The 57,671-nt window shown below is 69.1% G+C and carries 24 protein-coding genes (1 of these 24 running past the window's edge); 18 read left to right on the top strand and 6 right to left on the bottom strand.

Going from position 1 to position 57,671, the window contains the following annotated elements; translation table 11 throughout:
• The 8 genes from ACWGE0_RS19475 to ACWGE0_RS19440 all read left to right on the top strand — a co-directional run.
• On the top strand, nt 1–29,556 hold the 3' portion of the coding sequence (locus ACWGE0_RS19475) for an SDR family NAD(P)-dependent oxidoreductase (protein WP_452262287.1). 246 nt of this gene lie to the left of the window's left edge; only the last 29,556 of its 29,802 coding nucleotides appear in the window; the start codon falls outside the window, past its left edge; it ends in the stop codon at nt 29,554–29,556.
• Between the two features lie 13 nt (nt 29,557–29,569).
• Nucleotides 29,570–31,270, top strand: coding sequence for a 3-hydroxyacyl-CoA dehydrogenase family protein (locus ACWGE0_RS19470; protein WP_452262286.1), 1,701 nt, complete (start codon nt 29,570–29,572; stop codon nt 31,268–31,270).
• A gap of 10 nt (nt 31,271–31,280) precedes the next feature.
• Nucleotides 31,281–31,730 (top strand): hypothetical protein, encoded by a 450-nt coding sequence (locus ACWGE0_RS19465; protein WP_452262285.1) that lies wholly within the window; start codon nt 31,281–31,283, stop codon nt 31,728–31,730.
• Nucleotides 31,731–31,882: 152 nt separating this feature from the next.
• The gene (locus ACWGE0_RS19460; protein ID WP_452262284.1) at nt 31,883–34,492 is read left to right on the top strand and encodes a LuxR C-terminal-related transcriptional regulator; all 2,610 of its coding nucleotides are present in this window, start codon (nt 31,883–31,885) and stop codon (nt 34,490–34,492) included.
• Nucleotides 34,492–37,107: an ATP-binding protein gene (locus ACWGE0_RS19455; protein WP_452262329.1), complete on the top strand. Its 2,616-nt coding sequence runs from the start codon at nt 34,492–34,494 to the stop codon at nt 37,105–37,107. The genes ACWGE0_RS19460 and ACWGE0_RS19455 overlap by 1 nt, the downstream gene beginning before the upstream one ends.
• A 395-nt stretch (nt 37,108–37,502) precedes the next feature.
• Nucleotides 37,503–38,177 carry a PAS domain-containing protein gene (locus ACWGE0_RS19450; RefSeq protein ID WP_452262283.1) on the top strand — a complete coding sequence of 225 codons (675 nt, stop codon included), beginning with the start codon at nt 37,503–37,505 and terminating at the stop codon, nt 38,175–38,177.
• Between the two features lie 6 nt (nt 38,178–38,183).
• Nucleotides 38,184–39,539 carry an aldehyde dehydrogenase family protein gene (locus ACWGE0_RS19445; RefSeq protein WP_452262282.1) on the top strand — a complete coding sequence of 452 codons (1,356 nt, stop codon included), beginning with the start codon at nt 38,184–38,186 and terminating at the stop codon, nt 39,537–39,539.
• 13 nt (nt 39,540–39,552) lie between these two features.
• Complete coding sequence (locus ACWGE0_RS19440; RefSeq protein ID WP_452262281.1) at nt 39,553–40,554, top strand: beta-ketoacyl-ACP synthase III; 1,002 nt, start codon at nt 39,553–39,555, stop codon at nt 40,552–40,554.
• Between the two features lie 63 nt (nt 40,555–40,617).
• Here ACWGE0_RS19440 and ACWGE0_RS19435 read toward each other — a convergent pair whose 3' ends face one another.
• Nucleotides 40,618–41,022: a DUF6069 family protein gene (locus ACWGE0_RS19435; RefSeq protein WP_452262280.1), complete on the bottom strand. Its 405-nt coding sequence runs from the start codon at nt 41,020–41,022 to the stop codon at nt 40,618–40,620.
• A 28-nt stretch (nt 41,023–41,050) separates the two neighbouring features.
• Nucleotides 41,051–41,761, bottom strand: a complete 711-nt coding sequence (locus ACWGE0_RS19430; RefSeq protein WP_452262279.1) for a Crp/Fnr family transcriptional regulator — start codon at nt 41,759–41,761, stop codon at nt 41,051–41,053.
• A 110-nt stretch (nt 41,762–41,871) separates the two neighbouring features.
• On the opposite strand from ACWGE0_RS19430, the gene ACWGE0_RS19425 reads away from it, so the two are divergent.
• Complete coding sequence (locus ACWGE0_RS19425) at nt 41,872–42,792, top strand: PucR family transcriptional regulator (RefSeq protein WP_452262278.1); 921 nt, start codon at nt 41,872–41,874, stop codon at nt 42,790–42,792.
• A 115-nt stretch (nt 42,793–42,907) separates the two neighbouring features.
• Nucleotides 42,908–43,672, top strand: coding sequence for a PucR family transcriptional regulator (locus ACWGE0_RS19420; protein WP_452262277.1), 765 nt, complete (start codon nt 42,908–42,910; stop codon nt 43,670–43,672).
• Between the two features lie 25 nt (nt 43,673–43,697).
• Here ACWGE0_RS19420 and ACWGE0_RS19415 read toward each other — a convergent pair whose 3' ends face one another.
• Nucleotides 43,698–44,120, bottom strand: a complete 423-nt coding sequence (locus tag ACWGE0_RS19415; protein ID WP_452262276.1) for a YciI family protein — start codon at nt 44,118–44,120, stop codon at nt 43,698–43,700.
• Nucleotides 44,121–44,250: 130 nt separating this feature from the next.
• Between ACWGE0_RS19415 and ACWGE0_RS19410 the strand changes: the two genes are divergently transcribed.
• Nucleotides 44,251–44,643 (top strand): CoA-binding protein, encoded by a 393-nt coding sequence (locus ACWGE0_RS19410; RefSeq protein ID WP_319965678.1) that lies wholly within the window; start codon nt 44,251–44,253, stop codon nt 44,641–44,643.
• An 81-nt stretch (nt 44,644–44,724) separates the two neighbouring features.
• The gene (locus ACWGE0_RS19405) at nt 44,725–45,618 is read left to right on the top strand and encodes a ParB/RepB/Spo0J family partition protein (RefSeq protein ID WP_452262275.1); all 894 of its coding nucleotides are present in this window, start codon (nt 44,725–44,727) and stop codon (nt 45,616–45,618) included.
• Between the two features lie 3 nt (nt 45,619–45,621).
• On the opposite strand, the gene ACWGE0_RS19400 is transcribed toward ACWGE0_RS19405, so the two are convergent.
• Nucleotides 45,622–46,719: a helix-turn-helix domain-containing protein gene (locus tag ACWGE0_RS19400; protein WP_452262274.1), complete on the bottom strand. Its 1,098-nt coding sequence runs from the start codon at nt 46,717–46,719 to the stop codon at nt 45,622–45,624.
• A 128-nt stretch (nt 46,720–46,847) separates the two neighbouring features.
• Here ACWGE0_RS19400 and ACWGE0_RS19395 point away from each other — a divergent pair, with 128 nt between their 5' ends.
• The gene (locus ACWGE0_RS19395; RefSeq protein ID WP_319965681.1) at nt 46,848–47,429 is read left to right on the top strand and encodes an NUDIX hydrolase; all 582 of its coding nucleotides are present in this window, start codon (nt 46,848–46,850) and stop codon (nt 47,427–47,429) included.
• Nucleotides 47,430–47,755: 326 nt separating this feature from the next.
• Here ACWGE0_RS19395 and ACWGE0_RS19390 read toward each other — a convergent pair whose 3' ends face one another.
• On the bottom strand, nt 47,756–48,715 hold the full coding sequence (locus tag ACWGE0_RS19390; protein WP_452262273.1) for a hypothetical protein: 960 nt from the start codon (nt 48,713–48,715) through the stop codon (nt 47,756–47,758).
• A gap of 209 nt (nt 48,716–48,924) precedes the next feature.
• Between ACWGE0_RS19390 and ACWGE0_RS19385 the strand changes: the two genes are divergently transcribed.
• Together ACWGE0_RS19385 and ACWGE0_RS19380 are read left to right on the top strand one after the other, a co-directional pair.
• The gene (locus ACWGE0_RS19385) at nt 48,925–50,748 is read left to right on the top strand and encodes a S8 family serine peptidase (protein WP_452262272.1); all 1,824 of its coding nucleotides are present in this window, start codon (nt 48,925–48,927) and stop codon (nt 50,746–50,748) included.
• Between the two features lie 146 nt (nt 50,749–50,894).
• Nucleotides 50,895–51,347 carry an RICIN domain-containing protein gene (locus ACWGE0_RS19380; RefSeq protein WP_452262271.1) on the top strand — a complete coding sequence of 151 codons (453 nt, stop codon included), beginning with the start codon at nt 50,895–50,897 and terminating at the stop codon, nt 51,345–51,347.
• Nucleotides 51,348–51,350: 3 nt separating this feature from the next.
• Here ACWGE0_RS19380 and ACWGE0_RS19375 read toward each other — a convergent pair whose 3' ends face one another.
• Nucleotides 51,351–51,971: an L-threonylcarbamoyladenylate synthase gene (locus ACWGE0_RS19375; RefSeq protein ID WP_452262270.1), complete on the bottom strand. Its 621-nt coding sequence runs from the start codon at nt 51,969–51,971 to the stop codon at nt 51,351–51,353.
• A gap of 100 nt (nt 51,972–52,071) precedes the next feature.
• Here ACWGE0_RS19375 and ACWGE0_RS19370 point away from each other — a divergent pair, with 100 nt between their 5' ends.
• The 3 genes from ACWGE0_RS19370 to ACWGE0_RS19360 all read left to right on the top strand — a co-directional run bounded on the left by ACWGE0_RS19370 (nt 52,072) and on the right by ACWGE0_RS19360 (nt 57,552).
• The gene (locus ACWGE0_RS19370; RefSeq protein WP_452262269.1) at nt 52,072–53,718 is read left to right on the top strand and encodes a glutamate--tRNA ligase; all 1,647 of its coding nucleotides are present in this window, start codon (nt 52,072–52,074) and stop codon (nt 53,716–53,718) included.
• 157 nt (nt 53,719–53,875) lie between these two features.
• Nucleotides 53,876–54,466 carry a YdcF family protein gene (locus tag ACWGE0_RS19365; protein WP_452262328.1) on the top strand — a complete coding sequence of 197 codons (591 nt, stop codon included), beginning with the start codon at nt 53,876–53,878 and terminating at the stop codon, nt 54,464–54,466.
• 485 nt (nt 54,467–54,951) lie between these two features.
• Entirely contained in the window at nt 54,952–57,552 is a 2,601-nt protein-coding gene (locus ACWGE0_RS19360) for a glycoside hydrolase family 3 protein (RefSeq protein WP_452262268.1), read from the top strand.
• Nucleotides 57,553–57,671 lie beyond the last annotated feature (119 nt).

Below are 57,671 nucleotides of genomic sequence, written 5' to 3'. Positions count from 1 at the left end.
AGCGCCACGATCGAAGGTGGCTTCCTCGAAGACCCGGCGTCGTTCGACGCCGGGTTCTTCGGCATCTCGCCCCGCGAAGCCGTGGTCATGGACCCGCAGCAGCGCCTGCTCCTGGAGACCTCCTGGGAGGCCCTGGAGCGCGCGGGCGTGAACGCGCAATCGTTGCGCGGTACCAAGACCGGCGTGTTCATGGGCACCACCTCGCAGGACTACGCCGACCTGCTCTCGCGCTCGGGCGAGGACGTCGGCCTCTACGCCACGACCGCGTTCGCCGCTTCCGTGCTTTCCGGCCGCATCTCCTACCTGCTCGGGCTGGAAGGCCCCGCCGTCACCGTCGACACCGCCTGCTCGTCGTCGTTGGTGGCGCTGCACCTCGCTTCTTCCGCTTTGCGCGCCGGTGAATGCGACCTGGCGCTGGCCGGTGGTGTCGCGGTCATGACGACGCCCGCCGGGTTCGCCGCCTTCACCTCGCAGGGCGGGCTCGCCGGCAACGGGCGCTGCAAGGCGTTCTCCGACGACGCCGATGGCACAGGCTGGTCCGAGGGCGTCGGTGTGCTTGTTCTGAAGCGGCTTTCCGACGCTCAGCGCGCCGGCGACAAGATCCTCGCCGTGGTCCGCGGGTCCGCCGTGAACCAGGACGGCGCTTCCAACGGCCTGACCGCGCCGAACGGGCCGTCGCAGCAACGCGTCATCCGCCAGGCGTTGCAGAACGGTGGTCTCGCACCGTCCGATGTGGACGCTGTCGAGGCACATGGGACGGGCACCACGCTGGGCGACCCGATCGAGGCGCAGGCGATTCTCTCGGTGTACGGACAGGATCGGGCCGAGCCGCTCTACCTGGGGTCGATCAAGTCCAACATCGGTCACCCGCAGGGCGCCGCGGGTGTCGCCGGTGTGATCAAGGTGGTCATGGCGCTGCAGAACGGCCTGCTGCCCCAGACCCTGCACCTCGGCACGCCTTCCACGCAGGTCGACTGGACCAAGGGCAACGTGTCCCTGCTCGAGGACGCGCGGCCCTGGCCTTCTGTTGACCGTCCGCTGCGTGCTGGTGTGTCCGCGTTCGGTGTCTCGGGCACGAACGCGCACGTGATCCTCGAGCAGGCTCCGGCGCTGGTCGTTGAAGCTTCCGAGGTCTCTTCATCACCTGCTGTGGTGCCTTGGATTCTGTCCGGGCGTACTCCGGGTGCGTTGGAGGAGCAGCGGGTTCGGCTCCAGTCGGTCGTGGACGCGTTGGCGCCGCTCGACATCGCGTTCACCCTCGCGACCGCCCGTGCGTCGTTCGAACAGCGTGCCGTGGTGCTGCCGGACGGCACCGAGCTCGCCCGCGGTGTGGCCGCCGACGAGAACACTCTCGCGTTCCTGTTCTCCGGACAGGGGTCCCAGCGCATCGGCATGGGACGTGAGCTGCACGCCAGGTTCCCGGTGTTCGCCGCCGCGTTCGACTCGGCCCTCGCGCACCTCGACCCCGACCTGCGCTCAGTGATGTGGGGAGACGACCCCGCCGTCCTGGATCAGACCCGCTACACGCAACCCGCGTTGTTCGCCTTCGAAGTCGCCATGTTCCGGCTGCTGGAGTCGTTCGGACTCGTGCCGGAGCAGGTGGCGGGCCACTCGATCGGTGAGATCGCGGCCGCGCACGTCGCCGGGGTGTTCTCCCTGGAAGACGCCTGCGCGTTGGTGACCGCGCGGGCTTCGTTGATGCAGGCGCTTCCGGCTGGTGGCGTGATGATCGCCGTGCAGGCCACCGAACAAGAAGTGCTTCCGCTCCTGACCGACGGCGTCTCGATTGCCGCGATCAACGGCCCGGCTTCGCTGGTCATCGCCGGTGTTGAACACGAGGCGCGCAGCATTGTCGAACAGCTCAACGGTTCTACGCCCCGCAAGTCGAAGCAGCTGCCAGTCAGCCATGCGTTCCACTCGCCGCTGATGGAGCCGATGCTGGACGACTTCCGCGCGGCGATCTCCGGTATCTCGTTCAACAATCCCTCGATCCCCGTGGTGGTTCGTGGGAACGCCGAACAACCCGAGTACTGGGTGCAGCACGTCCGCGACGCCGTGCGCTTCCACGACACCGTGACGGCGATGGGGGACAAGACCTTCGTCGAGGTCGGCCCGGACGGCGTGCTGGCCGCGCTGGTCGACGACGCGGTGCCCACCTCGCGCAAGGACCGCGGCGAGGAACTGGCGTTCGTGACGGCTTTGGCGCGCCTGCACGTCGCGGGCGTTCCGGTCGACTGGGCGCGGTTGTTCGAGGGCTCCGGGGCCGAGCGGGTCGACCTGCCGACGTACGCGTTCCAGCGCCAGCGGTTCTGGCCGCGGCCGAAGACCCAGTCCGGTGACGTGCGCGGCGCAGGACTCGGCGCGGTCGGGCACCCGTTGCTCGGCGCGGCCGTGGAGCTCGCCGGCTCTGCGGGGCACCTGTTCACGTCGCGGCTGTCGCTGGCGACGCACCCGTGGCTCGCGGATCACGTGGTGATGGGGCGGGTTCTGTTCGCCGGCACCGCGTTCCTGGAACTCGCCGTTCGGGCCGCGGACGAGGTCGGCTGCGACCGCGTCGAGGAGCTCACGCTGGCCGCTCCGCTGGTGCTCACCCCGGACACCGCGGCTCAGGTGCAGGTTTCCGTTGGTGCTGTTGACTCTGCCGGCCAACGCTCGGTGGCGATCTTCTCCCGGCCTGAGGGTTCTGTTGACACGCCTTGGCTTCAGCACGCCTCCGGTGTGCTCGGCTCGGGCGTGTCCGCTGTCTGGTTCGACGCTTCGGTGTGGCCGCCCGCCGGCGCCGAGGTCGTCGACATCGCGGGGTCGTACGAGCGCTTCACCGACATGGGCTTCGACTACGGCCCGGTTTTCCAGGGCCTGCAGGCGGTCTGGCGCGGTGGCGACGGCGTGGTGTACGCCGAGGTCGCGCTGCCGGAGGGCGTCGACGGCGGGGCGTTCGGGCTGCACCCGGCGCTGCTGGACGCGGGTATGCACGCTGCCGGGTTCGGTGATCTGGGTTCGATCAGCAGGGGCGGGTTGCCGTTCTCGTGGCAGGGCGTGTCTCTGCACGCTTCGGGCGCGTCCGCGGTGCGGGTGCGGCTGTCGCGGGGCGAGGACGGCTCGATGGAGATCGCCGTCGCCGACGCGACCGGTGCTCCTGTCGCGTCCGTCGAAGCTCTGCAGACGCGGCCGGTTCCAGTCGACGAGCTGGGTTCTCAGGTCGAGCGCGACTCGTTGTTCCGCATCGAGTGGGCGCCCGTGGAGCTGCCGGTCGGGTTCGCCGAGCAGACCGTCGCGGTGCTCGGGCCGGACGTGCTGTCGCTGGCGGCGGGTCCGGTCGTCACCGAGTTGACGGACGCCGATCTGACGCTGGTTCCTGTTGTCGGCACTGATGTTCGCGAAACGTGTGCGCGGGTGCTGTCGCTGATCCAGGAAGCGCTGCCCAGGTCTGGACGAGTGGCGTTCGTGACGCGGGGTGCGGTCGATGGCGATGATCTCGCTGCCGCCGCCGCGAGGGGTCTGGTCCGGTCAGCGCAGTCCGAGCATCCCGGCCGGTTCGTGCTGGTGGATCTGGACTTCTCGGACGCCTCTGTCGGCGCGGTGTTACACGCACTGACGACCGACGAGCCGGTGCTGGCGATTCGCGACGGTGTCGTTCTCGCGGCACGGCTTGCGCGGGCGGCGTTGCCCACCTCGTCGCTCACGTGGTCCGGTCGCGTGCTGATCACCGGTGGTACGGGTGGACTTGGCCAGCTGGTGGCCATGCATCTCGTCGCCGAACACGGTGTTCGTGAGCTGCTACTGGTCTCGCGTGGCGGTTCTGCCGACGTTTCGGCGTTGCAGGAACTGGGTGCCGACGTGATCGTCGAGGCGTGCGACGTCTCCGATCGTTCCGCGCTTGAATCGTTGCTGTCGCGGCACTCTGTCGGCGGCGTGGTGCACACGGCCGCCGTGCTCGACGACGGTGTCGTGGAGTCCTTGACGCCAGAGCGCATCTCGACGGTTCTGCGTCCGAAGGCGGACGCGGCGCTGCACCTGCACGAGCTGTTGCCTGACGTGCCTTTCGTGCTGTTCTCCTCGGCGGCAGGCACGTTCGGCGGTGCCGGCCAGGCGAACTACGCTGCTGCCAACGCTTTCCTCGACGCTCTGGCACGGGTGCGCCGGGCTTCCGGGCAGCACGCGGTCGCGTTGGCGTGGGGTGCGTGGGAGCAGACCTCGGGCATGACCGCCGCGATGTCGGACGCCGACATGCAGCGCATCGCCCGTTCCGGCATGCCGCCGTTGAAGGTGTCCGAGGGCCTCGCGCTGTTCGACGCCGGTGCCGCCGGTTCCGACGCTTTCCTGCTGCCCCTTCGTCTGGACCTTCCGGCACTGCGGCAGCACGGCGCACCTCCACCGTTGCTGCGTGGCCTGATCAAGACGCCGAAACGTCGTGCGGCCGCGCAGTCCTTTGCGGCGGAAGGCCTTGTCGCGGAGCTGTCGCGTCTCGGTTCCGGCGCACGCCTGGAAGCGCTGCTGAACCTGGTCGCCACCGAGGTCGCCGCGGTGCTCGGCCACGGCAGTGCGTCCGAAGTGGACCGCACGCGTACGTTCCAGGGCCTCGGGTTCGACTCGCTGACCGCCGTCGAGCTGCGCAACCGCCTGACCGCCTCGACCGGCATCCGGCTGCCCGCGACCCTGATCTTCGACTACCCGACCGCCGGCTCCCTGGCCGCCTACCTCCTCGACGAGCTGTTCGGCGCCGACGTCTTCGTGCCGGAGGTCTTGCCGGGCGCGGTTTCCGACGACCCGATCGTGATCGTCGGCATGGCCTGTCACTACCCCGGCGGTGTGTCGTCGCCGGAAGACCTGTGGCGCCTGGTGTTCGAGGAGCGCGACGGCGTCACCGGCTTCCCGGCGAACCGCGGCTGGGACCTGGACTCGCTCTACGACCCGGACCCTGACGCGTCCGGCAAGACCCACGTCATGCAGGGTGGCTTCCTGCACGACGCACCGTCGTTCGACCCGGACTTCTTCGGCATGTCCCCGCGCGAGGCTCTCGCCACGGACGTCCAGCACAGGTTGTTGTTGCAGACCGCGTGGGAGGCGTTCGAGCGCGCGGGCATCGATCCGGCTTCGGTGCGCGGCTCCAAGACCGGCGTCTTCGCGGGCGTGATGTCCAACGACTACTCGACTTTGGTGTCCGACGACATCTTCGAGGGCTACCAGGGCACCGGCACCGCGCAGAGCGTCCTGTCCGGCCGCGTCGCCTACACCTTCGGCCTCGAAGGCCCCGCGGTCACCGTCGACACCGCGTGCTCTTCGTCCCTGGTCGCCCTGCACCTCGCGTCTTCCGCACTGCGCAACGGAGAATGCTCGCTGGCGCTGGCCGGCGGCGTCACCGTGATGTCGACGCCGGGCTCGTTCGTCGCCTTCTCGAAGCAGCGCGGTCTGGCGATGGACGGCCGCTGCAAGTCCTTCGCCGACGCCGCCGACGGCACCGGCTGGGGCGAGGGCGTCGGCCTGCTCGTTTTGGAACGCCAGTCCGACGCGCTGCGCAACGGCCACACGGTTCTGGCTGTCGTGCGCGGTTCCGCGGTCAATCAGGACGGCGCTTCGAACGGCCTCACCGCCCCGAACGGCCCGTCGCAGCAACGCGTGATCCGCTCGGCTCTCGCTTCCGCCGGCTTGTCCGTCGCCGACGTCGATGTCGTCGAGGCCCACGGCACCGGCACCACCCTCGGCGACCCGATCGAGGCCCAGGCACTGCTCGCCGTCTACGGCCAGGACCGGCCCTCGCCGCTGCTGCTCGGCTCGATCAAGTCCAACATCGGTCACACGCAGGCCGCCGCCGGTGTCGCCGGCATCATCAAGATGGTCCACGCGATGCGGCACGGCGTCGTGCCCGCGACCCTGCACGTCGACCAGCCCTCCACCCACATCGACTGGACAGCGGGCGAAGTCTCGCTCGTCACCGCCGCGACCTCGTGGCCCGAAGTCTCCCGCCCATGCCGCGCGGGCGTCTCGTCGTTCGGCGTCTCCGGCACCAACGCGCATGTGATCCTCGAGTCCGCAACCCCGTCCTCGGTTTCTGTGGACAACTCGGGACCTGTGGACAACCCGGTTCCGTGGCTGGTGTCGGCGAGGTCGGCGGTGTCGCTCGAAGGTCAGGTAGAGGCGATCAAGGCGTGGCCTGGGGATGCGGCGGACATCGCGTTCTCGTTGCTGACCACGCGGGCGATGTTCGATCACCGGGCGGTGGTGCTGGACGGCGAGGTGCTGGCGTCCGGGGTGGCGCGGACCGGTGAGCTGGCGTTCCTGTTCAGCGGGCAGGGGTCGCAGCGGGTGGGCATGGGGCGCGAGCTGTACGCGGCGTTCCCGGTGTTCGCTGAAGCGCTCGATGCCGTGCTGGTGCACCTCGACCCGGCCGTTCGTGAGGTCATGTGGGGCGACGACCAGGAGAAGCTGAACCAGACCGGGTACACGCAGCCCGCGCTGTTCGCGTTCCAGGTGGCGCTGTACCGGCTGTTCGAGTCCTACGGCGTGAAGCCCAGTCGCGTTGCGGGTCACTCGATCGGTGAGATCGCGGCCGCCCACGTCGCCGGGGTGCTGTCGCTCGAGGACGCCTGTCAGCTCGTGACCGCGCGCGCTTCGCTGATGCAGGCGTTGCCGGCGGGTGGCGCGATGGTGTCGGTGGTCGCGTCCGAGAAGAAGGTGCGTGAGCACCTGACTGACGGTGTGTCGATCGCGGTGGTCAACGGACCTCGGTCCGTGGTGATCGCCGGTGTCGAAGAAGAAGTGCTCGCCATCGCGTCGAAGTGGAAGAACAAGCGGCTGAAGGTGTCGCACGCGTTCCACTCGCCGTTGATGGAGCCGATGCTCGACGACTTCCGCGAGGCGATCAGCGGACTCACCTTCCACGAGCCGCTTGTCCAGATGTCAACATCCGGACAAGTGGACACCGTCGACTACTGGGTCGACCACGTTCGCGACACCGTGCGGTTCCACGACAACGTCACCGCGTTGGGCAACGTGAAGTTCCTGGAGATCGGGCCCGACGGTGTGCTGTCCGCGATGGTCGACGGGTGCGTGCCCGCGGTGCGGCGCAACGTTGACGAGGTCAAGTCAATGTTGACTGCATTGAGTCGAATCAATGTTGACGGCGTCAATGTTGATTGGAACAAGTTCTGTCAACATGGCCGGAAGATTGACCTGCCGACGTACGCATTCGAGCAGCGAACGTTCTGGCCTGAGGTCTCCACACGCCTGGATGTCCGGTCGGCCGGTCTCGGCGCGATCGAGCACCCGCTGCTCGGCGCAGCCGTCGAGCTTGCCGGGCCAGGAGGAAACACAGAGGGCCTGCTGTTCACGAGCAGGCTGTCGCTGCGCACCCACCCGTGGTTGCGAGACCACTCGCTGCACGGCAAGGTGCTGGTGCCTGGTGCGGCGCTCGTCGAGCTCGCGTTGCGGGCCGCGGACGAGGTGGGCCTCGACAGCGTTGACGAGCTGACGATCGCGGCGCCGCTGGTGCTGCCGGAGTCGGGTGCTGTGCAGGTGCAGATCCGGGTCGGCGCGGACGGTGATCGTCGGGCGATCGCGATTCACGGCCGTCCCGAGGACAGCGACCTGCCGTGGACCGAGCATGCGGCAGGCTTCCTGGCTTCGGGAACTATTGCTGCGGAGTTCGACGCCTCCGTGTGGCCGCCTGCTGGCGCTGAGGCCGTGCAGGTCGAGGGTGCGTACGAGCGGTTCGCGGAGCTCGGGTTCGACTACGGGCACGCGTTCCAGGGGCTGCGGGCCGCGTGGAAGCTGGGCGACCAGGTGTTCGCCGAGATCGCGTTGCCCGAGGACGTGACAGCCAACGGCTTCGGCATCCACCCGGCACTGCTGGACGCGGCGCTGCACGCGGTGGCGTTCGCCGACCAGCGGACCGAGGGCGCGGTGCCGTTCTCGTGGGAAAGTGTTGCGCTGCACGCGGTTGGGGCCACGGTGCTGCGGGTGCGTCTGCGGACCACCGGCGACAGCTCGATGGAGATAGCCATCGCTGACACGGCCGGTGCGCCGGTGGCGACGGTCGGGTCGCTCGTGACACGGGCTGTGTCGGCGCAGCAGCTCAGTGCGGCGCAGGACGCGTTGTTCGGGCTGGATTGGGTGCCGATCATGCTCACCGAGGCGGTTCCGGCAGCTCACGTCGTGGAGCATGTTGCTGGTGAAGGCTCTCCGGTCGAGTCCGCGCATGTGTTGACAGCAGGCGTCTTGGCGAAGATCCAGGAGTGGATCGCGGCCGAACGTGCCGAGAAGCTCGTTTTCGTGACGCAGCAGGGTGATCTGGGTGCGTCGGCGGTGTGGGGACTGGTGCGGGCCGCGCAGTCGGAGCACCCCGGCCGGTTCGCGTTGGTCGAGACCGACGGCGACCTGCCTGACGCGGTGCTCGCCAGTGCCGAGCCGCAGCTGAGGGTGCGCGGCGGCGAGGTGTTCGTGCCGCGCGTCGCCCGGATCGCCGCCGGTGACGGCGTTGTGCTGGAAGGACCTGTGCTGATCACCGGCGGTACCGGTGGGCTCGGCCAGGTCATCGCGCGGCATCTCGTTGCCGCACATGGTGTTCGTGATCTGGTGCTGGTGAGCCGGCGCGGTGAGACGCCGGACTGGGTGGCGGATCTGGACGCGTCGGTCACCGTCGCGGCGTGCGACGTCGTGGATCGGCACGCGGTTGCGAGCCTCCTTGCGGGTCACCAGATCCGTTCGATCGTGCACACCGCCGGCGTGCTGGACGACGGCGTCATCGAGTCGCTCACGCCCGAACGTTTGTCCGCAGTGTTGCGGCCCAAGGTCGACGCCGCGTGGAACCTGCACGAGCTGGCGGGCGATGTCTCGGCGTTCGTCGTCTATTCGTCCGGTGCGGGCGTCTTCGGTTCGTCCGGCCAGGGCAACTACGCGGCGGGCAACACGTTCCTCGACGCTCTGATCGAGCACCGGCGCGCTGCCGGACTGCCGGGGGTTTCGCTGGCGTGGGGTGCGTGGGCCGGGACGGGCATGCTGTCCGGTGCCGACGCCGAACGCCTGGCGAAGTCCGGCATGCCGCCGATCACGCCGGAGGAAGGGGTCGAACTCTTCGACGCCGCACTGTCTTCCGGTGCCTCGCTGGTGCTGCCGCTGCGGCTCGACCTGCCGGTGTTCCGGACGCGCGGCGAGGTTCCCGCGGTGCTGCAGGGCCTGGTGAAGGTCCGCGCCCGTCGCGCGGCCGCCTCCAGCACGTCGTCCTCGTTGGCGCAGAAGCTCTCTGGTCTTGATGAGTCCGGTCGTCTCGGCGCACTGCTCGACCTGGTGCGCACCGAGGTCGGCGTGGTGCTCGGGCACAGTGGCGGCGAGACGATCGACCCGGCGCGCGCGTTCCAGTCGCTGGGTTTCGACTCGCTGACGGCCGTCGAACTGCGCAACCGCCTCGGTGAGGTCACCGGACTGCGGCTGCCGGTGACGCTGACGTTCGACTACCCGACCTCCGCGGTGCTGGCTGGTTTCTTGAAGGACGAGCTGTTCGGGGCCTCGGACGTGGTCTCGGATCGGCCTGTCGCTCTGTCCACTTCGGACGATCCGATCGTGATCGTCGGCATGGCCTGCCGCTACCCCGGAGGCGTGTCGTCGCCAGAGGACCTGTGGCGGCTGGTGTCCGACGGCGTCGACGCCATCACGGAGTTCCCCGTCAACCGCGGCTGGGACACCGACGGCCTCTACCACCCGGACCCCGACCACGCGGGCACGACCTACTCGATCTCGGGCGGTTTCCTGCACGAGGCGGGCGCGTTCGACCCGGCGTTCTTCGGCATGTCGCCGCGCGAGGCCATCGCCACGGACTCCCAGCAGCGCCTGCTGCTGGAGACCACCTGGGAGGCACTGGAACGTTCCGGGATCGACCCGGCCTCGTTGCGCGGCAGTGCGACCGGCGTCTTCACCGGCGTCATGTACAACGACTACGCGTCCATTCTGGACGGTGGAGAGTTCGAGGGACACCAGGGTCAGGGCAGCGCGGGCTCGATCGCCTCGGGCCGCGTCTCCTACACGTTCGGCTTCGAGGGTCCGGCCGTCACGGTCGACACGGCTTGCTCTTCTTCTTTGGTGGCCTTGCATCTGGCTTCGCAGGCGCTGAGGTCGGGGGAGTGCTCGCTCGCTGTCGCCGGTGGCGTGACGGTGATGTCGACGCCCACCACCTACGTCGAGTTCTCCCGCCAGCGCGGTCTTTCCGTTGACGGGCGCTGCAAGGCGTTCTCCGACGAGGCGGACGGCACCGGCTGGGGCGAGGGTGTCGGTCTGCTGGTGCTGGAGCGCCAGTCCGATGCGCTGCGCAACGGCCACACGGTTCTGGCAGTCGTGCGCGGCTCCGCGGTCAACCAGGACGGCGCTTCCAACGGCCTGACCGCACCGAACGGCCCGTCGCAGCAACGCGTGATCCGCGCGGCGCTGGCTTCGGCCGGTCTGTCGCCCGCGGACGTCGACGCCGTCGAGGCGCACGGCACCGCCACGAAGCTCGGCGACCCGATCGAGGCCCAGGCGCTGCTCGCCGTCTACGGGCAGGACCGCTCCGAGCCGCTCTACCTGGGCTCGATCAAGTCGAACATCGGCCACACGCAGGCCGCCGCCGGTGTCGCGGGCATCATCAAGATGGTGCAGGCGCTGCACCACGGCGTGCTGCCTCAGACCTTGCATGTCGACACGCCGACCACGCAGGTCGACTGGGAGTCCGGTGCCGTCAAGGTGCTGAGCTCGCCCCGCACGTGGCCCGAGGTCTCCCGCGCGCGCCGCGCGGGGGTCTCGTCGTTCGGTGTCTCCGGCACCAACGCGCACGTGATCTTGGAGGCGCCGAGCGGTCAGGAATTGTCAGACCTGCCTGAGATGATTGGGATGGGGGGTAGTTCCCCCCAGGGGGCCGGCCAATCGGGATCGATTCCGATGGGCTGGCCGACTCCGCTGGCGGTGTCGGCGAAGTCGGCTGGGGCGTTGCGGGCGCAGGTCGAGCGGATCGCGGCGTTGGTGGACAGTGGTGTGTCTGCTGTGGACGTCGGGTTCTCGTTGGCGACCACGCGCGCGTTGTTCGAGCATCGGGCCGTTGTGCTTGACGGTGAGGTTGTTGCCGAGGGTGTCGCTGGTGCGAAGCCGTTGGCGTTCCTGTTCTCCGGGCAGGGGGCTCAGCGGGTTGGGGCTGGGCGGGAGCTGTATGAGGCGTTCCCGGTGTTCGCCGGGGCGTTCGATGCCGCGCTGGTGCACCTCGACCCCGCGTTGCGCGAGGTCATGTGGGGTGATGACCAGGAAGCGCTGAACCAGACCGGGTTCGCACAGCCGGCATTGTTTGCCGTTGAGGTGGCGCTGTACCGGTTGATCGAGTCGTTCGGGGTGAGGCCCGATCACCTGGTGGGGCACTCGATCGGTGAGATCGCGGCGGCGCATGTCGCTGGGGTGCTGAGCCTTGAGGACGCCTCGCTGCTGGTCACGGCTCGTGCGGCGCTCATGCAGGCGTTGCCGGCCGGTGGCGCGATGGTGTCGGTCATCGCGTCAGAAGAAGAGGTGCTGCCGCATCTGACGGCCGGTGTGTCGATCGCGGCGATCAACGGGCCGCGCACGGTGGTGATCGCTGGTGTTGAAGACGAGGTCGTCAAGGTTGCGGAGCGGTGGAAGCACAAGCGGCTGAAGGTGTCGCACGCGTTCCACTCGCCGTTGATGGAGCCGATGCTGGAGGACTTCCGTGAGGCGATCAGCGGCCTGACGTTCCACGAGCCGGTTGTCCGGATGTCGACATCGGGGCAAGTGAATACAGTCGACTGCTGGGTCAACCACGTTCGGGACGCGGTGCGCTTCCACGAGAACGTCACTCGGCTGGGTGACGTCACGTTGCTGGAGATCGGGCCGGACGCACAGTTGAGCGCGTTGGTGGACGGTTCCACGGCGGTGTTGAGGCGGGACCGCGGTGAAGTCGCGTCAATGTTGACTGCACTCAGTCAAGTACATGTTGACGGAATCAATGTTGACTGGACGCCGCTGTACACAGGTGGACGCAAGGTTGATCTGCCCACCTATGCGTTCGAGCACCAGATGTTCTGGCCGAAGGCGGTACGCAGGGCCGGCGACGTCGGTGCGTTGGGCCTCACGCGGGTCGAGCACCCGTTGCTCGGGGCGTCGGTCGACGTCGCCGGACAGGACGGGTATCTGTTCACCAGCCGGTTGTCGCTGGGTTCGCACCCGTGGCTCGCGGATCACACGGTGTTCGGGCAGGTGTTGCTGCCCGGCACGGCGTTCCTGGAGCTTGCGGTGCGGGCCGGTGACGAGGTCGGGCTGGACTGCGTCGACGAGCTGACGCTGGCCGCGCCGCTCGTGCTGCCGGAACAGGGCGCGGTGCGGGTTCAGGTCGCGGTGGGCGTTGAGGAGAACGGGCGTCGTGCGGTCGAGGTGTTCTCACGGCCCGACGGCGCTGATGAGTCGTGGACGCAGCACGCGACCGGCTTCCTGGCTAGCGGTATCTCGAACAGCGACTTCGACGAACCTGCTTTTGATGCAACTGTATGGCCGCCGGTAGGCGCGGAGAGCGTTGACGTCGAAGGTGCTTACGAGCGGTTCGCGGAGAACGGGTTCGACTACGGGCCGGTGTTCCAGGGGCTGCGGGCCGTGTGGCGCGCGGATGGCGAGGTGTTCGCCGAGGTCGCGCTGCCGGAAGGGGTGGACGGGGCGGCGTTCGGGCTGCACCCGGCGCTGCTCGACGCCACGCTGCACGCCGGTGGGTTCTTCGGCGGGACCGAGGCGGGGCTGCCGTTCTCGTGGGAGAACGTGTCGCTGCACGCCGTCGGAGCCTCCTCGGTCCGGGTGAGGCTGCGGCGCAACGGTGACGCGTGGGTGATCGCGGTCGCCGATGCGGCGGGTGCGCCGGTTGCCACCGTTGGGTCGTTGGTGACGCGGGCGGTGTCCGGGCAGCAGGTGAGCGGGGTGGATCGCGACTCGTTGTTCCGGCTCGACTGGGTGCCCGTGTCGCTGCCTCAGGCCGGTGCTGCCGCCGTGGTGGTGGAGGAGTTCGTTGGCGACGGGGATGTCGTCAAGCAGACGCACGCTCTCGCCGCCCGTGCGCTCGAGTTGGTGCAGCGCTGGATCGCCGAGGAGCGCGCGGAACGGCTTGTGTTCGTGACGCGTCAGGACGACCTGGCCGCGAGCGCGGTGCACGGTCTCGTTCGGGCCGCACAGAACGAGCACCCCGGCCGGTTCACGCTCATCGACACCGACGCCGACGTGTCCGAGCAGGTTCTCGCGATCGACGAGCCGCAGCTGCGGGTGCGCGATGGCCAGGTGTTCGCGGCACGGCTCGCCCGCGCCGAGGCGGCGGAACCCGGCGAGTTCGCCGGTCCGGTGCTGATCACCGGCGGCACGGGTGGGCTGGGGCGCGTGATCGCCCAGCACCTCGTCGAACGTTACGGCGTCAAGGAACTCGTGCTGGTCAGCCGCACCGGCAAGGCTGACGTGTCCGATTTGGACGCCAATGTTGCGGTGGTCGCGTGCGATGTCAGCGACCGCAAGGCGCTGCAGAAGGTGTTGAAGAAGCACAAGGTGCGCAGCATTGTGCACACGGCTGGAGTGCTGGACGACGGCGTGGTCGAGTCGCTCACGCCAGAGCGGCTGGCGAAGGTGTTGCGGCCCAAGGTTGATGCCGCGTGGAACCTGCACGAGCTCACGAAGGACTTGGACAAGTTCGTCCTCTTCTCCAGCGCCGCAGGGACGTTCGGCGCCGCTGGGCAGGCGAACTACGCGGCGGGCAACGCGTTCCTAGACGCGCTTGCGTTGCACCGCAAAGACCAAGGGCTCCCGGCCGTGTCGCTGGCGTGGGGTGCTTGGAACCAGACCGGCATGCTGTCGGAGGCCGACGCCGAGCGCATGGCCCGAGGCGGCACGCCAACGTTGTCGGTGGAGCAAGGGCTCGCGCTGTTCGACGCGGCGATCGCCGGTGAGGACGCGGTGCTGCTGCCGTTGCGCCTCGACCTCGCGACGTTGCGCGACCACGCCGAGATCCGCCCGCTGCTGCGTGGCCTGATCCGGACGCGGGCTCGCCGTGCCGCGGCTCAGGCTGATGCCGGGCTCGTCCAGCGGCTCACCGCGATGGCACCCGAAGCGCGTCTGGTCACGTTGCTCGACCTGGTCCGCACCGAGGTCGCTGCCGTGCTCGGCCACGATGGCGTGGCCGCAGTGGATCCTGCGAAGGCGTTCCAGGACCTCGGTTTCGACTCGCTCACCGCGGTCGACCTGCGCAACCGCCTGACCGGCGTCACCGGGCTGCGGCTGCCCAGCACGCTGATCTTCGACTACCCGACGTCCGCGGTGCTCGCCGGCTTCCTGCGGGACGAACTGTTCGGCGCCGATGAGACCTCGACCGCCCTGCCGACGCTGGTGTCCACTTCGGACGATCCGATCGTGATCGTGGGCATGGCCTGCCGCTACCCCGGCGGTGTCACCACGCCGGAACAGCTGTGGGACCTCGTGGTCGACGGTCGCGACGCCATCACCGAGTTCCCGTCCAACCGCGGCTGGGACCTCGACTCGCTCTACCACCCGGACCCCGACCACATCGGCACCTCGTACACGAAGTCCGGCGGCTTCCTGCACGACGCCGACCAGTTCGACCCTGAGTTCTTCGGCATGTCGCCGCGCGAGGCCGTGTCGACCGACGCCCAGCAGCGGCTGTTGCTCGAGGCGTCGTGGGAGGCGTTGGAGCGCGCGGGTATCGACCCTGTTGGGTTGAAGGGAAGCCCGACCGGTGTGTTCGCCGGCGTCATGTACAACGACTACTCGCTGCTGCTCGAAGGTGATTCCGAGGGCTACCAGACGACCGGTGGCTCGCCATCTGTCGTATCGGGCCGTGTCTCCTACACGTTCGGTTTCGAGGGTCCCGCGGTCACCCTCGACACGGCGTGCTCGTCGTCGTTGGTCGCCATGCACTGGGCGATGCAGGCTCTCCGTGCTGGTGAATGCTCGCTGGCGCTGGCCGGCGGTGTGACTGTCCTGGCTTCGCCGGGGGCGTTCATCGGGTTTTCGCGGCAGCGCGGGCTCTCGCCGGACGGTCGTTGCAAGGCCTTCTCCGACTCGGCGGACGGTGTCGGCTGGTCCGAGGGCGTCGGTGTGGTCGTGCTAGAGCGTCTGTCTGACGCTGTGCGAAACGGCCACGATGTTCTGGCCGTCGTGCGTGGTTCCGCGGTCAACCAAGACGGTGCTTCCAACGGCCTGACTGCGCCGAACGGTCCTTCGCAGCAGCGGGTGATTCGCCAGGCCCTGGCTTCGGCGGGACTGTCCACTGCGGACGTCGACGTCGTCGAGGCGCACGGCACGGGCACGACGCTGGGCGACCCGATCGAGGCTCAGGCGCTGCTCGCGACCTATGGACAGGATCGAGCCGAGCCGCTGCTGCTCGGCTCGATCAAGTCGAACATCGGCCACACGCAGGCCGCGGCCGGTGTTGCCGGTGTCATCAAGATGGTGCAGGCGCTGCGTCACGGTGTTGTGCCGCAGACGCTTCACGTCGACGAGCCTTCGTCCCACGTGGATTGGGAGGCGGGCGCGGTCCAGCTGCTCACCGGCAACGCTTCGTGGCCAGCGGTGTCGCGGGCCCGCCGCGCAGCCGTCTCGTCGTTCGGCGTCTCCGGCACGAACGCGCACGTGATCTTGGAAAGCCCGAGCGCTCAGGAATTGTCAGACCTGCCTGAGATGATTGGGATGGGGGGTGGATCCCCCCAGGGGGTCAGCCAATCGGGATCGATTCCGCAGGGCGCGGCGGTGCCGTTCGAGCTGCCGTTCGAGGTGCCGTTGGTGGTGTCGGCCAAGTCCGCGGCGTCGTTGAAGGCTCAGGTCGAGAAGATTCGGGCGCTGGTGGAGAGCGGTGCCTCGGCGGTGGACGTCGGGTACTCGTTGGCGACCACTCGCGCGCTGTTCGATCACCGGGCGGTGGTGTGGAACGGCGTTGAGCTGGCCAGTGGCGTGGTGCGGAACCGGCCGCTTGCCATGGTGTTCTCGGGGCAGGGGTCGCAGCGCGTCGGGATGGCGCGGGAGCTGTACGAGGCGTTCCCGGTGTTCGCTGAGGCGTTGGACGCCGCGCTCGTCAACCTTGATCCGGCGTTGCGGGATGTCATGTGGGGTGACGATCAGGAGGCGTTGAACCAGACCGGGTACGCGCAGCCGGCGATCTTCGCGGTCGAAGTGGCGCTGTACCGGTTGCTGGAGTCGTTCGGGGTGAGGCCCGCGCAGCTTGCCGGGCACTCGATCGGTGAGATCGCGGCGGCGCACGTTGCGGGCGTGTTCAGCCTGGAGGACGCGTGCCTCCTCGTCACCGCGCGGTCTGCGCTCATGCAGAACCTTCCGGCTGGTGGCGCGATGGTGTCGGTCATCGCGTCAGAGGAAGAAGTGCTCGAGCACCTGACTGACGGTGTGTCCATTGCCGCTGTCAACGGGCCGCGGTCGGTGGTGATCGCTGGTGTCGAGGAGGAGGTCGTCCGGCTTGCGGAGCGGTGGAAGGGCAAGCGGCTGAAGGTCAGCCACGCGTTCCACTCGGCGTTGATGGAGCCGATGCTGGAGGACTTCCGTGAGGCGATCGCGGACATCGAGTTCTCCGAGCCGGTTGTCCAGATGTCAACATCCGGACAAGTGGACACCATCGATTACTGGGTCAATCACGTGCGTGACGTGGTGCGGTTCCACGAGAACGTCACTCGGCTGGGTGACGTCACGGTGCTGGAGGTCGGGCCGGACGCGCAGTTGACGGCGATGGTTGACGGGTTGATTCCGACGTTGACGCGCGTCAAGTCTGATGTTGAGTCAATGTTGACTGCATTCAGTCAAGTACATGTTGACGGAATCAATGTTGATTGGGCGCGGTTCTACGGCGGCGGCACGCGGATCGAGTTGCCCACCTACCCGTTCAACCGGCAGCGGTATTGGCCGGCGAGTGCGGGGAGGGTGTCGGACGCGTCTGGGCTCGGGCTGGTCGGCGTCGCGCACCCGTTGCTCGGGGTGGCGGTGGAGCTGGCCGAGGGCGAAGGCGTCGTCTTCACCAGCCGGATGTCGCTGAGCACGCAGCCGTGGCTCGCGGACCACGTGATCATGGGTCGCACCCTGGTGCCGGCCGCCGTGCTGATCGAGTGCGCGATGCGGGCCGCGGACGAGGTCGGGCTCGACCGGGTCGATGACCTCACACTCGCCGCGCCGCTGGTGCTGCCGGAGCGCGGTGCCGTGCAGGTGCAGCTGAAGGTGGGCGCTGACAGCAACGGACGCCGGCAGTACGGGATCTACTCGCGGACCGAGGACGTGCCGGACGCGCCGTGGAGGCAGCACGCGACCGGTTTCCTGGCCAGCGGCACGACGCAGAGCGACTTCGACGCGACGGTCTGGCCGCCTGCCGGGGCCGTGGCGATGGACTACGAGGAGTGCTACGAGCGGTTCGCGACCGTCGGGTTCGCTTACGGGCCCGCGTTCCAGAACCTCAAGGGCGCGTGGCGGGTCGTGTCCACGGATGCGAACGGTTCGCAGGTCTCCGAGATCTACGCCGAGCTGGCGTTGAACGAGAACGTCGACGGGTCTTCGTACGGGTTGCATCCGGCGTTGCTCGACTCGGCGCTGCACGCGGCGTTGCTGGACGAGACGCTCGACGCGGGTTTGCCGTTCTCGTGGGAGGGCGTGTCCCTGCACGCCACCGGTGCGAGCGAGCTGCGCGTCAAGCTGACCCGCGACGAGGGCGGCATGCGCAGGACGATCGCGCTGGCCGACGTCACGGGCGCGCCGGTCGCCACGGTCGAGGCCGTGGTGGTGCGGGCAGTCAACGTCGAGCAGCTCGGCGCGGCCAGGCGGAGCGAGCTGTTCGGGCTCGAGTGGGTGCCGGTCACACAAGAGGACGTGGCGGCGCCCGAGTCGGTCGCGGTCATAGGGCCGGACGTGCTCGAACTCGGGTTCCCGGTGGTCGGCGCGATCGCGGACGCCGTTGCCGGGCTGGTTCTGGTGCCGATCATCGGCTCCGAAGACGTGCTCGGCAGCACGCACAGCAACATCGCGCGGGTGCTGGAGCTGGTGCAGGAGTGGATCAGCAGCGGAAAGGGCGGCAGGCTCGCGTTCGTCACGCGTGGCGCGACCACTGGTGAGGACATGGGCGCCGCGGCGATCTGGGGTCTGGTGCGGTCCGCGCAGTCCGAGCACCCCGAACGGTTCGGGCTGATCGACCTGTGCGGCAACAACCTCTCCACCGCGATGGTCTCGGTGGCGTTCGGTGTCGACGAGCCGCAGCTGGTGGTCCGGGACGGTCAGGTGCTCGCCGCACGACTGGCACGGGTCACGGGTGAAGCGGATGTCCGTTGGGAGGGCAAGGTTCTCGTCACCGGCGGCACCGGCGGGCTGGGCGCGACTATCGCGAAACACCTCGTCGTGACGCACGGTGTGCGGGAGCTCCTGCTCGTCAGCCGCCGTGGGCAGGCCGACACGACGGAACTGGAAGCGTTGGGAGCACAGGTCACGGTCGCCGCGTGCGACGTGACTGACCGGAACGCGGTCGCGGAACTCCTTGCGCAGCATGAGATCCGGGGCGTCGTGCACGCCGCCGGTGTGTTGGACGACGGTGTGATCGAGTCGATGACGCCCGAGCGCGTCGCGGACGTGCTCAAGCCCAAGGCCGACGCCGCCTGGCATCTGCACGAGCTGACGAACGACCTGACGGCGTTCGTGGTCTTCTCGTCGGCGGCCGGTGTGTTCGGCAATGCCGGTCAGTCCAACTACGCGGCGGGCAACGCGTTCCTCGACGCCCTTGCTGCGCACCGCAACGCACAGGGCCTGCCCGCGAGCTCGATGGCGTGGGGTGTGTGGGCCGGGGTCAGCGGCATGACCGGCGAACTGACGGAGGCCGAGGCCGCGCGGATGACCACCGCCGGCATGCCGCCCATCACGGTGGAGCAGGGTCTCGAACTGTTCGACGCGGCCGTGGCGAGCGGGGTGGCGCTGACCGTTCCGGTGCGGCTCGACCTCGCGACGCTGAGGGCACGCGGTGCGGTGGCGCCGTTGCTGCAGGGTCTGATCCGGGTCAAGGCGCGGCGTGCGGCGGCTGGTTCCGCCACGGCTTCCGGGCTCGTGCAGAAGCTCGGCGCGATGGACATCACCGATCGCCGCATGGCGCTCGTCGACCTGGTGCGCACGCAGGTTTCCGCGGTGCTGGGCCATTCGTCGATCGACGCGGTGGATGCGACGCGGGCGTTCCAGGACCTCGGGTTCGACTCGTTGACAGCGGTCGAGCTGCGCAACCAGCTGACCGAGGCGACCGGGCTGCGACTGCCGGCGACGCTCGTGTTCGACTACCCGACGGCGATCGCGCTGGCAGATCACCTGCACGCCGAACTGTTCGGCGCTGTTTCGGAGATCACGGACCTGCCCACGGTGTCCGCTGCGTCTATTGCGGACGATCCGATCGTGATCGTCGGCATGGCCTGCCGGTTCCCCGGCGGCGTGACGTCGCCGGAGACGTTGTGGGACCTGGTGGCCTCGGGCACGGACGCGATCACGCCGTTCCCGTCGAACCGCGGCTGGGACCTCGACTCGTTGTTCCACCCGGACCCCGACCACCTCGGTACGTCCTATGCCCGCGCCGGTGGCTTCCTGCACGACGCGGACCAGTTCGACCCGGCGTTCTTCGGCATGTCGCCGCGAGAGGCGCTCGGCACGGACGGCCAGCAGCGCATCCTGCTGGAGACGACGTGGGAGGCGCTCGAGCGGGCCGGCATCGACCCGACCTCGTTGCGCGGCAGCAGGACCGGTGTGTTCGCCGGTGTCATGTACTCGGACTACGCGCAGATCCTCGAGGCCGACTCCGAAGGCCACCAGGGCGCGGGCACCTCGCCTTCCGTGGTGTCGGGCCGTGTTTCCTACACCTTCGGGTTCGAGGGGCCGTCGGTGTCGATCGACACCGCGTGCTCGTCGTCGCTGGTCGCGATGCATCTCGCGGCACAGGCGCTGCGGGCCGGTGAGTGCTCGCTGGCGCTGGCCGGTGGCGTGACGGTGATGTCGACGCCGGGTGCGTTCGTCGGGTTCTCGCGGCAGCGCGGTCTGTCGGAGGACGGGCGCTGCAAGGCGTTCTCGGACTCCGCGGACGGCGTCGGCTGGTCCGAGGGTGTCGGTCTGCTGGTGTTGGAACGGCAGTCGGATGCTGTTCGCAACGGGCACACGGTGTTGGCGGTGATGCGTGGTTCGGCGATCAACCAGGACGGTGCTTCCAACGGCCTGACCGCGCCGAACGGTCCGTCGCAGCAGAGGGTGATCCGGCAAGCGCTCGCGTCGGCTGGACTGTCCACTCAGGACGTCGACACGGTCGAGGCGCACGGCACGGGCACGACTCTGGGCGACCCGATCGAGGCGCAGGCGTTGCTCGCGACCTACGGGCAGGACCGTGACGTGCCGCTGCTGCTGGGTGGCATCAAGTCGAACATCGGGCACTCGCAGGCTGCGGCCGGTGTCGCCGGTGTGATCAAGATGGTGCAGGCCATGCGGAACGGCATCGTGCCGCCGACCCTGCACGTCACGGCGCCGTCGTCGCACGTCGACTGGAGCGAGGGCGCGGTCGAGCTGGTCACCGAGGCCACGCCGTGGCCTGCGGTCTCGCGGCCGCGCAGGGCCGGCGTCTCGTCGTTCGGGCTGTCGGGCACCAACGCGCACGTGATCTTGGAGGCGCCGGGGTCGGGGATCCCCCCAATTTCCAGCGTACCGGATGAAAGTGCTGGTCAAGGGGCCGCTGGGCGATCTGTGGACAACTCGGCGGCTGTGGACAACTCGGTGCCGTTCGTGGTGTCGGCGAAGACGGCGGAGGCGCTGCCGGGGCAGGTTGAGCGGGCTCGGGCGGCGGTGGGTGCGCCGGAGGACGTGGCGTTCTCGTTGCTGAGGACGCGGGCGCAGTTCGAGCATCGGGCCGTGGTGCTCGGGGACGAGGTGCTGGCGCAGGGGACGGCGCAGTCGCAGCGGTCGCTCGCGGTGCTGTTCTCCGGGCAGGGGTCGCAGCGGGTTGGCATGGGGCGTGAGCTGTACGAGGCGTTCCCGGTGTTCGCTGAGGCGTTGGACGCCGTGCTGATGTACCTGGACCCGGCGGTTCGGGACGTCATGTGGGGCGACGACCAGGAGGCGTTGAACCAGACCGGGTACACGCAGCCGGCGTTGTTCGCGGTGGAGATGGCGCTGTACCGGCTGGTCGAGTCGTGGGGTGTGCAGCCGGATCAGCTGGCCGGGCACTCGATCGGTGAGATCGCGGCGGCGCACGTGGCCGGGGTGCTGAGCCTCGAGGACGCGTGCCTGCTCGTCACCGCCAGGTCGGCGCTCATGCAGGCCTTGCCCGAGGGTGGCGCGATGGTCGCGGTTCAGGCTTCTGAGGACGAGGTGCTGCCGCATCTCACCGAGAGGGTCTCGATCGCGGCGATCAACGGGCCCAGGTCGGTGGTGATCGCGGGTGACGAAGCTGAGGTCTCGGCTGTTGCTGAACGGTGGAAGAGCAAGCGGCTCAAGGTGTCGCATGCGTTCCACTCGCCGTTGATGGAGCCGATGCTGGACGACTTCCGCGAGTCGCTGGCGGAGGTGACGTTCAACCAGCCGCGCATTCCTGTCGTTGCCAGCGGGGACGTGACCACCGTTGAGTACTGGGTGAACCACGTTCGGGATGCGGTGCGGTTCAGCGAGAACGTGCAGAGGCTCACCGCGCAGGGTGCGACGACGTTCCTTGAAGTGGGGCCGGACGGGGTGCTGTCCGCGTTGGTGGACGGCGCGATCCCGTTGTTGCGCAAGGACAAGGGCGAGCGGGTGGCGGCGTTGACGGCGTTGGCTCGGCTGCACGTCGGCGGGGTGAAAGTCGACTGGAGCAGATTCCACGTTGGTGGCAAGGCGATCGACCTGCCCACGTACGCGTTCGACCACCAGCGGTACTGGCCGGCCGTGCGGATCGGCGGTGATGACGCGTCCGGCATCGGCATGGTCGCGGTCGGGCACCCGTTGCTCATCGCGTCGGCGGAACTCGCTGACGGAGAAGGGTTCCTGTTCACCAGCAGGCTGGCGGCGCGCACGCATCCGTGGATTCGCCACCACACGATCATGGGACGCGTGATGGTGCCGGGTGCGGCGCTCGTCGAGCTCGCGATGCGGGCTGGGGACGAGGTCGGGCTCGATCGGCTGGAGGAGCTGACGCTGTCGGCGCCGGTGGTGCTGCCGGAGCACGGTGGGCTTGCGCTGCAGATGAAGGTGTCCGCCGGGGACGACCGCCGGACGTTCACGATCCACGCACGGCCGGACGAGGTGGCCGATGCCGGGTGGACTCAGGTCGTCAGCGGTGTGCTGGCCAAGGGCGAGCAGCGAGTCGAGTTCGACGCCTCGGTGTGGCCGCCGCAGGCTGAGCCGGTTGATGTCGAGGGCTGCTACGAGAAGTTCGCGGAGGCCGGGTTCGCTTACGGTGGCCTGTTCCAGGGACTGCGGGCGGCCTGGCGGGACGGCGACACCACGTATGCCGAGGTGGCGCTGCCGGACGACGTGAGCGTCAGGCAGTACGGGCTGCATCCGGCGTTGCTCGATGCCGCGCTGCACGCCTCGTTGCTCGACGAGAGCGGGTCGGCCGGGTTGCCGTTCGCGTGGGAGAACGTGTCGCTGCACGCGACCGGTGCGACGGCGTTGCGGGTCAAGATGACGCGCGACGACAACGGGTTGCGGATCGCGCTCGCCGACCCCGCCGGTAATCCGGTGGCGTCGGTCGAGTCGTTGGTGATGCGGGCGGTCGCGGCGGAGCAGCCGGCCGAGCTGGACGCGTTGTTCTCGGTGCGGTGGACGCCGATCGCGGTGCCGCCGGCCGAGGCGGGCAAGACGGTCAGCGTGCTCGGGCCGGATGTGCTCGGGCTGTCCGTCGGACGGGTCGAGGGCCTGCTTTCGTTGACCGGCACGGATGTCGTGCTCGTGCCGGTGGAGGGGGAGCAGAACGCCGAGTCGGTGCGGGCGGTGACCCATCGGGCGCTGGAGCTCGTGCAGGAGTGGATCCGGGAGGACCGCGACGGGCGGCTCGTGTTCGTCACGCGTGGTGCGATCGAGGGTGACGACCTGGCCGGTGCGGCGGTGTGGGGTCTGCTGCGGACCGCGCAGACCGAGCATCCGGACCGGTTCGGGTTGATCGACCTGGACGCCGAGGAGTCGTCGCTCGCGACGTTGCTCGGGGTGCTGGATCTCGACGAGCCGCAGCTGGTGATTCGTGACGGTGAGGCTCGGGCGGCTCGGCTTGGCCGCGTTGCCGCGGGTGCCGAGGCCGCGTGGGAGAGCCCGGTGTTGATCACGGGTGGCACCGGTGGGCTCGGCAGGATCGTGGCGCGGCATCTGGTGGAGAACCACGGCGTGACCGAGCTGGTGCTGGTCAGCCGCAGCGGTCAGGGTGACGTGAGCGAGCTGGAGGCGTTGGGAGCGCGGGTTTCCGTCGTCGCGTGCGATGCCGCCGACCGGGCTGCTCTGTGGGAGTTGTTGAAGCAGAACAAGGTTCGGGGTGTCGTGCACGCGGCCGGTGTGCTCGACGACGGTGTGATCGAGTCGTTGACGCCGGAGCGAGTGGACGGTGTGTTGCGCGCCAAGGTGGACGCTGCGCTGAACCTGCACGACCTCGCGACCGAGGCCACGCAGTTCGTGATGTTCTCGTCGGCGGCCGGTGTGTTCGGCAACGCCGGGCAGGGCAACTACGCCGCCGGCAACGCGTTCCTCGACGCGCTCGCCGCGCATCGGCAGCTCAACGGGCTGCCCGGTGTGTCGCTCGCGTGGGGTGCTTGGGACACCGGCATGTTGGCGGCAGAGGACGCGGAACGGATGCGGCGCTCGGGCATGCCCGCGTTGGACGCCGAGCTGGGGCTGCGGTTGTTCGACGCGGCGGTCGGCGGGCTCGAGGCGGCGGTGGTGCCGGTGCGGCTCGACCTGGGTGCGCTGAAGCAGAACGGTGACGTGAAACCGTTGCTGCGCGGGCTGATCCGGGTCAAGGCGCGGCGCAAGGTCGCCGGGTCGGAGACGGCTTCCGGGATGGTGCAGCGACTGTCCGTTCTGGACGAAGCCGGCCGGACGGACGCTTTGGTGGACCTGGTGCGGGGTGAGGTCGCGGCCGTGCTCGGCTACGACACGATCGCGGCGGTCGACCCGGCGCGGGCGTTCCAGGAGCTCGGGTTCGACTCTTTGACCGCGGTGGAGTTGCGCAACAGGTTGACCGCGGTGACCGGGTTGAAGCTGCCGGCGACGGTGGTGTTCGACTACCCGTCTTCCGCGCAGTTGGCTGCTTTTCTGAAGGACGAGTTGCTGGGCGCGGTGTCCGACCTGTCGGATCTGCCCGCTCTGGTGTCCACTTCGGACGATCCGATCGTCATCGTCGGCATGGCCTGCCGGTACCCCGGCGGTGTGTCGTCGCCGGAGGACCTGTGGCGGCTGGTGGTGGACGGGGTGGACGCGGTCACGCCGTTCCCGACGAACCGCGGCTGGGACCTCGACACGTTGTTCCACCCGGACCCCGACCACCCCGGCACGTCCTACGTCCGGGCGGGTGGGTTCCTGCACGACGCCGACCTGTTCGACCCCGAGTTCTTCGGGATGTCGCCGCGCGAGGCCGTTGCGACGGACTCGCAGCAGCGGCTCATGCTCGAGACCGCGTGGGAAGCGTTGGAACGCTCTGGGATCGCGCCGGCCTCGTTGCGTGGCAGCTCAACGGGCGTGTTCGCCGGTGTCATGTACAACGACTACACGCAGCTCATCGGCGGTGCGGACACCGAGGGCTTCGGCTCCACTGGTGCGTCGCCTTCGGTGATTTCCGGCCGGGTGTCCTACGCGTTGGGGCTTGAAGGGCCGTCGGTGTCGATCGACACCGCGTGCTCGTCGTCGTTGGTCGCGCTGCACTGGGCTATGCAGGCTCTTCGGGCCGGTGAGTGCTCACTGGCGTTGGCCGGTGGTGTGACCGTGATGTCGACGCCGGGCTCGTTCGTCGGTTTCTCTCGTCAGCGGGGTCTCTCGGAGGATGGGCGGTGCAAGGCGTTCTCCGACACGGCTGATGGTGTCGGGTGGTCTGAGGGTGTTGGTCTGCTCGTGCTGGAGCGGCAGTCCGATGCTGTTCGCCTTGGGCACACGGTGCTGGCGGTCGTGCGTGGTTCTGCCATCAACCAGGACGGTGCTTCCAACGGACTGACGGCGCCCAACGGTCCGTCGCAGCAGAGGGTCATTCGTCAGGCGTTGGCGTCTGCCGGGTTGAGTGCTGCTGATGTCGATGCTGTTGAGGCGCATGGCACCGGTACTTCTTTGGGTGACCCCATCGAGGCGCAGGCGTTGATGGCGACTTACGGGCAGGATCGTGATGTGCCGCTGCTGCTGGGTGGCATCAAGTCGAACATCGGGCACACGCAGGCTGCGGCCGGTGTCGCGGGCATCATCAAGATGGTGCAGGCGATGCGGCATGGTGTGTTGCCGCGGACGCTGCACGCTGCCACGCCTTCGTCGCACGTCGACTGGAGCGAGGGTGCGGTCGAGCTGCTGCAGGAGAACACCGCGTGGCCTTCGGTGGCGCGGGCGCGGCGGGCGGCGGTGTCGTCGTTCGGCATCTCGGGCACGAACGCGCACGTGATCTTGGAGCAGGGCGCGGGGATCCCCCCAATTTCCAGCGTACGCGATGAAAATGCTGGTCAGGGGGCCGCGCGAGAATCTGTGGACAACTCGGCGCCTGTGGACAACTCGGCCGTTGTGGATCTTGGCGGCGTCGAGTTGTCGGTGTCCGGTGAGACGATTGGAGTGGGGACCTCGGTCTCCCCCTGGGGCCCCCAGGCGGGATCGATTCCGATTCCGTTGGTGGTGTCGGCGCGGTCTGAGGGGGCGCTGGACGGGCAGGTCGAGCGGATCCGGCAGGTCGGCGGTGAGGCCAAGGACGTCGCGTACTCGTTGCTGACGGGCAGGACGTTGTTCGATCACCGGGCGGTCGTGCTCGATGGCGAGGTGGTGGCTCGGGGGTCGGTGCGGAGGAGGCCGGTCGCGTTCCTGTTCAGCGGGCAAGGGGCGCAGCGGGTTGGCATGGGGCGTGAGTTGTATGAGGCGTTCCCGGTGTTCGCCGAGGCGTTCGACGACGCGTTGCAGCACCTCGACCCGGCGCTCAGGGACGTCATGTGGGGTGCGGACCAGGAGGCGTTGAACCAGACCGGGTTCGCGCAGCCGGCGTTGTTCGCGGTCGAGGTCGCGTTGTACCGGCTGGTTGAGTCTTTTGGGGTCAGGCCCGATCACGTTGCGGGGCACTCGATCGGCGAGGCGGCGGCGGCGCACGTGAGCGGTGTTCTCGCCCTTGAGGACGCATGTCAGCTCATCACGGCGAGGGCCGCGTTGATGCAGAACCTCCCGGCCGGCGGCGCGATGGTGTCGGTGATCGCCTCGGAGGAGGAGGTGACGCCGTACCTGACCGGGAACGTGTCGATCGCGGCGATCAACGGGCCGCGGACGGTGGTGCTGGCCGGCGAGGAGGACGAGGTCCTCAAGATCGCCAAGCAGTGGAAGTACAAGCAGCTCAAGGTGAGCCACGCGTTCCACTCGCCGTTGATGGAGCCGATGCTGCAGGACTTCCGGGAGGCGATCGGTGAAATCACCTTCAGCGAGCCGCGGATCGCGTTCCAGGCGGCCGGGGATGTCACGAGCGTCGACTACTGGGTCGGTCACGTGCGGGACGCGGTGCGGTTCCACGACAACGTGACCGCGCTCGGGGACAAGACGTTCCTGGAGATCGGGCCGGACGCCGCGCTGACGCCGCTGGTCGACGGGGCGATTCCGGCGCTCAGGCGCAATGCCGACGAGGTCACGCAGATTTTGACCGCGCTGGGGCAGGCGCACGTTGAGGGCGTCAGCGTCGACTGGAGCCCGTTGCTCAAGGGTGCCAAGAAGATCGACCTGCCCACCTACGCGTTCCGCAGGCAGTCGTACTGGCCGAAGGTCGTGGAGGGCGCCAGCGACGTGAAGGCCGCGGGGCTGAGCGGTGTCGGGCACCCGTTGCTCGGCGCGGCGGTGCAGCTCGCCGGGCAGGACGGGCATCTGTTCACCAGCCGGATCGCGCTCAGGACGCACGGCTGGCTCGCGGATCACGTGATCATGGGGCGCACCCTCGTGCCCGGTGCGGCGCTGGTCGAGGTCGCGCTCAAGGCTGCGGAGGAGCTCGGGCTCGACACGCTGGAAGAGCTGACGATCGCGGCACCGCTGATGCTGCCCGAGCAGGGTGGCGTGCAGATCCAGGTCGCGATCAGCGCCGAGGAGAACGACAGGCGCACCGTCACGATCTACAGCAGGCCGGAGGACACCGACCTGCCGTGGACCGAGAACGCCAGCGGTGTCCTCAGCAGCACCGGCAACCTGGGAACCCGCCTCGACACCTGGCCGGTCGGCGAACCCGTCGACCTCGACCAGATCTACGACAGGTTCGCGGAGATCGGGTTCGCGTACGGGGACACGTTCCAGGGCCTCATGAACGCGTGGCGCCACGAAGGTGCGGTCTACGCGGAGGTCGCGTTGCCCGAAGGCGTCGAACCCGGCTCGTTCGGTATCCACCCCGCACTGCTCGACGCCACGCTGCACACCGCGCTCCTCGCCGAGGGCGACCAAGGGGCGGGGCTGCCGTTCAGCTGGGAGGGCGTGAAGATCCACGCCACCGGTGCGGCGAGCGTCCGGGTGCGGATGAGCAGGGACGAGAGCGGCGCGATGCACATCGTCGTCGCCGACCCGCAGGGCAACCCCGTCGCCGAGGTCGAGTCGCTGGTGGTCCGCGCGGTCAGCGCCGGGCAGCTCAACGAGAACAGCACCCGCGACGCGCTGTTCACCCTCGACTGGACGCCGATCAACGCCACCGACCCGATCGACGCCACCGTGGCGATCGCCGGCGAGGACCACTTCGGGCTGGTCGACCACTTCGTCGCCGGACGCGTCTACGACAACATCGAGTCCACCGACACCGAAGTCGTCCTGACCGAAATCCAGGCCTACTCGGACGACGTCGTGGACTCCACGCACGCCGCCGTGTCGGACGCGCTGATCAACGTCCAGGAGTGGATCACCAGCCTGCGCAGGGGCAGGCTCTGGTTCGTCACGAAGAACGCCATCGCGGCCACGGAGAACGACGTTCCGGACCCGGTGAGCGCCGCCGTCTGGGGCCTGGTCAGGGTTGCCCAGTCCGAACATCCCGGCAGCTTCGGGTTGCTCGACATCGACGACCAGCGCTCCAGCCTCGCGGTCCTGCGCCAGGCCGTGAACGCCGACGAACCCCAGATCGTGCTGCGGGACGGCGAGATCCTCGGCGGCCGCCTCACCAGGGCGGAACGCCACGACACCACGATCAATCACGGCAAGGTCCTCATCACCGGCGGCACGGGCGGCCTCGGCCGGATCATCGCCCGGCACCTGATCGAGAACCACGGCGTCGAGGAACTCGTCCTGGCGAGCCGCAGCGGTCAGGCGGAAACCGGGGACCTGCGAGCGAACGTCACGGTGGCCGCGTGCGACGTGAGCGACCGCGACGAACTCGCCGCACTCCTCACCGCCCACACCCCGACGACGATCATCCACGCGGCGGGCGTGCTCGACGACGCCACCATCGAGTCGCTGACGCTGGACCGGGTCGACCCGGTGCTCCAGCCGAAGGTCGACGCCGCCTGGTACCTGCACGAGCTGGCACCGGACGCGAACCTGATCCTGTTCAGCAGCGTCGCCGGCACGTTCGGCAACGCCGGGCAGGCCGGCTACGCGGCCGGCAACGCGTTCCTCGACGCACTCGCCGTCCACCGCAAGGCGCACCACCAAAAGGCGACGAGCATGGCCTGGGGTGCCTGGGACACCGGCATGCTCAGCGCACAGGACGCGGAACGCATGGCCCGCTCCGGCATGCCGGCGATCACCGAGGAACTCGGCACCACCCTCTTCGACGAGGCGCTCCAGACCGGCCAGGCGGCGACGATCCCGGTGAAGCTGGACTTCGCGGTCCTGCGCAACCACGACGTGGCACCGCTGCTGCGCGGACTGGTCCGCACCAAGTCGAAGAAGGTGGTGGCAGGTCAGGAAACCGCCGACTCGCTGATCAACCGGCTCGTGCACCTCTCCGACCAGGGACGCACGGACGCGCTGCTCGATCTCGTCCGCGGCCAGGTCTCCGAGGTGCTCGGGCACGCGGAGGGCGAGGTGATCGAGGAGGACCGGCAGTTCCAGGACCTCGGCTTCGACTCGCTCACCGCGGTCGAGCTGCGCAACCGGCTCGGCGGCGCGACAGGGCTGCGGCTCCCGGCCACGCTGGTGTTCGACTACCCGACTCCCGCGGATCTGGTGGCACACCTCAAGACCGAGCTGCTGGCCGACGCGCCGGAAGCCGGCCTGCCGAGCGTGCTGGCCGACCTCGACGCGTTCGAGAAGGCACTCGCCGCGGCCAGCGTGGACGAGGCGCTGCACCAGCAGATCGCGGGCCGGCTCGACGTCCTGCGCACGAAGTGGGCCAAGAACACCAGTACCGAGAAGGACTTCGAGTCGGCCTCGGACGACGAGATGTTCGCGATGCTCGACGAAGAACTCGGTCTCTAAGAAGGAGACGGACATGCCACTGGTGATCGGTGTGGTGGGGCTGGGCGGCCTCGGGGAGGGCCTCGCGAAGGTCCTGCTCGCGAACGGGGCCGAGGTGATCGGCGTGGACGACGACCTCGAGGTGCTGGCCCGCGTCCACCGCAGGCTCAGCGGACCCCAGCTGAGCCTCGCGACGGAGCTGTTCGACCTCAAGCGGGCCGACCTCGTCATCGAGGCGCTGCCGGAGGACCTCGCCGTCAAGGAGACCGTGCTGCAAAGACTCGTGGAGGAGTGCGCGCCGGGCACGGTCTTCCTCACCACCACACCGACGCTGTCCGTGGCGAAACTGGCCATCGCGTCCGGCGCACCGGATCGCGTCGTCGGACTGCGTTACTCCATCCCACCGCCGTACGGGCACCACGCCAGCCTGATCGGCACGTCGATGGCCTCACCCGAGGCAATTCACCTGGCACGTAAGGCGGTCCGGCTGGCCGGCACCGAGATCGTGAGCCTCGGCGGCCGGCCCGCCGAGGCCGCGACCGCGCTGCTCTACGCGTGCATGAACCGCACGATGAACCTCGCCGACGCCGGCTACGCGACCGTCGAGGACCTCGACACCGCCCTGAAACTGGGCTGTGGCCTCAAGTTCGGGCCGCTGCACCTGCTCGACCTGATCGGGCTCGACACGGTCCGCTCGGCCCTCCGCAAGCTGCACGAGATCACCGGATCCGACTCCTACATCCCGTCACCGCTGCTCGACCGCATGGTCGAGGAAGGCCGGCTGGGCCGCAAGACGGGTGAGGGCTTCCACCGCTACGACGACCGCGGCGAGATCCTGCCGCCACCCCGCAACCGCGTCACCAAGGGCGACCCGCGCGAGATCCGCTCGGCCGGCGTCGTCGGCGCGGGGCTGATGGGCCGCGGCATCGCCGAAATCCTCGTTGTGGCAGGCATTCCCACCACGCTCGTCGCGCGCACCCAGGAAAAGGCCGAGGCCGCCCTGGACCGAATCTGTTCGTCTCTCACCAGACTCGTCCAGAAAGGGAGGATGTCCGAGCAGGACCGCCAGGACGTCCTCGCCCGGCTGACCGTCGGCACGAGCTGCGAAGCCCTCGCGAACGCCGACATCGTCATCGAGGCCGTCGCCGAGGACATGGCCGTCAAAACAGCTGTCCTGCAAGCCGTCGACGCCGCCCTCAAACCCGGCGCCATCATCGCCACCACCACCTCCAGCCTTTCCGTCACCGCCTGCGCGAACGCCACGAGCCGCCCCGCCGACGTGATCGGGCTGCATTTCTTCAACCCCGCCCCGGTCATGAGGCTCGTCGAGATCGTCCGCACCGAGCACACCGCCGACGACGTGCACGCCACCGCGCACGCGCTGGTGAAGTGGCTGCGCAAGACCGCGGTCGACTGCACGGACCGGGTCGGGTTCATCGTCAACCACGTGTTGTTCCCCTATCTCAACGACGCCATTCGCATGCTCGCCCGCACCGACGTCACCGTCGACGAGATCGACACCGCGATCGTGACGGCGTTCCACCACCCGATGGGTCCCTTCACCCTCCTGGACACCATTGGCCTGGACGTCTCGCTCGCCATTCTCGAGACGCTCAGCGCGGCTTCCCCCACCGGTGAACCCGCACCCGCCGAGGAACTGCGCCGTCTCGTCGCTGCAGGACACCTCGGGAGGAAAACGGGAAGCGGATTCCGCGGCGTGAACAAAGGGAAATGAGGGATTTCCGATGGCCGAGGAGGCCGGCACGGGACGGCGGCACGTCGCGATCTTCGCCAACCCTGAGCAGGGACAGGCACTTCCGGCGCTCGCCGTGATCGAGGAACTGGTGCGGCGCGGCTACCGCGTCACCTACGCCACCTCGTCCGAGGTCGCCGCCCGCCTCGCGCTGAGCGAGGCGACCGAGGGCAGGTGGGACGTGGTGGGGTTCCTCGACGACAGCGTGTCGCCGATCTCCCTGGCACGCGGGTACTTCGCCGGCGACCTGCCCGACCTCGTCGTCTACGACGGCACCGCGGTCGAGGTCGCCAGGGCTGCCGCCGAGACGTGGGACGGGCTGCCCGACGACGACTTCGTGGACGCGGAGTTCGGCGAGTTCCTCACCCGGTTCGGGCTCGCGTTCCTGCCGGAGAAACCCAGTCTCTACCGGGTTGTGCCGGGCCGCGTCGTCGCGTATTAGTTCACGGGCTGGAACCCGCGCCGGATTCACCGCCCGCACAATGCGGAATCACCTGCCGGACTTCGGCACTTGCCTCGCGGAGTTTGCGGTCCGGTCACCTGGGGCATTTATCCTCAGCGCAGGTCATCTCTTCGAGCCTGAGGCGGTAGGCGGTGGACGACGACGCGGGCCCCGTCACCGAGCTGTTCGGACGTGAGAGCGCGCTCACCACGGTGGCGCACCACACGACCGCCGCTCGGCGGGGAGCGGGCGCGCGGGCCGTGCTCGTGCGCGGTGCCCGCGGTTCCGGCAAGTCCGCTGTCCTGCGCCTGGCCGCCCGTACCGAGACGCGTGCCGGGACGACCGTGCTGTCCGCGGCCGGGCGAGGTGAACGCCGGCCGCTCGCCGTGGCCAGCCGGCTGCTGGTCCAGACAGGCGTGATCGTTCCGGAACTCTCCGACCCGTCCGCCGCCGACCTCTACCGCGCATACCGGGGCATGTGGCGCGATGTCGTGACGGTGGCGGAACGTTCGCCGGTCTGCCTGGTGCTCGACGACCTCGACCTGTGCGACGACGCGACCGTGCGATGGGCCGACTTCGTGCTGCGCAGACTCGGCGACGAACCCGTCAGCCTGGTGCTGTCCCAGCACGCGCCGCTCGACGCCGAACTCGCCCGCGCGCACGTCGTCGACCTGCAGCCGCTGACCACGCCTCAGGTCGCCGACATGATCTCCACGACCCTGCACTTCCCGCCGGACGCCGTGTTCACGAGCCTCTGCCTGAAGCTGTCCGGTGGCATCCCGCGCCACCTCACGACCGTGCTCGCGGACATCCAGGCGGCCCAGGCGTTGCGGCAGGAGTCCGTGGAACTCGTTGCCGCACGACGGTTGCGTGACCAGCCCGAACACCTGCGGGCGATCGCTACCGCGCTCGTGGTGGTGGACCAGGAAGAACTCGTCGGACCGCTCGCCGGAGTGTCCGAGCGCATCGCCGAGAACGGGATCTCGGTGCTGCGCAAAGCACATCTGCTCGGCGACGGCCTGCCCGACCACGTCCGCGAGTGGTACCGCGCGGGTGTGCTCGACGTGCTGGACCCGGCCGAGGTCGCCGATCTGCGGCACCGCGCGGCCGTCGTGCTGGACGAGTTCGGGCACGACGCGCGGGCGGTCGCCGACCAGCTCGTGCACCTGCCCGCCGTCGACACGCCGTGGATGTCCCAGGTCCTGCACGAGGCGGCGGCAGGCGGCCGGCCCCAGGACGCCGCGCGCTACCTGCGCAGGCTCGTCGAACTCCACCCGGACGACATCGAACTGCGGGTCAATCTCGCGACCGGGCTGTCCCGGCACGATCCCGGCGGGGCCTGCGAACACCTGGCCGCCGCGTTCCACCGCACCGCCGACCCGGACCTGCGGGCGGCGCTGGCCGTCAAGCACGCGCTGACCGGACGGACGCGCACGTTCCTGCGGCTGGCCAGGGATCCCGCGCTGTCCGAGGACCTGACCACGCTGCTCGACGCCGTGCAGCTGTCGATCGACCTCGACGACGCGCACGCGGTGTCGGCGGCCGTGGCGAACGCGGTGCCGCCGAAGGCAGGAGAGACGACAGCGCAACGGTGTCTGCTCGGCGTCGTCGCGGAAGCCACCATGCGCGGCGGTGGATCGATCGATGTGGCCGTTGGACACGCACGGGCGGCGCTCGCGGATTCGGAGGCGCTGACCGACTGGTCGATGCTGTCCGCCGCGAGCGTCCTCAGGGTCGCCGGGCACACCGCGGAAGCACTCGCCGTGCTGGACCGGGCCGTGAACGCGTTCTCCAGCAACGGGGATTCGCTCGCGCATTGCCGGTCGCTGTTGCAGCGTTCGCTCGTCCACATGTCCCTGGGCGATCTGCCGCGTGCGACCCAGGACGCGTCGACGGCGGTCCAGGCGGTGCGCGCGGGCGGGTGGGACCTGCCGCGCGCGATCGTCCTGCTGGCCTGGTTGTCGTTGCAGACCGGCAACATCCCTTTCGCGGCACAGCTTCTCGACGAGGTGAACGAGGACGACATCCGGCACCTCACGCCGACCCACCGCGAATACCTCCGCACGTCCGGCTGGCTGGCGTTCCTGCGGAACGAGATCGCCGTGGCCGCCGACCGGATGACGGCGTGCGCGTCGGTGCTGAAGGCCGTCGGTCTCAGCGACCCCAGCACGCTGCCGTCGTGGACCGACATCGTGCAGGTGCTGACCCTGGCCGGCCGGGACGCGAGCGCCGCCGTGCGCGAGGTGGACCGGCTGGCGCAGGCGTGGCCGTCCCGCGAATCGGCCGCGTTCTCGTTGCTGGCCAGGGCCTACACCACCTCAGGGCCGGCCGCGCTGGACATGGCGAAGGCCGCCTCGGACGGGTTCGCCGCGGTGCCGTCGCTCGTCCAGCAGGCCCGCACGGAACTGCTGCTGGGCCAGCGGTGGACGGGTGCGGGTGAGGCGCGCGAGGCACGCGCCCACCTGAGGGAAGCCGTCGGGCTGGCGCTGCGGGCCGGCAGCAGGTCACTGGCGGACTCGGCCAGGACGCTGCTGGTCGGAGCGGGCGGCCGGATGCCGGTGTCGTCCACTGTGGATGGACTGGCGCTGCTGACCGTCAGTGAGCGCAAGGTGGTCGAGCTGGCCGCGGCCGGGGTCACGAACCGGGCGATCGCCGACCATCTGTTCGTGACGCTGCGGACCGTCGAGGTGCACCTCACGCGCGCCTATCGCAAGCTCGGGATCTCCAGCCGCGCGGAGCTCCCCGACGTCCTGGCGTCGTGATGGTCCTGCTCGAACGCGAGGACGAACTGGCGCGGCTCACCCGCGCGGTGCGGCGCGTCCGGGAGGGTCACGGCGACCGGTTCCTCATCACCGGACCGCTCGGCTGCGGCAAGTCCGCGCTGCTGGAAGCGATCCGCGCGGACGCCACCGGCGTTCGGGTCCTCACCGCGAACTGTTCGTCGCTGGAGCAGGACTTCGCGTTCGGTGTCGCCCGCCAGCTGCTCGAACCCGTGCTGTTCCGGGCCGGCGACTGCGATCGGTGGTTCTCGGTGCAGGAAGCCGCGGTCAGTGGGCTCACCGCGCTCACCCACGCGATGAGCGCCGATCAGCCGACGGTGCTGCTGATCGACGACCTGCAGTGGGCCGACGCCCCGTCGCTGCGCTGGCTGGTCGCGCTCGCCAGGACGCTGGAGCACCACCCGATCCTGCTGGTCGCGGCGACCAGGGACGGCGAGCACTGCCCGTTGCCGCGCACCGAGATCCGGCCGGAACCGTTGTCGCCCGCCGCGATCGCCGAGCTCGTCGAACGCCGCACCGGCCAGCGCCCCGACGAGGAGTTCGTCGCCGCCTGCCACACCGTGACCGGCGGCAACCCGCTGTTCCTGTGCGCGGTGCTGAGCCACGTCACCAGCCCGACCGCCGACCAGGTCCCGCACGTCCGCGAACTGCGGCCCGCGCGCCTCGAGGAACGGCTCGTGCGCGGCCTCGCCACCCAGCCGCTGCACGCCCAGAACCTCGCCAAAGCCGCCGCCGTGCTGGGTGACGACGACCTCGTCGGACAACTCGCCGGGCTCACCCGCGAGCAGGTCAGCGAGGCGCGGCGGACTCTCGACCAGGCCGGACTGGTGACCAGCAGGCCCGTGGTTCGCGACGCGATCGAGGAGTCGATGCCGGTCGGAGAGCGCGAGGAGTGGCAGTCCAGGGCCGTGAAACTGTTGCACGACAACGGAAGGCCGGCCGAGCAGGTCGCCGCGCGGCTGCTCACGGTCACCGCGGCCCAGGGCCGGTGGGCGATCGACACGCTCCGGGCCGCCGCCGGCATCGCGCTGCGCCGAGGCGCACCAGAGGTCGCCGCGCGCTATCTCCGCAGGGCGTTGCGAGACGTCCAGGGGAACTCCGAACAACGCGCACGGCTGCTCGTCGACCTCGCCACCGCCGAACGGTTCTTCGACCCGGCGGCGTCCGTCCGGCACATCACCTATGCCGTGCCGTTGTTCCGTGAGGTGGAGGAACGAGCCGCGGCACTTGTGCGCATCGCCCCGACCGCACTCGGATCGGCGCCACGGCCCGTGCGGGACCTCATCGACCAGGTCGCCGCCGATCTGCACCACAACAAAGAGCTCGCGTACCGGCTTGAGGCGCGCCAACGGTACGTGTGGCACTCAGACCCCGCGTTGCTCGCCGACGCGGCCCAACGCCTCAAGCAGATCGACGGCGTCACGCCCGGCGAACGCGAACTGCAGATCATCCTGCTCGACGCGGCCATGATCACCGCCCGCATGCCCGCGCACGAGGTCGCGGACATCGCGAGCAGGGTGCTGAAACAGGAAGAACCACACCCGAGGCACGTCCACACCGCGATCCCGCTGCTCATCAAGGTGCTCGCCGCCGCGGGCGCCGCGCACGAAGCCGTGCCGTGGCTCGACCAGGCCCTGAGCCAGGCGACGAACACCGTGGAACAGGCGCTGATCCGCGCCCAGCAGTCGTTCGTGCTGATGCACCTGGGCAAACCGGGGGAGGCGCACCGGGCCGCCGAGCACGCCGTCGACCTCGCGGTGCTGGACTGGCGCGGCGACACGACGACCGCCGCGATCGGGCTCACCGCCGTCGCGATGGAACTGCGGGATCCCGGCCTGATCGCCAAGATCCTGACTTCGCGCCCTGACCGGGACGAGTCGCCCGGCTGCGACGCGGTGTACCGCATGCTGCACGCGACCGGGGAGGCGCTGGCGGGGGAGAACGCCAGGGCGCTGGACCGGTTCCTGGACTGCGGCCGCGTGTTCGACAGCGTCGGCTGGCGCAACCCGGTGCTGCTGCCGTGGTGCGTCACGACGGCCAGGCTGCACGCGCGGCTCGGTGACCTGACCGCCGCACGGGATGCCGCGGCGCAGGCGTGGGACCGGGCCGTCGAGTGGGGTGCGCCAGCCGGCATCGGGCGGGCGCTGTACGTGCTCGGCCGCTACACGCCCGGCCGCAAAGGGCTTGAGATGCTGCACGAGGCCGTTCAGGTGTTGCACGCCAACCCGTTCGAACGGGCGAAGGCGCTCCTTCAGCTAGGGGCCCGCGAACGCGCGGACGGCGACCCTCAGGCTTCCCGGCACCTGGACGAGGCGTACCGCCTCGCGGTCCGGTCCGGTGCGGAAAGACTTGCCGAGAGAATCGCGAAGGAACTCGACGGTAATTCGCCCGGCATTGTCGTGGCACTGACCCGGACCGAGTTCAAGGTGGCCGGATTCGTCGTCCAGGGACTCACCAACGCCGAAATCGCGGAAGAACTCGCCGTGACCTCGCGGGCGATCGAGAAGCACCTCACGAACTCGTTCCGCAAGCTCGGCATCCGCCGCCGCACGGAACTCGCCGGCGCTCTCGCGAGGGCCTACCCGCCGTCCGCGTAACACCGGCGACACATCTACGAATTTCTTGTGCTTAATTCCCGCACAGTTGAGTCGCACCTCAGTTACCGCGCGATGCCGTCTCGATCGGCGTCGGCGTTGAACCCGCAGCTCAGGGCCGTTGCGCGCGATCAGGTGAGACGTACCCGAAACGTCCTACCGAAATACGCGGACGCCTCCCCGAACCCCCGGCCCACCCCTACCACAACATTAGGGGCCACCCCTCACACCTCGTTGACCGGGTTCGCCAGATCTTCCTACGATTCAACGTGTCAAGGTGAGAATCGCAGAAATTGACCTAGATCGCCTGGCGACCGCCTCAAGTTCTCTTCTGCCTCGAAATGTCACACGCAGTCGCGGAACACGAAGTTCGACGAGATCGAGAGGGATACTCTCCGATGCACACTGTTGCCGCTGGTTCTCTGGTATCTGACCACACCACCGTCGTCCCGGACGCCGACGTGTTCCGCTCGTTGCTCGAACGGTCCGGCCTCTGCCTCGCGCGCCTCGACCTCCAGCTGCGCGTCGTCGAGGCCAACGACGACTTCGTGACCCAGTTCGGCCACTCCCGCGAGTCGCTGCTCGGCCGCAGCTTCTACGAGCTGCTGCACCCCGGCGTGCACGGCCCGATGCGCAAGCAGTTCGACCGCCTCGTCGAAGGCCGCCGTCAGCGCTTCGTCGAGCACCTCGCCGGCATCGGCCCGCGCCACGCGGTCTTCACCGGCGACATCACCGGCATCGCCGTCCACGACGCGCACGGCGACCTCGTGCAGTTCGTCGTCGTCGTGAACCCCGAGAAGGGCGAGCTGCCCAACGCCGTCGTCGTCGACCGCAACCGCATCCTCACCGAGCTCGACGCCCGCATCCTCGAGGGCATCGCCACCGGCGAGTCGACGGTCCGCCTGGCCTCGCGGCTCTTCCTGTCGCGCCAGGGCGTCGAGTACCACGTCGGCACGATGCTCAAGAAGCTCAAGGCCCCCAACCGCGCCGCGCTCGTCTCCCGCGCCTACAGCCTCGGCGTGCTCAGCGTCGCCAGCTGGCCGCCCCGGGTCTCCGCCGACTACATCAAGTAGGCCGTCGTGGAGGAGATCCTCGACAGGGCGGCACAAGCCGCCCGTGAGTGGGGCACGACCCGGCCGGACGAGCGGGCGGCGGCACTGGACGCCGTCGCCGACGCGCTCGACCGCGAGACCGGTGAGCTGGTCGCGCTGGCCGAGTGGGAATGCCGGCTGCCCGGCGGGAGGTTGCGCGCGGAGGTGGGTCGCACCACGTTCCAGCTGCGCTCGTTCGCCGAGTACCTGCGCTCCGGCGCGGTCAACGGGGTCGTGGTCGACCGCGCGGACCCGGAGTGGCCGCCAGGCCCCCGGCCGGAACTGCGGCGCATGCTGATCCCGCTCGGACCGGTCGCCGTCTTCGGGTCGACGAGCTACCCGTTCGCGTTCTCGGTGGCCGGCAGCGACACGGCGTCCGCGCTGGCCGCGGGGTGCCCGGTCGTGGTCAAGGCGAGCCACAGCTATCCCGATCTCGCGGACCGCACCGCCGAGATCGTCGAAGAGGTGTTGCCCAAAGGCGTGTTCGGGCTCGTCCACGGTCAGCGCCGCGCCCGTCAGCTCGTGCTGGACCCGCGGATCAGGGCCGTCGCGTTCATCGGATCCGCTCGGGTGGGCCGCGAACTGCACCACCTCGCCGCGACCCGGCCGGAGCCGATCCCGTTCTACGGCGGCTTCGGCAGCGTGAACCCGGTGTTCGTGACCACGCGGGCAGCGGAAAAGCGCGGCCGTGAGATCGCGCGCGGGTTCGCCGAGGCGTTGGCTCAGCAGAGCGGGCAGCTGTGCACCAAACCCGGACTTCTGGTCGTACCAGAGGCTTTCGCGGACGACGTCGCCGCCGAGGTGCGCGCGTTGCGGGCGGAGCCGTTGTTCAACAAGCTCGTGGCCAAGCGCTACGAGACCGGCGTGGAATCGCTCGCCGAGTTCCTGGATGTGTTGGTGGAAGGTGGTTCGGGGGCGGGTGGGCACGCACCGACGTTGTTGCGCACCACCGCGGCCGAGATTCTCGACGGCCACGACGAGGCGTTGTCCGAGTGCTTCGGGCCGGTGTCCGTGGTCGCCACTTACCGCGACAGCCACGAACTGCTGGAGCTGGCCGCAGCGTTGCCCGGACAGCTCACCGCGACCGTGCACGGTGAGGACGACGACGTCCTGCCCGAACTGATCAGCGAACTGACCGGACGCGCGGGCCGCGTCGTGTGGAACCAGTGGCCCAACGACATCGCGACGACTCCGGCCATGCACCACGGCGGTCCCTGGCCCGCGACCACGTCGCCGTTCCACACCTCCGTCGGTGTGCGGGCCGTCGAACGGTTCCAGCGTCCCGTGGTGTTCCAAGGGTTTCCCAGCCACTTCCTCCCGGAAGTCCTGGCTGACGAACGGTGAGGAAGGTCGGAGAATGCGCGCAGCGGTGGTCGCGGGACTCGGGTCATGGCTCCCGCCGCGGGTGGTCACCAACGACGAGCTGACAGCCAAGCTGGACACGACCGACGAGTGGATCCGGACGCGGATCGGGGTCGCCACACGACATGTGGTCGAACCCGGCATGGCGACCTCGGACCTGTCGGTCGAGGCGGCGCGGCGGGCACTGCGGTCGGCAGGGGTGCCGGGGGCGGGAGCGGTGATCCTCGCGACCACGACGCCCGACCGGCCCTGCCCCGCGACGGCGCCGGAGATCGCCTCGCGGCTGGGGCTGATCGACGTGCCGGCGTTCGACATCGCGGCCGTGTGCACGGGATTCGTGTACGGGCTGGGCGTCGGCGCCGGGCTGATCACGGCCGGGATCGTGGACAGTCTTCTGATGATCGGCGGGGACGCCTACTCCACGATCCTCAACCCGCAGGACCGCACCACGTCCGTCATCTTCGGTGACGGCGCGGGCGCGGTGGTGCTGCGGGCGGGATCTCCTGACGAGCCAGGCGCCTTAGGGCCGTTCGACCTCGGTTCGGACGGCGAGCTGTCCGACCTGATCACCGTGCCCGCGGGTGGTTCGAGGCAGCGGTCGTCGCGCGACATCGTGCCGCACGGCGACAAGTTCTTCCAGATGGAGGGCCGCGAGGTCTTCGCCAACGCGGTCGCGCGCATGTCCGCCGCTTCCCGCAACGCGATCAAACGACAGGGCTGGGTCGCGTCCGATGTGGACAAGGTGATCGCGCACCAGGCCAACACCCGGATCCTGGACGCCGTGTCGGCGGAGCTGGAAGTGCCGCGCGACAAGTTCATCTCCAACATCACCGACGTCGGCAACACCTCCGCCGCCTCGATTCCGCTGGCCCTTGCGCACGGCGTGCGGTCGGGGGAGCTGAAGGCAGGGCAGAAGGTGCTGCTGACCGCGTTCGGTGGCGGACTCACCTGGGGCGCCACGACATTGGTGTGGCCGGAGCTGAGTCTTTCGGAGTGAACGGCAGAACGGCCGGGAGGAACACCCTCCCGGCCGTTTCGCGGTCTACAGCTACACCGACAGCTACACCGGCAGCACGCGGCGGAAGATCGGCACGGCGACCGCGGCCACGACGACGTGCATGACCATCAGCGCGACCACGCCGACAACCGAGGCGCCCGGCAGGAAGAACACCGGGACGTCCGCGAGGAACGACAGCACCACGACGATCGGCACGAGCTTGCCGAGCGTGCGGGCGGGATCCTTGGCGCGCTTGCGGATCGACGCCCACGCGACCGCGGCGATGATCACGCCGACCGCGGTCAGCACGACATATCCCTGGGGTTTCAGGCCTTCGACGGCGTTCGGGTCGGCCCCGAGCGCCTGGGCCGCCCACGACACGGCCGCGTTGCCGACTGCCGCGATCGCGATGGCAGCGGCGACTCCCAGCACGACCTTTCCGGTGCTGGTCCTGGTTTCAGTTGGCATGACTTCCTCGTTTCGGAAATGGCGGGAGTTAGCGCTGCGCGGGAACCGCGGGCATGCCGACGCGGACCCGGCGGCTGAGCTGCGCCGGGTCGGTGAGGAAGATGCTCTTGCGCTCGATCGAGATCCACCCGCGCTGGGCGAAGTCCGAGAGCGTCTTGTTGACCGTGTCCCGCCGGGCGCCGATGTACTGGCCGAGCTCCTCCTGGGTGAGGTCCTCGATCATCAGCAACGCGCCGCGGCGGTCGTTGCCGAACCGTCCCGCGAGGCGCAGCAACGCTTTCGCGAGCCGTGCGGAGGCGTCCAGCTGCACCACGTCCATGCGCATCTGGTGTGACTCGCGCTGCCGGCGGGTGATGCCGCCCAGCAGCCGTTCGGTGATCTCCGGGCACAGCGCGAGCCACTGCGTGAGGTCGGCCCGCGAGATCCGGCCCGCGTGCACGTCGGTGATCGCGACCGTCGTCGACACCGACGGCGAGGCGTCGAACAGTGTCGGTTCCACCAGGACGTCGCCCGCGCAGTGGAAGTCCAGCACCAGCTCGCGGCCGTCGGTGGAGGTGCAGCACGTCTTCGCCTTGCCCGTGCGGATCACGAACAGGTCGTCGGTGCGGACGCCGAGGCGCAGCAACACGTCGCCGCGACTGAACTCGACGGGCTCCAGGGCGTGGGCGAACTGGCGCCACGCCTCGTTGGAGGGCGCGAGGATCGGTGGTCGCGCCGCGGCGACCAGCTGAGGTGCCATGCACCTGACGTTAGGGTGGGCAACACTGGCATGCCGCTGGAGAACGCTGGGGTTTTCCCCACGGCCGGTCCTGAAATCCTTCAAACGCGTGAAAGAGGGAGGAGCAGCCCGTGCTTTTCGACGTCGGTCGCCTGCTGCACGAGGAGTTCCTCGCCGTCTACCGCGCGGCCGCCGCCGACGCCGACGGCTGGGAGGACGCGGCCGTGACGGTCGCACACTGCGTCGGCGCACGCCTGGCAGCGGCGAAAGTTCCTGTCACACATGTGGTCGTCGCCTTGCGGTCCACCGACAGGTTGCTGACCGAGTCCATGCTGGACGACGACGGCGACGCCCGAGCGCTGGCCGCGGCGGGAACCGCGCTGGCCGCCGAGCTGATGTCCGCGTTCTGCGCCGGTGACGACGGGCTGGCCGACGCGTTGCTCGCCGGCACCGCACCCGATGCGGCTGCGGCCTTCTACACGGTCGTCGCGACCCGGGGAGCCTTGCCCGCACGAGTGGTAAGCGCTTTCCGAAAGCGTGGGCAGGTGCTTCTGGCGACCTCCGGACATCTATTGCTGCCGGTCACCGAAGCGGCCGCGCTGCCGTTGTGCCGCGATGTGTGCGAGGAGATCGGCGGCGAGGTGTGGTTCTGCGTCGCGGAACGGCCCGCCGCGCGCGTCGCGTTGGCGCGCAAGGAGGTCGACGAGATCGACGCGCTGATCGCGTCACTCGGCCGGCCGCCGGGCGTGTACCGGATCGACGACATGTTGTTCGAAAGCGCCGTGATGGAGACGCCGGAGGTCCGCGACGAGCTCGGCAAGGTCGTGGCGCCGTTGCTGGCGAACCCAGTTCTCGTCGAAACAGTCCTCGCTCTGCTCGAGGCGGACGGCAACCGGGCGGTAGCTGTCAAGAAGCTGTTCATCCACCGCAGCACGATCGACTACCGGTTGTGGCAGATCGAGCAGCTCACCGGACTGAGCCCGGTCAACCCGCGTGACCTCGCCGTTCTCGGCACCGCGATCGGCATGAGCCGCGCGAACGCGTTGGGCTGAAACGGTTCCGAAGACCTGAGGTGAACATCAAGGGTCGCTCAAGCCACCTGTGCCAACTGTCGACAGTTGCCTAACGTTCCGGTGCGACACCGTAGGGCCCTCAGGGAGGCGACGCGTGACCACCGTTCTGGACAGCAGGCTGCTCAACGACGTGCTGCGTGACATTCTCAGCCCCTTCGACCTGCCACCGGTCGAGGACGTGGCCACCCGTCGTCAGCTCGCCGGCACGCTGCTGTCCGGACGCGACAACGGGTCGTTCGACGGACTCGCGCTCGCCTACGCGGTCATCGCGTTCTGCTCGTCCACTGAGGACGGTGCCGCCGAGGTGCTCGACGCCGTGCGGGACAACGCGGACGTGCTGGTGCTCGACGGCGTCAGCGGCGGTTACGTGCTGGCTCCGTGCGCCCAGGACGACCACATGGAATTCGCCAGGGAACTGCACGAGCGTCTCGGTGGCGAGGTGTGGATGGCGGTGGCGTGGGCACCCAGGCGTGACCTGGCGGCGGCCCGTGCGACGGCTGAGGACGTGCTGCGGATCGCGTCCGGCCGTGCGCCCGGTGTCTACGAGCTGCGCAACGTGTTGGCGGACTTCGCGGTGCTCCGTCAGCCCCATGTCGCCGAAAGGCTGACGCGCATGATCGAACCCGTGGTGGCGCAACAGCCGTTGCTCGACGCGCTGCGAGCGTTCATCTCCGAGGACGGCAACCGTGCGGCGGCGGCCCGGCGGTTGGACATTCACCGCAGCACGCTCGACCACCGTCTGCGGTTGGTCGAACGGCTCACCGGCTGCCGTCCGACCTCACCGCGTGCGTTGCTGACGTTGAGCGTCGCACTGACCGCGCACTCATCGCCTCAAGTGCCGCTCCCGCGCACTCACTAGTTGTTCGGGGTCACTGCTACTGAGTTCACTGCTTTTGGGCGGCGATCTGCTCGCGCAGGCGGTCCTCCTGCGCCTGGATCTCCGGCGTGATGACCTCCTCGAACGCCTCGGCGCCGTGGATCTGGCGGATCTCGACCTCGCCCTCCTGGAACGGCGCCTTCTTCAGCCACTCCACGGCGTCCTGCAGCGACGGCAGCTCCCAGATCCAGAAGCCGGCGATCAGCTCCTTGGTCTCGGCGAACGGGCCGTCGATGACCGTCGTCGCGCCCTTGGCGTCGAACGCGACCCGCGCGCCCTTGTTGCTCGGGTAGAGGCCGTCGCCCGCGAGCATCACGCCGGCCTTCACCAGCTCCTCGTTGTAGTTGCCCATCGCGGCCAGTTCCTCGGTGGTGGGCATGACGCCGTTCTCGGTGTCCTCGTTGCCCTTGACGATGACCATGAACCGCATCTCGATCTCCTCGTGTCTGGTGCTTCCGGTGCGTTTCTACCCAGCCGTCGATCGGGAGGGCCGCGTTTCGACGAGCTACGGGTGAATGTGACCGCCATCACACCACTGGGCGCGCGGTTACGCTGGTCCCATGCGTGAAGACGTCGACTGGATCCTCGAGAACTGCCAGGTCTGGGCCATCGTGGGGCTCTCGGACAACCCGTCCCGCGCGGCCCACGGCGTCGCGAGGTTCCTCCAGCAACGCGGCAAGAAGATCGTGCCGGTGCACCCGTCGGCCGAGACCGTGCACGGCGAGCAGGGGTACGCGACGCTCGCGGACATCCCGTTCGCCGTCGACGTGGTGGACGTCTTCCGCCGCTCGGAGGACGCCGGCCAGTTCGCGGACGAGGCCGTCGCGATCGGGGCGAAAGCCGTGTGGTTCCAGCTCGGCGTGATCGACGACGAGGCGTTCGGACGGGCGAAGGACGCCGGGTTGCGGATGGTCATGGACGTCTGTCCGGCGATTGAGTGGCGTTCCCGGTGACCGAGTAGCTAATCTGCCTGGGTCGTCCTCGGCCAATCTGGGGGTCCTGAGGACGAATCGGCCTGGGGGGCTTGGTTTCGCATGCACGTTGACATCGACGCGCTGCAGCCCGCGGATTCGCCGCGACTTGGTGGCTGCAGCGAGGAGTTCGTTCGTTCACTCGCGTTTTCCGACACTGATCTGCCACCGATCGTGGTGCATCGCGCCACGATGAGGGTGGTGGACGGCATGCACCGCCTGCGTGCTGCCAGGTTGCGCGGCAGTCGTTCCGTCGAGGTCGAGTACGTCGGTGGGCCGGTCGAGGACGTGTTCGTCCTGTCCGTGTCCGCGAACGTCTCGACGCTCTCGACCGCGGACCGCGAGGCGGCCGTCCGGCGGTTGCTGCGCTCGCACCCGCAGTGGTCCGACCGCGCCATCGCGGCCTCGACCGGCCTCGCGGCCAAGTCCGTCGGCGTGCTGCGCCGCGCGGTGGGCGGGCGCGCCGAGGTGCGGGTCGGGCGGGACGGCAAGGTCCGGCCGCTCAACTCCGCCGCCGGCCGCCGGCTGGCCGGCCAGATGATCACCGAACGGCCCGACGCGTCGTTGCGCGACATCGCACGGGCGGCGGGCGTCTCGCCGGGGACCGTCCGTGACGTCCGGCGGCGGCTGGCCTCGGGGCTCGACCCGGTGCCCGAGCGGATGCGGGCGGCCGAACGGTCCGGGGGTGACGTGGCGGCGACGCGGACCGAGGTCCGGGCGCCGGACACGACCCTGCCGATCCTGCGGCGGGACCCTTCGCTGCGCTTCAACGAGAACGGGCGGCACCTGCTGCGGTGGCTGGAAACGCACGCCGTGTCGTCGGGGGAGTGGTCCACGGTGGTCTCCGGGGTGCCCTCGCACTGCCGGGAACTGGTGGCGGACATGGCCCGCGGGTGCGCGGAGGCGTGGGTGGAGATGGCCGAGGCGCTGGAGCGGGAGGACCGGGCTGCCGTGTGAGGCTCAGGCGAACAGGATTTCTTTGATCTCGCCGGACACCTCGCGCCCCGCGGCCGGCCGCAGGCGGAACAGGAGCTTGCTGAACGACGTCAGGTCGATGTGCACGGTCGCGGACCGCACCTGGCGGATGTCGTCCAGCAGGGCGGCGACCAGTTCGCAGGCGTGGTCGACGTCGCCGGCCTCGGCGTGCGCGAGGGCCCGGCGCAGGCCGAACCGGGTGCGGGCGCGCAAGGCGCCCGGGGCGATCAGCGGGACCTGGGTGTCCATGATCGCGGCGGCTTCGGCGTGCCGGCCCAGGTCGTGGAAGGCCCAGGCCCGCGCCATCGCCACCTGGTCCAGCACGCTCGTTGTGCCGTAAGGGGATTCGCCCGCGGCCTGTTGCCACCGCGCCGCCCGGTCGAGGGCGTCCTCGCACCGGTCCTCCACACCTGCCAGCGCGTAGCCCAGGGCTTCTCGATGCGCGGCCCCGGCTTTCACCGCCGGCGAGCGGGACTTGCCTGCGCGTCGGGCGAAACTGACGGTCGCATGGGCATCTCCTCGATACATGGCGAACTCGGCGGCACGGACCAACGCCCAGGCCTCGAGTTCCAGGTCACCGCCCTTGACGGCGTACTGGACGGCCCGTTTGGTCAGTTCGGCGGCCGAGGCGTCGTCGCCGCGTTCCTGTTCCATCCAGCCGGCGTACTCGGCGTACCGCGCGGACAGCAGCCACAGGCCGCGACCCAGGCCGGGGTCGTCGGCGGAACGGGCCATGGAGCTGAGTATGTCCGCCTGGTGGCGCAAACCGCCGAGCAGCACCACCTCTGCACTGAGCCGGTGGCCCAGGGCGCGGTGTTGCTCGAACATCGCGTTGTAGGTGAGCAAAGTGGTGTGGTCACTGGGAATCGGGCGGACCGGGGCGTCGGTCAGCTCGATCAGCCGGCCTTCCGCCTGCAGCGCGTCGTCGAAGATCCGGGCCATTTCGGGGTTCGGGTGGACCTGCCCGTTCTCGATCTTGCTGAGGTGGCCCTTGCTGTACGGTACGAGCCCGGTCATGCGGGTGAGTGAGTACCCGCGCTCGCTGCGCAGGCGGCGGACCTCCTGGCCGAACGTGGGCGACACGGCTACACCCCCTCCCCCAGTAGTGTGTCGAGCTTCAAACCCCCGGATACCAGATGTCCACGAATTGTCCGGAGATTGACGATCAACTGGGACTAAGTGAAGTGGTCGTCGATGGTTCCATGTGAGTCATGGTGATGACGCGCTCCGACGAGGCGGCTGGTGTGGTGATGGTCTGGCAGCGCTTGGCGACCAACGTGGTCCACCGGTCCCAGTGGTTCGAGGTGCGCGCCGACGACGTCGTCAGACCGGACGGCGGGCATGGCACTTACACGCACGTGGTGGCACCGGGATCGGTCACGGTGCTCGCGATCCAGGACGACGATCACGTCGTGCTGACCCGGCAGTGGATCTACACGCACGGCGGCACGGAATGGCGGCTGCCCGGCGGGGCCGTCGACGACACGGACGACGATCCACTCGCCGCGGCCCGGCGTGAGCTCGCCGAGGAGACCGGGCTGCGCGCCGAGAAATGGGAACGGCTAGGTCAGATCCACGGCGCGGACAGCCTGAGCAACCACGTCGACCACATCTTCCTCGCCACCGGTCTCACCCAGGGCGAGGCGTCGCTCGAGCCTGGTGAGGCGGACCTGCGCGTGCGGACCATGCCGTTCTGCCACGCGCTCGACCTGGTCCGTCAGGGCATGCTCCCGCACGCCGGCAGCTCGCACGCGCTGCTCGTGATGGCGTTGCGCCGCACCGCCCAGAAATAGTGTTTCAGGGGTTTCCTGATTTCGGTGGAAACAGGAAACCCGTTCTCATTCGACTGGCGGAAAGCCACTCTTGGTGCATCGGCGAGAACATCAGCCCGAAAGCCAGTCAGAATGAGAAGGTGAATTTCTCGATGAGAATGATCTGCTCACTCGCCACCGTCGTGAAGGTTGCCGCGATCTGCCTGTTCCTGGGATTCGTGGTCGGCAGTTTCTTCATGGTATCGGTGATCTGACCCGACTTCGGACTGCGGTTCTCCCTTAGTTCACAAGGGAGGTGTCAGCCGTGGAACCGCATTTCTGTGTTGAACTGATCTGAATTTACCCGATCAGACCCGTGGCGACCATTGGACGCCGTAGCCGCGGCCCTGACGAGGATGCGGGAACGACACGTCGATCTCCCCGATCTCGTCCACGGGCAGCTTGCGCGGCCACGGCGTCAGGTCGTCGGTGTCGCGCGCCAGGGCCTCCTCGACGCGCCACACCGAGTCGGGCAGGTCGTCCCGGTCGAAGCGAACACGCAACCGGAACGACTCGCACATCCGCTCCGGCCAGAACACGTAGGTCGGACGCATCGACTGTCCCCGCGGTACTCGCACCTCGAGTGCGAACTGGTGTGTTTGTCCCGTGTTGAGGGGTCGGGGCAAGCGCAGCTTCATGAGGAACCGCCGAGGGGACGGCCGTTCGTGGCCGATGAGCTCCACCCCGTGCAACACCTCCACGTCCAGGTCGCCCGGAGCGCCGTCGGGCGTGGGGGAGGGGATCGTGATGGACCACGCGATCTCGTTGACACCGTCGGTGTCGGCCACGACGGTCCGGCGTTCCGTGCACGCGGGCGTCGGTCCGTCCAGCTTCAGCAGCGCGTCGAACTCCTTGACGTGCCAGAGTTCCGACGGCGCCACGTGTGCCGTCGACGGGGCCGGCTGCAGTGCCACCTCCACCAGGCGCTGCAGCCCGGCCTCCATCCTCCTGCGCACTGTGCGAGCACCGCGGTCCTGTTGCTTCGCGAGCCACTCGATGCGTTCGTTGAGGAACCGGAACTGCGCTTCCTCGTGCAGTCCGAGCGGTGCGAGAACCGCGCTGCGGACCTCGACCGGGAATCCGCGCGCCGCGTTCGTCACCCAGTCGCGCAGTTTCGTTCTCACGGCTTCCGCGCCGTCCGTCTCCACGACGCCGCACACCTGCCTCAGCGCCGGACCGACGTGCAAGTCGATTCCGGGAGTCTGCACTCCGCGGCCGCGGCACAACGTGCGCAGTTCTTCCATCAGCTGCTCAGGTGAGACAGACATCCGTCCTCCGCGCGCGGAAATGCTTTGCCGGGCATGTCGGGCATGCCTGCCGTGACGTTACTCCGGATGGATTCTTCTACACCGTCCGACGAGATGATCACCGCCGATCGACTGATGTTCTGACCTGGCCTTTCGCGGTAACGTGCTGGTCACGGGCGGTGACTGTCCTCCGGTCACCGTCATCCCTGCCTGATGTGGAGGTTGGATTCGTGCTGCGCACAATAATCTCAGCCCTTTCCGCGTTCGCGCTGATCAGCGGCGTTCCTGCCGTCGCTGCCCCGGCTGAGAGCGCTTACCTGCTGCAGTTCCGCACCACCCTGTCCGACGCCCAGCGCCACCAGCTCAAGGGGCTCGGCGTGCGGCTCGGCGCGTTCGTCCAGGACGGCACCTACGTCGCCCGGATGACGAGCACCTCACGCGTTTCGCGGTTGAACTACGTCCGCGAGGTGCGTCCGTTCCAGGCCCAGCCCCAGATCGCCGCGCTGGGTGGTTCCTCGACCTATCTGATCGCGCTGGCCGAGCAGGACGCGCGGGACCAGAAGGTGGTCGCCGACAAGGTGAAGTCCTTGGGCGGCAAGGTGAACGAGATCTCCGAGAGCCGTGAGCACATCATGGCCACGCTGGACGCGGGCCAGGCCGCGCAGCTCGCGAAGCTGCCCGCCGTGATCGCCATCGACCCGGTGTCCGCGCCGGAGACCGACATGGCGATCTCGCGCGAGTCGTCCGGTGCCAACTACATCGAGACCGCCGGCGGCTACCGCGGCCAGGGCGTGCGCGGCGAGGTGATGGACGGCGGCCTGCGCACCACGCACCAGGAGTTCCGCGCCCGTCCGCCGGTGATGCACACCGGCAACTCGTCGAGCACCTCGCACGGCACCTCGACGTACGGGCAGATCTTCGCGTCGGGCGTCTCGTCCGCGCACCGCGGTCTGCTGCCCGAGGCACAGGGCATCTTCGCGATCTACGGCTCGGGTGACCGGTACGCGCACACCAAGCAGCTCGTCGACCCGGCGGGCCAGTACAAGGCCGTGTTCCAGTCGAACAGCTGGGGCGACGCGCTCACCACGTCCTACACGGCGATCTCGCAGCAGATGGACCGGATCGTGTTCGACCACGACATCCTCATCTGCCAGTCGCAGAGCAACGCCGGCACCCGCAGCTCGCGCCCGCAGGCGTGGGCGAAGAACGTGCTGTCGGTCGGCGGCCACTACCACTACAACACCGCCGCGCGCACGGACGACAAGTGGAACGGCGGAGCGTCGATCGGCCCCGCCGCCGACGGCCGCATCAAGCCGGAGATCTCGAACTTCTACGACCGCATCGACACCACGACGTCCACCAACGACACTGCCTACACGACGTCGTTCGGCGGCACGTCCGGCGCCACGCCGATCACCTGCGGCAACGCCGGTCTGCTGTTCCAGATGTGGGCCGACGGCGTGTTCGACGGCGCCCCCGGCAAGAAGCGCGACGTGTTCGCGTCCCGCCCGCACGCGGCGACCGCGAAGGCTTTGCTGATCAACACCGCTGACCAGCACCCGTTCACCGGCACCACGCACGACCAGACGCGGACGCACCAGGGTTGGGGCACCGCGTCCGTTCGCAACCTGTACGACCGCGCTCGCGCGGGTGGCTGGAAGCTGCCCGTGCTGGTGAACGAGACCGATCTGGTGACCACGGGCCAGACCAAGCGCTACTCGTTCACGTCCAACGGCCAGACGCCGCTGCGCGCGACGCTCGCCTACACCGACCCGGCCGGTTCGCCGACCGCGGCCAAGGCGACCGTCAACGATCTGACGCTGAAGGTCACCGCGCCCAACGGCACCGTCTACTGGGGCAACAACGGCCTGCTGGCCGGCAACTGGTCCACGCCCGGCGGCGTCGCGAACACCGTCGACACCGTGGAGAACGTGCTCGTCCAGGCACCGGCGGCGGGCACCTGGACCGTCGAGGTGGTCGCGACCGCGGTCAACGTGGACGGTCACACCGAGACGGCCGCCACCGACGCCGACTACGCGCTGGTCGTGTCGTAGCTCCATTCAGGACGGTGGCGGTTTCCTGCCTGGCCGCCACCGTCCTGACCTGCGGATTGCAGGAATCCTGCAAGCAATCGGCAGGGTCGCCCGTGCAGGTTCCCCAACGGATGCGTCGGATCGCCGACGCGAGAGAGGGGAATCCGATGAGGATGTTCCGCAGGTTCGGCGCCGTCGCGCTGGCGTTCGCGGCCGTCGTGGGGCTGGTGGGCGTGTCACCGGCTTCGGCGGCGATCCGCAGGTTCACAGGGTCGGGCATGTGCCTGGACGGCTTCAACGGCCGTGCGGACGGCGAGGTCTACGTCACCGGCTGCAACACCGGCGCGTTCCAGAAGTTCGACTGGTCCGGCTCCTTCACCGGCACGACGCGCCTGCGCAGCCAGGGCGTGCCCGGCTACTGCGTCCACAACGCGGGCAGCCGGGTGAACCTGGAGCCGTGCAGCGCCGCCTCGTTGCAGCTCTGGGAGGTGCGGGGCAGGGCGGGCAGCCTGATCATCAGGCAGAACAACCTGTGCCTGGCCAGGGCCCTCGGCGACAACCCGAACCGGGTGATCATGCAGGGCTGCACCGTCCTCGGCTCGGCCTGGGCCCTCGCCTAGTTCTCACTCGAACCTGGTCGCGTCTCCCGCGCCGTAGCGGATGATCTCGGGCTCGCCGCTGGAGAAGTCCACCACCGTGGTGGGCGTGGTGCCGCACTCCCCGGAGTCGATCACCGCGTCCACCGCGTGGTCGAGGCGTTCCTTGATCTCCCAGCCCTGCACCAGCGGCTCGGCCTCGTCGGGCAGCAGCAGCGTGGACGTGAGCAGCGGCTCACCCATCGCCTCGAGCAGTGCCTGCGTCACGACGTGGTCGGGGATGCGCGCGCCCACCGTCTTCTTCTTCGGGTGCATCATGCGGCGCGGCACCTCCTTCGTCGCGGGCAGGATGAACGTGTAGCCGCCCGGCGTGGAGGCCTTGATCGCGCGGAACACCGCGTTGTCGACGACCACGAACTGGCCGAGCTGCGCGAAGTTCTCGCACATCAGCGTGAAGTGGTGCTTGTCGTCGAGCTTCCTGATCTCGCGGATCCGGTCGATGCCGTCCTTGTTGCCCAGTCGGCAGCCGAGCGCGTAACAGGAGTCGGTCGGGTACGCGATCAGGCCGTCCTCCCGCAGGATGCGCACGGCCTGTTCGATGGCGCGCTTCTGCGGGTTGACCGGGTGGACGTCGAGGTACTTGGCCATGGCGCAGCAGCTTAGGCCGATCACCGAGGGGCCAGCATTTCGGCTCGCGCACGTTGATAACCTGGGCGTACTTCTTTCCCCGGTTTGGAGACCCTCAGCGATGCTCGACCGTGCCGTCGTCGACGCCCTGTTCCCCTCGGATCTGCCCGAGCCGTCCCACTGGGAGCAGCAGTACCCGCCCCGTGAGCTGGGTGAGGGCGCCAAGGTCACGCGTCTGGGCCCGTCGCCGACCGGGTTCCTGCACATCGGCGGCCTGTACGTCGGCATGATCGACCGCGACCTCGCGTCGCAGTCCGGCGGCTCGTACATCGTGCGCGTCGAGGACACCGACCAGGCGCGCGAGGTCGAGGGCGCCGTCGACCAGTTCAACCAGGCGTTCAAGTACTTCGAGATCGAGCCCGACGAGGCCGACTCCGTGGGCGCGTACGGCCCGTACCACCAGTCGCAGCGCGAGCAGATCTACCTGACCTACGTGCGTGAGCTGCTGCGTTCTGGTGCCGCGTACCTGTGCTTCGCCACGAAGGACGAGCTGGCGGACATCACCGCGCGCCAGCAGGCCACCAAGCTCCCCACCGGCTACTACGGCCGTTGGGCGATCTGGCGCGACAAGACCGCGGAGGACGTTCAGACCGCTTTGGACGAGGGTCGCCCGTACGTCGTCCGCTTCCGCTCGCCGGGCAAGGCGGGGGAGCGCACGTCGTTCGTCGACGCCATCCGCGGCTCGCTGGAGCACGAGGCCAACCGCAACGACGTGGTGATCCTGAAGGCCTCGGACCAGTCGCCGCGCCTGCCCACGTACCACTTCGCGCACGCCGTGGACGACCACCTGATGCGCGTGAACCTGGTGATCCGCGGCGAGGAGTGGATCTCCTCGGTCCCGACCCACCTGCAGCTGTTCGACGCCCTGGGCTTCGAGCGCGTCGAGTACGCCCACATCGCGCCGCTGATGAAGCAGCAGGGCGGCTCCCGGCGCAAGCTCTCGAAGCGCAAGGACCCCGAGGCCTCCGTCGAGTTCTTCATCGAGGCGGGCTTCCCGGCCGAGGCCGTCAAGTACTACCTGCGCGGCCTGGTGAACGCCCGCCTGGCCGAACTCCCGCTCGCCGAAGCCCTCGCGGCCCCGATCTCCCTGGCCGAGTGCGGCGTCGCCGGCCCGCTGGTCGACCTGGTGAAGCTCGAGGACATCGCCGCCGACTACGTCGCTGGTCTGTCCGGCGAGGAGATCATCGATCGGGTCTCGGCCTGGGCGTCGACCTACGACCCGGCCCTGGTCACCGTGCTCGCCGACGCACGCGACGAGGCCCTCGCGGCCCTGCAGGTCGAGCGCGGCCCCGAGGTCGCCAACCCGCGCAAGGACCTCCGCAAGTGGTCCGACTTCCGCACGGCCTACGGCTTCTTCTTCCCGTCGCTCTTCACCCTGGTGACCGACCGCGCCGACGAGCGCCTCGGCGGCCTGGCCCCCGACCTCGTCGCCACGTTCGCCGCCGACTTCGCCGACAACTACGCCGACGTCGAAGACGGCCAGGAGTGGTTCGGCCAGATCCGCGAACTCGCGGGCAAGCACGGCTTCGCGCCGAACCCCAAGGAGTTCAAGAAGAACCCGGACGCCTACCCCGGCTCCATCAAGGAGGCGGCGCAGCTGATCCGCGTGGCCCTCACCGGCTCGAACCGCAGCCCGGACCTGCACGCCGTGGCTCGCACCCTGGGCAAGGACGAGGTCCTGCGCCGAGTGCGCGCGCTGGCGGGCTGATCCGCCGTTGACCGGCCCCTGGCTCCTACGGGAACCGGGGGCCGTTCGCCATCCGGTGCTCCGCCCGTGAACGAGGAGTGCGTCACCTGTGTCCGAGCCCAGCACCATCACCGACGAGCAATGGCGTGACGCCGAGAGCATCTGGGACTACCACCAGATGGGCCACGAGCTCCGACCGGTGGATGCCGCGATCGGGCTCGGCAGCCACGACCTCGGTGTGGCGACCTTCGCCGCCGAGTTGTATCGAGCAGGTTTGTTCCCGCTGCTGGTGTTCAGCGGCGGGAACAGCCCGACGACCGCGGCGCGATTTCCGCGTGGCGAGGCCGTGCACTACCGCGAACATGCCAGGGCGCTCGGCGTGCCGGACAGCGCCATCTTGGTCGAGCCCGAGGCGGGAAATACCGGTCAGAACGTCTCGCTGTCGCGTGCTCTGCTCGCCGATCACGGTCACGTGCCCCGCTCGGTCCTGTTGATCTCGAAGCCGTACATGGAGCGGCGTGCGTACGCGACGTGCCGCAAGGTGTGGCCCGAGGTCGAGGTCGTCTGTGCGTCGGAACCGCTGAAGTTCGACGACTACGTTCGATCGATCGGCGACGAGAAGCTGGTGGTCGACATGCTGGTCGGAGACCTGCAACGGATCGTCGAGTACCCGAAGCAGGGGTTCGCGGTGGAACAGGACGTACCGGCGGGCGTGCTGGGCGCGTACAACCGCCTGATCGAAGCGGGCTTCGACAGCCGACTGCTGTGAGCCCGCGCCGAAGGCGCCATCTCGTGGCGATGCGAAGCGAGCCGGACAGGGCAATGCCGCGTTGGGTACGCCCAGGTGCGATGGACCGCCGGGCAGCGGTGCAAGCCCCAATCGCAATCGTCGCGCAGCGGCGATGGACTCCCACGCCTCGTCCATGCCTGCGCAACCACGCTGAAACGTGACCGGCCCACACCAGGCGACCCCTCCGCTGGAACGCGACCAACCCGCCACCGAGCCCTCGCCACGGCAGCGCGACCACCCGACCGGCCGTCACCCGACCGCCCATCCCAGCCGCCCAACCGGACCACCGCCCCCGCCGCCGAGCGACCGCCGAGCGACGCCTGCGCTGCGCCCGAACGACGGCTGCGCCGCACCCGAGCGAGCGGTCGGCCCGGTATGCCCAGTTCGTCCTGCGGAGTTCCGGAAATAAATTCGTGAGAGCGTTCCCATTGACGTGGACGTAACACGCCGTTGAGGATCGCGGCATGCATTGGAGAAGCACTCTCGCCGCAGTGCTGGGGCTGACGCTGGCCGCCGGCGCTACATCGGCCGCCGTCGCGCAGGAAGCGCAGCACTGGCCGAAGCAGACGGTCATCGGGCAGCCCAAGACGGAGCACGGGTGCGCCCGCATCGAGAAGTCCCTGCCCGAGCTCAAGGGCTGGCCGAAGGTCGAGAGCCAGCTCAAGGGTGACCGCAAGGACGAGGCGCGCATCAAGGCGATCCTCAAGGACATGACGCTGGCCGAGAAGGTCGGCCAGATGACGCAGCCCGAGATCGGCGCGATCACGGCGGACGACGTCAAGACCTACGGGTTCGGCTCCGTCCTCAACGGTGGTGGCAGCTGGCCCGGCGCCAACAAGAAGGCCACGCCGCAGGACTGGCTGGCGCTCGCGGACGCGTACTTCGAGGCGTCCAAGCAGACGCGCACCAAGATTCCCGTCATCTGGGGCATCGACGCGGTGCACGGCAACAACAACGTCTACGGCGCGACGGTCTTCCCGCACAACATCGGTCTTGGCGCGGCGCACGACCCGTGCCTGATCCGGGACATCAACGAGGCCACGGCCGAGCAGATCCGGGCCACCGGCCAGGACTGGGCGTTCTCGCCGACGCTCGCCGTCGTCCAGGACGACCGGTGGGGGCGCACGTACGAGGGCTTCTCCGAGGACCCGCGGATCACCCGCGCGTACGGGTTCGAGGCCATCAAGGGCTTGCAGGACAACGCGAAGAAGCGCATCGGCGAGGACGGCGTGATCGCCACCGCCAAGCACTTCCTCGGTGACGGCGGCACGACCGGTGGCAAGGACCAGGGCGTCAACCCCTCGTCCGAGAAGGACATGATCAACATCCACGGTCAGGGCTACTACGGGGCGCTGGCCGCGGGTGCCCAGACGGTGATGATCTCGTTCAACAGCTGGACGAACGACGTCATCAACGAGGGCAAGGTGCACGGCAGCAAGTACGTGCAGACCGGCATCCTCAAGGAGAAGATGGGCTTCGACGGCCTGCTCGTCTCCGACTGGAACGGCATCGGCCAGGTCACCGGCTGCACCAACGCCAGCTGCCCGCAGGCGGTCAACGCCGGCATGGACATCATCATGGTGCCGCAGGACTGGAAGGCGTTCATCACCAACACGATCGCCCAGGTCCAGTCCGGTGAGATCCCGCTGGCGCGCATCGACGACGCCGTCACCCGGATCCTGCGCGTCAAGCTGCGCGCCGGCACGTTCGACGCCCCGAAGCCGAGCCAGCGTGACCACGCGGGCGAGCAGAAGGCGTTGCTGCACAAGGAACTCGCTCGCGAGGCCGTGCGGGAGTCCGCAGTGCTGCTGAAGAACGACAAGCGCGTGCTGCCGTTGTCCAAGCGCAGCAAGGTGCTCGTGGTCGGCAAGACCGCGGACAACATCGGCAACCAGACGGGTGGCTGGACGCTGTCCTGGCAGGGCACCGGCAACACCAACGCCGACTTCCCCAACGCCACCAGCATCCTCAAGGGCATCCAGGACACCCTGGGCGCCGCCAACGTCACGTTCGCCGAGACCGCGGACGGCGTCGACCCGGCGCAGTTCGACGCCGTCATCGCCGTCATCGGTGAGACGCCGTACGCGGAGGGCGTGGGCGACCTCGGCAAGCGGTCGTTCGAGAGCGCTCGCCTGCAGCCGCAGGACCTCGCCGTGCTGGACAAGGTGTCCGGCAAGGGCAAGCCGGTCATCACCGTCTACGTCGGCGGCCGCGCGCTGTACATGAACAAGGAGATCAACCGCTCCGACGCGTTCGTGGCGGCCTGGCTGCCCGGCACCGAGGGCGGTGGCATCGCCGACCTGCTGATCAAGGGACGCCACAACGGGTTCAGCGGCAAGCTGTCCTACTCGTGGCCCGGCGAGGCCTGCCCGGCACTGCCCGGTGAGCCTGCCAAGAAGCCGCTGTTCAAGCTCGGCTACGGCCTGCGCGACTGGCAGACCGGCAACCTCGGCAAGCTCGACGAGACCAGCCCCGGCGCCCTGTGCTCCGGTGGCGGCGGTGGCACGGCGACCGAGGACCTCGAGGTCTTCAACCGCACGGACATCGCGCCGTACCAGGCCATGATCGGCTCCGCGGAGAACTGGGGCGGCACCGTCGTCGGCCCGGACGGCCAGGCCTCGCACGCCGAGATCAACGTCGTGCAGTCCGACGTCAACGTCCAGCAGGACGCGCTCAAGACGACGTGGACCGGCACCGGCCCCGGCCAGGTGTACCTGCAGAGCCCGACCGGCAGCGACCTGCGCGGCTACGGCAATGCCAACGCGGCCATCCAGTTCGACGTGATCGTGCACGCGGCCCCGGCCAACCGCACGGTCATCAGCGCGCACTGCGTGTACCCGTGCATGGCCGAGATCGATGCCACGCAGGCGTTCCGCAACCTCCCCGTCGGGCAGAAGGCGACCGTCAAGATCCCGGTCTCCTGCTTCTCCGACAAGGGACTGGACCTGGAGAACGTCAACACGCCGTTCCTGGTCTACACCGACGGCGCGTTCCAGGCGTCCTTCGCGAACGTGCGATGGGTGCCCAAGGCGGGCGCTGATCCGGACGCACTTCCCTGCACGTAACCCGGAAACACGCAACGCGAACCGTGCCCTACCGGCAACCCAGCCGGTAGGGGCCGTCCGGGAAGTGCTCCACCCACAGCCCCGAGGTCAGGGGCGCCCGGTTCCGCTCGCACAACCCG

It is taken from the genome of Lentzea sp. NPDC054927 (assembly GCF_053610285.1).
The sequence above is the reverse complement of the archived record's forward strand: the minus strand, read 5'-3'. Positions and strand labels throughout refer to the sequence as shown.

Excerpts from the sequence above, each read along its gene's own strand:
- ACWGE0_RS19470 (WP_452262286.1), top strand. The coding sequence starts at position 29,570 with ATGCCACTGGTGATCGGTGTGGTGGGGCTGGGCGGCCTCGGGGAGGGC.
- ACWGE0_RS19465 (WP_452262285.1), top strand. The coding sequence starts at position 31,281 with ATGGCCGAGGAGGCCGGCACGGGACGGCGGCACGTCGCGATCTTCGCC.
- ACWGE0_RS19455 (WP_452262329.1), top strand. The coding sequence starts at position 34,492 with ATGGTCCTGCTCGAACGCGAGGACGAACTGGCGCGGCTCACCCGCGCG.
- ACWGE0_RS19450 (WP_452262283.1), top strand. The coding sequence starts at position 37,503 with ATGCACACTGTTGCCGCTGGTTCTCTGGTATCTGACCACACCACCGTC.
- ACWGE0_RS19440 (WP_452262281.1), top strand. The coding sequence starts at position 39,553 with ATGCGCGCAGCGGTGGTCGCGGGACTCGGGTCATGGCTCCCGCCGCGG.
- ACWGE0_RS19435 (WP_452262280.1), bottom strand. The coding sequence starts at position 41,022 with ATGCCAACTGAAACCAGGACCAGCACCGGAAAGGTCGTGCTGGGAGTC.
- ACWGE0_RS19430 (WP_452262279.1), bottom strand. The coding sequence starts at position 41,761 with ATGGCACCTCAGCTGGTCGCCGCGGCGCGACCACCGATCCTCGCGCCC.
- ACWGE0_RS19415 (WP_452262276.1), bottom strand. The coding sequence starts at position 44,120 with ATGCGGTTCATGGTCATCGTCAAGGGCAACGAGGACACCGAGAACGGC.
- ACWGE0_RS19410 (WP_319965678.1), top strand. The coding sequence starts at position 44,251 with ATGCGTGAAGACGTCGACTGGATCCTCGAGAACTGCCAGGTCTGGGCC.
- ACWGE0_RS19405 (WP_452262275.1), top strand. The coding sequence starts at position 44,725 with ATGCACGTTGACATCGACGCGCTGCAGCCCGCGGATTCGCCGCGACTT.
- ACWGE0_RS19395 (WP_319965681.1), top strand. The coding sequence starts at position 46,848 with ATGGTGATGACGCGCTCCGACGAGGCGGCTGGTGTGGTGATGGTCTGG.
- ACWGE0_RS19390 (WP_452262273.1), bottom strand. The coding sequence starts at position 48,715 with ATGTCTGTCTCACCTGAGCAGCTGATGGAAGAACTGCGCACGTTGTGC.
- ACWGE0_RS19380 (WP_452262271.1), top strand. The coding sequence starts at position 50,895 with ATGAGGATGTTCCGCAGGTTCGGCGCCGTCGCGCTGGCGTTCGCGGCC.
- ACWGE0_RS19375 (WP_452262270.1), bottom strand. The coding sequence starts at position 51,971 with ATGGCCAAGTACCTCGACGTCCACCCGGTCAACCCGCAGAAGCGCGCC.
- ACWGE0_RS19370 (WP_452262269.1), top strand. The coding sequence starts at position 52,072 with ATGCTCGACCGTGCCGTCGTCGACGCCCTGTTCCCCTCGGATCTGCCC.
- ACWGE0_RS19365 (WP_452262328.1), top strand. The coding sequence starts at position 53,876 with ATGGGCCACGAGCTCCGACCGGTGGATGCCGCGATCGGGCTCGGCAGC.
- ACWGE0_RS19360 (WP_452262268.1), top strand. The coding sequence starts at position 54,952 with ATGCATTGGAGAAGCACTCTCGCCGCAGTGCTGGGGCTGACGCTGGCC.